Genomic DNA, 57,671 nt, shown 5'->3' with positions numbered 1-57,671 from the left:
GTATGGAATTTCTATCCCGCAAAGGTATTTATGGGCGATACAGGATCACTTTTTCTCGGCGGAATGCTCAGTGCAATAGCATTCGGGATTGACCAGCCGCTTCTGCTTATACCGTTTGGGATCATATATATAGTTGAGACATTGTCCGATATAATTCAGGTGATATCATTCAAATCAACGGGCAAGAGGGTCTTTAAAATGGCCCCTATTCATCATCATTTTGAGATGTCTGGCTGGAGTGAAATGAAGATAGTTGCCGTATTTACAATTGTAACTATCGTATCTTCGGCCGCAGGTGTCACTTGGCTGGCGTTAATACTGAATTAATGCCGGGACTTTAAGCCAAAAACGGCATATAAATTGATTTTCTGATATGCGCCGGAATGTTGGGAGGATTATTAGTGGCGACAGAGAGCAGAATGAGAGGCAGCAGCGTTGTAACCGCTAAAAAAAGGCGACTTATAAAAGGCGGATTTGACCTGCCGTTTTTCGTACTCGTCATGATTATCCTTATGCTCGGCCTTGTAATGATGTTTTCAGCAAGCTATGCTTATGCCTATTACAAAAAGGGGCAGGATAGTTTCTTCTTCATAAGAAAACAGGCGCTGTGGGCTGCAATGGGTTTAGTAATCATGATGGTTATGTCAAGGATTGATTACCATTGGCTGCACAAGTTAGCCTGGCCTGTAATGGGAATAAGCTATATTTTGCTTGCCGCCGTCCTCGTTCTACCCGCGCATAACGATAAAGGCATACATCGCTGGATATACATTGGCTCGCTGAATTTTCAGCCGTCAGAGATAGCGAAGTTCGCAGTCATCTTGTTATTCGCGCACCTTATATCAAAGAATTACAGCAAAATGAAAACGTTTAAATATGGGGTGCTGCCATTTATTTTGATACTCGGCAGCATTGCCGTATTAATGTTGAAAGAGCCGCATGTTTCCGGTACAGTCTTGATACTGCTCATCGGGTTCTCGCTTATGTTTATCGGGGGAACACCCTTCAAATGGTTTACCGGCGGTTTTGGGCTTGCAGGCGCCGCGGTTGCCGGCATCGTTATTTTTACCCATGCAATTGATTATGCTAAGGCAAGGCTAAAGTATTGGCTTGACCCATACAGCGACCCGACAGGCAACGGCTGGCAGACGCTTCAATCGCTTTACGGCATTGGATCCGGAGGACTTATGGGGCTTGGCCTCGGCAATTCAAGGCAAAAGTACCTCTATATATCCGAACCGCAAAACGACTTTGTGTTCGCTATTGTCTGCGAGGAACTTGGATTCATCGGCGCCACAATAGTAATTTTGTTGTTTATTCTCCTTCTTTGGCGCGGTTTTGTGATTGCGATGCGTGCACCGGATAAATTCGGGGCAATGCTTGCAGTGGGCCTTACCATTCAGGTCGGCGTACAAGCGCTTTTAAACATCGCCGTTGTTACGAACACCATACCGAATACAGGAATCAGCCTGCCGTTCTTCAGTTACGGAGGAACATCCCTCGTAATGCTGCTGTTTCAGATGGGAATAATCCTGTCGGTCTCGCGTTTTTCAAGTACAGAACAAACATAAAAAGATTTTTTTCGCTTTCTGTCTGGATACGGATTGGTGATAAAAATAAAATTCGATAAGATTTTGGCTGTAAGTTGAATAAGACAAAGGAAAGATGTTTAAGTTGATTAGAAGGATGTTTCGCTTTGAACATCGTACCTTTTTAAAGCATAGTATGGGATTGCAGGGGTATGAGCAACCCCGAGGCTTGAAAGGGTGCGTAACGATGTCAAGACTTATAGTGAACGGCGGCCGCCCATTGCATGGCGAGCTGCAAATTCAAGGCGCCAAAAATAGTGCATTGCCAATACTCATAGCGACGCTGCTGTGCCAGACTCCGAGCGTTTTACATAACTGTCCGGATTTATCTGATGTTGACGCTTCTTGCAGCATTTTAAAATATTTAGGGTGCAGCGTTAAAAAAAATGGCGAAAACATTGTAGTTAACCCGATTTCTGCCGATAAATATGATATACCGGATGAATTAATGCGCGAAATGAGGTCTTCAATCGTATTTCTGGGTGCGATTTGTGCCAAATTGGGCCGAGCAAGAATTTCGTTCCCCGGAGGATGCGAATTGGGGCCCCGTCCAATTGACTTGCATCTTTCCTCGCTGCGCCAGCTCGGCGTTGTCATTGAAGAGGACCACGGCTGGCTCAACTGCCATACAAACGGACGACTTCGCGGAACTAATATTGTGTTATCATTCCCCAGCGTTGGGGCAACTGAGAACATCATGCTTGCGTCTGTCACCGCAAAGGGGACTACTACTATTGTCAATGCGGCCCGCGAGCCGGAAATCGTCGACCTTGCCAACTTTCTCATAAAATGTGGAGCAAAAATCAAAGGTGCAGGGGAAAGCGTCATCACGATTGAGGGCGTTGATAAGATTTACGGCTGTGAATATACTGTTATACCCGACAGGATTGTTGCGGCCACATATATGGCAGCTGCGGCGATAACAGGCGGGGATTTGACGCTTAAGGGCATTAATGTCGAACACTTAAATCCGGTATTTCCAGCGTTCAGAGAGGCAGGCTGTATAGTAGAGACGTCGGGCAATATGCTGAGAATAAGCAGGATCGGAAAATTGTATCCAGTAAAGAATATCAGGACGATGCCCTATCCAGGCTTTCCGACTGACGCACAGGCACCTGTTATGGCTATGTCTACGCTGGCATGCGGAACAAGTGTATTCATTGAAAACATCTTTGAGAATCGCTATAAGCATACGTCTGAACTCAGGAGGCTCGGTGCCAATATTAAAGTCGAAGGCAAAGTTGCTATTGTCGAAGGCGTCAAAAAGCTTTACGGTGCACCGGTCGAGGCGACTGACCTGCGCGGCGGTGCTGCGCTTGTTGTAGCTGCGCTGGCGGCTGAGGGACAGACAGTGGTAACAGGCCTTAGGCATATTGACAGAGGCTATGCTTCAATTGAACGCGATTTGCAAAGTGTGGGGGCTGATATACACAGAGTCTGATTGCCTGAAAGGAGTAATTATGTTACAGGAGGTTAAGAATGCGGACTGAGCAGAACAAAAGACGGGCAGGCAAAAAGAAAAAAAGAAGGAGAAAACCTTCTAAGTTCGCATATTTTCTATTGCTTCTGGTGGTTTTGTTCGTTGCCCTTGCCGTTTGTTCCGCAATATTTCTGAAAGTGGAGACAGTAAAGATAACAGGTGAATCTCCGTACAGTGCCGATCAGATTAAAAACGTAAGCGGAATTACTAACGAGACAAATCTTTTGAGAATTGACAAGAATAAAGTGAACAAATCCATATGTACTTCGCTGCCTTATATAAAGGATGCAAAAGTAAAGCTCCGGCTGCCGACGACTGTTTTGATTGAGGTTACAAAAGACAAACCTTACTATGCAATCAACTTTAACAAACAATTTGTAATTGCGGATGAAGATTTGAAAGTACTTGAGCTTACAAGTGATAAATCGAAAACTGACAATTTGATATCAATAACCGGTGCGAATATATCTGACGTTCAACCGGGTCAAACAGTAAATTTTATTGACAACAACCAGCTGCAGCTGATAAAAGATCTATCGGCAGCGGTAAAAGAGGCGAAGATAGCAAAAGTAACCGCTTACAATATCGGTACAAGTTACCGGCTTTCTGTAGTTTACGACTCGAGGATTACCATAGTGGTTGGAACTCAGAATGAGGCAGCTCGGAAGCTAAAGGATGCCGCCGTAATTATAAATACTAAAATGCAGCCGACTGATAAGGGAAGTCTTGATGTGTCAGCGCAAAACAAGCGCTATACGTTTAGCCCCAGCTAAGTCTGCGGTGGCAAACTCGAGTATATATATGGTCAAAAAATATTAATTAAATATCAATATATTGAGCGGCACCATAAAAAAAGATAAAATACTTAGTAATAGTGGTGGATTATACTATTATTTCATGATATAATTATTAAAAGCTGCTCTATAACTTTGGGGAGGCAACGATAATGGCTTTTGAACTTGATAAAGATTTTGACAACATCGTTCAAATAAAAGTCGTAGGAGTAGGTGGCGGTGGAAACAACGCTGTCAACAGGATGATTAACTCCAACATAAAAGGTGTCGAGTTTATTGCGATAAATACGGACAAGCAGGCGCTTTCGCTTTCGCAGGCCACACATAAAATTGTGATAGGTGAAAAGCTGACAAAAGGCCAGGGTGCCGGAGCGAACCCTGAAAAGGGACAGCGTGCGGCAGAGGAAAGCAAGGAAGAAATTGCAGACGCGCTCAAGGGTACACATATGGTTTTCATAACCGCCGGAATGGGCGGCGGTACAGGAACAGGCGCGGCCCCGGTAATAGCATCGGTTGCCAAAGAGCTTGGAATACTTACTGTCGGTATTGTCACAAAACCATTCAAGTTTGAGGGTATCCGCCGTATGCAGCAGGCGGAAGCTGGTATCACAGCCCTTAGAGAACATGTTGATTCACTTGTTGTGATTCCAAACGAGCGCTTGAAGCTTGTTTCAGAACAGAGAATTACGCTCGCAAACGCTTTTGAAATAGCAGATGATGTCTTGAGGCAGGGCGTCCAGAGCATTTCAGATCTGATAAAAATGCCCGGTCTTGTAAATCTGGATTTCGCGGATATTACCGCTGTTATGAAGGATGCCGGTTATGCTCATATGGGTGTCGGCCGCGGAACTGGCAAGGATAAGGCTGAGGAAGCTGCCCGTATGGCAATTTCAAGCCCGCTTCTCGAAACATCAATAAAGGGCGCGCGCGGTGTAATTATTAATGTTATGTCTTCACCGGAAATTGGTCTTGATGAAGTCGAACTTGCTGCGTCAATGATAACTGACGAGGCAGACCCGAGTGCAACGATTATCTGGGGTACTACATTCAATGACCAACTCGGTGACGAAATGGTAGTTTCCGTTATCGCTACTGGTTTTGATACAGCTGAACAGCCAGAATCCCCAATTGTAAGAGCATCTTTCCAGCAGGCAAAGTCGGCGAGGGCAGCAGCAGCGGCGGCTGCACAGTCGGTGGACAAGCATACCTCGGCTTCATCTTCCCGCACCACAACGTCGCATTCGTCGACTGATGACGAATATTTCGACATCATGAGCATTTTCAACCGCAGAAAATAATCCATTTTACGATATGTCAAGGTGCAAAAGAATAGGATTTCCACTTAAAGGAAATCCTATTACTGCACCTTTTTTATTGAAATCGTAATCGGCCGCTCAAAGTGGGCGGTGTTAGCGGTAATTGTTTTAGATGAGCGGACAGCTCGGGAGTGGTGAGATGCGAAAGTATATAAAAAGCGTGTTTGCTGTTCTTACTGCGGCAATGATGGTTATTGCAAGCGGATGCAGCGGCCAGAAAACGGTGACAATCGGGATTGATTCCAATGCAAAGCCCTTGAGCTTTCGCGGGGAAGATGGAACGCCAGATGGATTTATAGTTGAGCTTTCCCGTGAGGCAGCAAGGCGCATGGGTGTCAGCGTCAAATTCAAGTATGTTAATATAGATGATAAATCCAAAGCTTTTAACAAGGACAACGTTGATGTGCTTTGGGGCAAAATTGAGGCTACCGATGAGAATAAAAAGAATATGCTTTTGACGAAAAATTATATGTCTGACCGTCAAATTCTGCTTGTCAATGCGGATTCGGTTATTGAAAGCACCTTGGATTTAAAGGACAGGCCGGTCGGCGCGGTAAAAAATTCTGACGCTGAAAAGGCGCTGCTTAATTCGTCTTTGATATCACAGGTAAAGGATTCTAAATGCGAAGAATTCAACGACCCGGTTTCGGCCTTTGCCGCCCTTGACAAATCGCGTATAGATGCGCTTGCGGTCGATCTGTCTTATGCAAGTAACTCCATGTCAGCCCATGCAGAGCAATACAGGATTTTGGATACCATTCTCGCAAACAAGCAATACTCCGTGGCTGTCAGGCGCAATGACGCCTTGCTGAGGGACAAGCTTGAAAAGGCACTCAGTGAGCTCAAGAAAGATGGAACAAGCAGCTCAATCTCCGCAAAATGGTTTGGAAGGGATTTGACCGAATAATTTGAATAAGAGAACTCCGTGAAAACGGGGTTCTTTTTTATATCATTAATATAATTAAACCAATTTAGATATAGTAACAGCAGCCGAATAATGAATTGTAAACTGGAATGCGGGCGAGAAAAACCGCGATAGATTTGAAAAATCGGCGATTAAGGAGCGGGATTAAACGAAAATGCTTGCAATAGACATTAATTGTGCTATAATAATGTGTGCGAATAAGCGGCGTAGTGCTGTTAATTTAATATTCGCAAACTGGGGTGAAAAAACCGTGGGCGACCCGGGTGGTAGTTATTGCAATAATCTATATTGCGAATGGAGCGCGCTGACGGCTGCTTTTTAACATGATTTGAAGCTTACTGGACTGCACGCTCCATTCTATGGGAGTGTGTGTCTTTATGATAGAATATTTCAAAACAGACGGCGATAAACTGTCACGCATTGAGGGGTTAGCGGAAAATTGTTGGGTGAATGTTGTTTCACCGAGCGAGCAGGAGCTTTTCCGCCTTTCAGCCGATACTGGCGTCAGAATTGACTATTTGCGTGCTGCTCTTGACGAGGAAGAGGCTTCGCGAATTGAAACAGGCGAAAACGGCACGATGATGCTTATTGGGGTGCCGTTAGCACAGCAGCGCGATAATATGGTGACGTATACGGTTGTCCCGATGAGTATAATACTTAACGGGCATTACATAATAACCGTATGTATAAAGCCCAATACAATAATATCGGATTTTTCAGAAGGCCTTATCAAAAATGTGCAGACAGCGCAGAGAACCAGATTTGTTCTGCAAATTCTTATGCGCATGGCGGCCCGTTATTTGCAGTACCTTCGTCAGATAAATAAGATTTCGAGTTATATAGAAAACCAGCTTTACGGAACGCCGCGCAGCAAGGAATTGGTGCAGCTTTTTGGGCTTGGCAAATCGCTTGTTTATTTTTCTGCGGCGCTTAAGGCAAACGAAATCACCCTTGAAAAGGTACTTCGCGGAAGGGTGATAAGGCTAACAAACGATGAACATGAATTGCTTGAGGATGTGCTAATTGAGGTAAAACAGGCTGTCGAGATGTCGGGCATCTATTCGCGTATACTGAACGCTACAATTGACGCCTTTTCCACAGTCAGGGCGAATAATCTCAATCATATGCTCAAGCTGCTCATTTCGGTCGTTATTGTAATATCTATTCCGATAATCGTTTTCCTGTTTTACGGTATGAATGTTACAGGGCTGCCGAAAGCCAGCTTTCTTTTCCCGCTTTTGCTGTCTGCGGCAGGTATGATAGTTGCGGGCGCAGTATTGCACCATAAGAAGATGTTTTAAATAACCTGACATATAAAGGGGATGGGTTGCTTTGAAAGAGCGCATTTACCATCTTGGAATCGATGAAAGCTGCGCTGCGAAATATGCAATTTTGCCAGGTGACCCCGGCAGGGTTGAAAAAATCGCGTCTTATCTTGATAATCCGCGCAAGGTTGCGCAAAACCGCGAGTTCACCACCTTTGCCGGCGAGCTGTGCGGCCAAAATGTGCTTGTGACATCTACCGGGATTGGCGGGCCGTCAGCTTCCATAGCGATGGAGGAGCTTGTGGCTCTCGGCACAGATACGTTTATACGTGTCGGCACATGCGGCGGCATGCAGAAAAAGGTCTTGGGCGGCGACCTTATTATTCCGACAGGTGCAATCCGCATGGAAGGCACTTCAAAGGAATATATACCTATTGAATTTCCTGCCGTTCCGTCATTTGATGTCACTTCAGCCCTTGTTTCGGCGGCAAAGCGGCTTAATCTGAGTTTCCACACTGGTGTTGTTCAGAGCAAGGATTCGTTTTACGGCCAGCACGAGCCGTCGAGAATGCCCGTCGGGCCGGAACTGGAATATAAATGGCGCGCATGGATTAAAGCCGGCTGCCTTGCGAGCGAAATGGAGTGTGCGGCATTGTTTACCGTCGCCGCTTGCCTTGGCGTAAGGGCAGGAGCAGTGCTGTCCTGCATTTGGAACCAGGAGCGGGCTGCCGCAGGGCTTGACAATCCAAACGTACTTGACACTTCATCGGCAATAAAGACCGCCGTCGAAGCGATGAAAGCGATTATTAAAGCTGATAATGAAACCGATAATGCAGAATAACATTAAAAAGGCTGTTGCATCAACAGCCTTTTTTAAGTGTTACGCTGTGTCTTAAACTATTGTTGATAATAAATTATAAATTAAAGGACAAGTTTAGACTTGTCCTTTTTACGACTTAATTTGCATATAATTAAGCAATGTATTTTTCCTATATTTCTTAAATTTTTTTCTGGATTAAGATGAACAACTTTGAAAAAATTGACCTGCCAATACTTTCGATAAAAAGACTGGTTTCAACTAAAAATGCGGCGGCTCTTGCTTTATAAACAAAATAAAATCGCCAATAAGCCAAGTTAATCGTCAAATTAGTAATAGCGGCGTTTAATTTGGGGAAACTTTATGATATAATAAACATAAATAACAGTTGATGGGGTAAACAATGTATTCTGATAAAAGAGATAAACACAATGATGATGTCATAGCAGGCAGAAACGCAGTATATGAAGCGCTAAAATCCGGAAGGCCGGTTGACAGCGTTCTTATAGCAAAAGGAAATACCGGAGGGCCAGTTGGAAGGATAGTGTCACTCTGCAGGGAAAAAGGTGTGACTATAAAGGATGTCAGTCCGGCAAAGCTGGACGCTTTGTGTGCGGGCCTTAACCATCAAGGCGTTGCCGCGATTGCCGCAGCGCATGAGTATTCGACGGTCGAAGACATCTTAAAGCGTGCAGAGAAAAAGAAAGAGCCTCCGTTTATTATAATAGCCGATGAGATAAACGACCCGCATAACCTTGGCGCGATAATAAGGACTGCCGAGGCTGCCGGGGCGCACGGCATAATAATACCCAAGAGGGGAGCGGTTGGGCTGACGGCGGCTGTCGGTAAGGCTTCATGCGGCGCGCTTGAATATATGCCGGTTGCCCGCGTGTCCAATCTGGTATCGACGGTTGAAGAACTTAAGAAAATGAACATATGGATATACGGGGCGGAAATGTCAGGACAACCGTATTATCAAACCGATTTTTCAGGGGCATGCGCCCTTGTGATTGGTTCAGAGGGTTTTGGCATTTCAAGGCTTTTACGGGAAAAGTGTGATTTTCTTGTCTCGCTGCCGATGCGCGGCAAAATCGAATCGCTTAATGCATCGGTTGCTGCAGGAATTTTGATGTATGAGATTGTAAGGCGCAGAGAAAGCGCATTAAAGTAATACAATTGGAGCGGATATTATGTATGATGTTCATGACAAATCAGGTGAAACAAACAGCCAGGGCAGAATGCAACAGGCTGTTGAGGAATGGTCAAATTCAGCCCAGAGAGAAAAGGTCTCGAGGCTGTCACAAAAGATAAAGGAAAATACGAATAAAAAAATCAACTCTGAAGATACAAAACCCGCCAGCAGGGAAATTTACAGCTCTTCAGAGCGGGAAAGAATGATGGCTGGGCGTACTTCAAATACGGCAGCCAACGAATTACATAAAGATAATCCCAAAGATGTAAACGCTAAGAAACGTTTCAGCATTGAGCTGAATGAGGAGACGGAAGATGAAGAGATCACGTTTCCCATCAAAAAACAGCAGGACCCAAATATCCAAAGCGATGAATTGGACGAAATTCAAGCCGATCAGGACGATTTTTTGAAGTCGCTAAAGGTGCGTTTCTCTTTTAGCATAGTTCTGACGCTTTTTCTTATAGCTGCAACTGTCTTTGCGGCTTATGCCCCTTCATTTTTTACAATGGACATAGTAGCTTATGGTTACATAATTTTGAATCTTATTCTACTGCTTGCAGTTGGCTTATTAAGTTTTTCCGCTTCGGTTAAAGGAATAGCTTCGCTGTTTACTTTTAAACCTGACGCGGACAGCATTATTTCTTTGTCTTTCTATGCGGCATTGATAGGGAATATCTATTCTCTTTGCGACTTTGTGATGAGTTCCCAGTTGCCTACAGTCGCTTCCGTAAGCGCTGTCTACTCTTCATGCGCCGCGGCAGGAATAAGCTTTAACCTTCTTGCCAAGATATTTTATGTATCCAGGGTGCGTAATAACCTTAAGCTATTGAAAACTATAGATACTGCATATGCTGCTTACCCAGTATCCGACGATGTTGCCGAGAGGGTAATCCCAACCTTTGACGGCACGCCGTCAATTATCAGTCTTGCAAAAACGGATTCACTCACGGATTTTCTTGAAAAATCCTATGAACCGTCTCCTTCTGATATTGCAGCAAAGGCATTTGCTCCAATTTCACTTGCGGTAGCTCTTATAACAACAATTGTATTTGCGCTCACAAAGGACGTTAGCAGTGCAGTGATTGCATTTTGCTCAATCTGCAGCATATCGAGTCCGCTCATGTTTGAATTTGGAGTATCCGTTCCGTTTTATAAGGCATGCAAACGGCTTGCAAAGCACAACTGCCTGCTTACGGGATGCAAGGATGTTGCAACTTTCGGCGGCGCTGACGCGATTGTCGCTGACGGAAGCTTCATTTTCCCGGGCAAAGGCACGAAGATTATTGGTGTTAAGACTTTCCATAAAGAAAAAATAGAAGAAGCTGTGCTTTATGCCACAAGTATTGCTGAGGCCGGAAAAAGCCCTCTTGCAAGTGCGTTTTTGGACATATTCGCTGATGTAGGAATAGGCAGAAAACTGCTGAAAAAGGTTGACAGGATTGTTTTTGAGGACAATAAGGGCTTATATGCGGTAATAGATGACAACGATGTTCTGCTCGGGAACAGGCAGCTTATGCACAAGCACATGGTTGACACGCCTTCGCGCGATTACGAGATGAGATATACAATAAACGGCAGGGATGTGACTTATCTTGCCATTAACGGACAGGTTCGCGCAATCTTTATAGTTATGTATGGCATTGATGATGAAACCGGTTATCAGCTTTGCAAACTTGGCAGCAACGGCGTCCGGGTGCTTATTGAAACGAGCGACCCGAATATTACGCCGGAGCTTTTGGAACAAAAGTGCGGGCTTAATTCCGATGATGTCACTGTACTCGAATCGCGTGAAATGAGGTTGCTTGAGGACAATAGGGTTTATGGCCCAGTTGAAGCCGGCATAGCGGTAAAGGATATGGCGGGTTATTCGGAATCAATTAATGCATGCGTAAAACTCAAGGGTACATTTTGGGCTAATACGCTTCTCCAGATTGCCCTCGCTGTATTGGGAATGTTGTTTGCGGTTATCTTAGAGTATTTTGGAAATACGGTTACAGCAGCTTTCGTGCTCACTTATCAGTTTATATGCGCAGTTCCGGTTTTGCTTATAAGCCTGTTAAGGCGCAGCTGAAGCAAATAAATACACATTAATCCGCAGACAATAAAATATAAGGACTGTTCAAGGGGGGGATGCGAATGGATATGCCGGACATTTCCGAAAGCGCTTTTATTGCTCCGGGCGCTCAGGTTATTGGAAATGTTAAAATTGGCAAAAAAGCAAGCGTATGGCATAATGCCGTAATAAGGGGCGATATGGCTCACATTGAAATCGGGGATGGCTCCAACATCCAGGATAACTGCACACTTCACTGTGATGAAGGGGTCCCTCTTGTTGTGGGCAAAAATGTTACAGTTGGGCACAATGCGGTGCTTCATAGCTGTAATATCGGTGACGGCACGCTTATAGGCATAGGTGCTGTCGTTTTGAGTGGTGCAAAGATTGGAAAAGGCTGCTTGATTGCTGCCGGCAGTGTTGTAACGCCCGGGACCGAAGTGCTTGACGGCAGAATGTATATGGGCGTTCCCGCCAAGTTCAAACGCATTCTCAACAAGGATGAACAGCTCAGACTCATTGCCAACGCTGATGAATACAAAAATTTAGCAGATAAGTATAAAGAATAGATTACGTTTTAAAACACTCCTGTTTTGGTACGGTCCTAAAGGACACCATAACAGGGGTGTTTTATTGATTTATAGGCCTATGACTACTTATTAAATTGCGGCAAAATCCAATATTCTATAGGTTGTAGAAATAGGATAAAAATCTCAAACCAATCTAATATTACAAATAAAAACATAATATGTAACAACAAAAAGTTGGAGAATAAGACCAAATTCGACAAATTTTGCGGTACCTGTGGGTTATAATTATTTGCGACCGAATAATATGTGACAGCGATCAGATTGTTCCGTGTAAATCCAAAATTAAAGACATTGCGAAGGGGATGCTATTTATGATGGCGAGTAGTATTGATTTCCCGTTTGTCAAATGCGTTGATTTGTGCCTGTGCGCTCAAAAAGGTGATTTCGCGAGTCGTGACACTTTTGAGAAGCTGGACACGGTATTTGAAGGTGATGATCGTGACACTATTATTCTTCCTGTGACAGCGTGGCAAGAAAATGTTCTGTCGACTGATATCGTTTATTCTACTGCGCGAACCCCAGGAGACTGGGAAATTGAAAACATGATTGACTACATTCACAAAAAAGGATTTAGGGTTTTGTTCAAACCAATGCTCAAATTAAACGACGGAAAAAGCTGTGAAGAAATCGATTTCTCCGGCAGTGCAGAGTCCGAGGCATTATGGGACAAATGGTTCAAAAACTATGCAAAATTCATTTTTAAAATGGCCGGGCTTGCTCAAAGAACCGGATGCTCGTTCTTCTCAGTTGGCTCAAGGTTTTCTCAGTCTGAAAACCGCGAAAAGCAATGGCGCTGGCTAATTGATTCAGTCAGGAATATCTTTTCAGGCTACATAACATACGAAATTCCCGCTGACAGAGAAGAAAATTTGCCATGGCTGGACGCTTTGGATTTCTTATCGGTGCATATCAATAATACGCCCGCGCAGTTTGAGAGAATAAAGCGGCTGGCTTCAGAATATAACAAGCCGTATGTTCTCTATAATTGAATGAAGAGGTATTTTTTTACATATATTGTATAGCTGCTTAACAGACGATGTTAAGCAGCTTATTTTTATCCATAATATAATTATTTATCTTGAAAGAGGGATGCAGTTTTCCAATGGAATATTTGAGTAAACCATTCAAAAGAGAAAAAACCGTGATAAAATAAAAATGAACAGATGTTCCCTAATGATAATGGACAAGTGAGATAAAAACCTTTTTAATTGGGGGTGCACTGCTATGAGTTATAAAAATTACAGCGTTGCGGTATACTGCCGGGTAGATGACCTTGTAAAAATTGATGATCTGGAGGAGTTTGACAGACAGTTTGACTTCATCTCCCGGAACATCGCGGTGAGCAAAGTCTATCTTGAAACATTTCGCGGCGGACGGATTATTGACAAGGAGAAAATGCTCAGACTCAAGGCTTTCTTCAACGACAAAGGCTTTAAGACATCCGGCGGCATAACCTTGGAAAAGGATAGGGGAGACGTCGGTTTTAACGGCTTCTGTTATACTAAAAAAGAAGACCGCAGGAAGGTAATAGAACTTGTCGAGTTTACCGCCGGCATGTTTGACGAGATCATTTTGGACGATTTTTATTTTACCAACTGCAAGTGTGACGAATGTATAAAGGCAAAGGGCGATATGGGCTGGGCCGAGTACCGCCTCAAAATTAAGCGGGAGTTTTCCAAAGAACTTGTTGCCGCAGCGAAAAAGGTCAACCCCAGTGTTAAATTGATAATTAAATATCCCAACTGGTACGAGCATTACCAAGATTGCGGATATAATCTTGAAGACGAATCGGCCATCTTTGATTCAATCTACACAGGTACTGAAACGCGAAATCCCCAGTATACCCAGCAGCACCTTCCCAAGTACCTCAGTTACTTTATAATGAGGTATCTCGAAAATGTAAAGCCTGGAAAAAACATGGGCGGCTGGTTTGACCCGTATGAATGTACCTATAACCTGACGTCTTACGCTGACCAAACCTATTTGACATTGTTCGGAAAGGCGAGGGAAACGAGCGTATTCTGCCTCGGTTCGCTGCTTGACAGGGACTATTCACTTTGCGTACCATTGCTCGGGAAACTGTACGAGAATATGGATAAGGTCATGGGCAAACTCGGCAATCCTGTCGGTACGGCGTGCTATCTCCCATATCACAGCAAAGGCGAGAACTATCTGCACAACTATATCGGCATGGCGGGCATACCGCTGGAACCGTATCCATACTATCCCAAAGATGCGAAAACCATATTCCTGACAGAGGGAGCGGCGTGTGACAGTAAAATAATAGATAAAATTGAAGAAAGCTTAAAATCAGGCGCCGATGTAATCGTCACATCCGGCTTTTTAGGCAAGATGCAGGACAAAGGCTTTTCGAGCTTTACAAGCGCGTGGCTCACTGACCGCAAGGCCTGCGTAAATAGGTACGCATACTCGCTTAACGGCACAACATTCAGCGGAACTGCCGAAGCAGCTCAAAAGGTTCTGCTGCCGCAGGTCGAATTCTCCACCAACGAGACATGGGAGCTTGCAGGCGCGTTTGGCGAAGAAAACAGCTTCCCGATACTGCTTAAGACAACGGTCAGCCGCGGCAATCTGTATATTCTCACGATCCCTGACGATTTCGGCGAAATTTATCACTACCCGCGGGAAATACTAAAAATGATACGCTCTGTATTCTTGAAAAAATCGCCTGTAATGCTCGACGTAAAAAGCAAAGTAACGCTGTATACATATGATAACGATACGTTTGTATTGCGTTCATTCCTGCCTCATGTTGAGCCTGTGGATTTAATCGTCAAAAAGCCAAATGCAAAACTCTTTGACCTCGAAACTGGCGAGATTAGGGACGGCGTAACAATGAATAGTGAAACCGTTTTCAAACTATCCTTGCCGCCGTCAGTCAATAGATTTCATAAAATTTGATAAAATCAGATAAACCTATTATCGGGTTGAAAAAAGGAACTGCCAAAGTTATTTTAGCAGTTCCTTTTCCTATACCTCATCGCTATCCAAAAGCAGTTTTTTAAACTCATCCACGTCGGACACGGGCTGTTTGCAGGTGCCGCCGCTGCAAAGATAGGCCGCAGCCTTTCCGTTTTCCGATTTATAATCCTTTAAGAAAGGTGCAAGTTCATCCATCTGTTCATATCCCATCCCGCAGACAGCAGTGACGGTAAAGGGTGAGAATGAGGGCAGGCAACTTAGAAGCTCATCCAATCCTTGCCCGTTCACAAAGACTATCTCACGCCCGCGTGCCTTGAAAAACAAGTCAGCGCAGAGCGCTCCGCAGCATGAGGACGGGTATGCGTTTATCTCCTTTGCCATCGCTTCGAGCACTGCCTCGGCCCTGCGTTCGTATTCGGGTTTTGCGCAGATCCTCGAAAGACGCGCAAGGTTAAATGCTGCGACAGAATTGCCGCACGGGATAGCGCCGTCGTGCAGATTCTTTTGGCGGAACGGCATGTCGCTGACGTCTTTCCCAGTCATAAAATATCCGCCGTTTTCATCGTCCCAGAAAAGCCGGTTCATATCGTCAGTGTATTTCAGCGCCAGCGCAAGCCAGCCTGAATAATGCTCGGCTTCGTAAAGCTCGATAAGCCCCCAGATGAAATAGGCGTAATCGTCCGACGTCGCCGGAATATCTGCCGCACCGTCCCTCCAATAGCTCAGAAGCCGGCCGTCTTTTATTAAGTTATTGCAAATAAAAGACGTGCTGCGGCTTGCATAATCCAAATACTTGGACTCTCCCATTATCCTGCCTGCTTCCGCGAGAGCGGCGGACATAAGCCCGTTTATCGACGTCATGATTTTATCGTCGGTGGCGGGCAGAATACGCTGTTGCCTGTAATTGAGCAGCATCTTGTTTGCGTCAACGGCAAACCTTTTGTCATCGTCCGAAAGTGATACGCCGATGAGGTTTGGAATGTTTTTGCCCTCAAAATTTCCTTGCCGTGTTATGTTGTAGAGTCTGCAGTATCTTTCACCGTCTTTATCTCCCAGTACTTTTGAGATTTCCTTCGGGGTAAAAACGTAGTATTTGCCTTCAACACCTTCGCTGTCCGCGTCAATCGCTGTATAAAATCCGCCGTCAGGGTGAAGCATGTCCCTTACACAGAAATCAACGACTTCTCTGACGGTATCAAAGTATTTTTTGTCGATAAGCGCGCCGGCTTCGGAATATGCCATGATGTGGAGCGCATTGTCATACATCATCTTTTCAAAGTGAGGTACAAGCCATTTGTTGTCAGTGGAATAACGGCAGAACCCGCCGCCGACATGGTCAAATATGCCGCCGGCTCTCATTGAATCGAGCGTCTTTTTGACATAATCAAAAGCGTTGCTGTCATCATTTATTAGGCCGTAGCGCAGCAAAAACAGTATATTGTGAAGTGTGGGGAACTTCGGCGCGTGACCAAAACCACCGTATTCCGGATCAAAGCTGCCGGAAAGCTGACCATAGGCGATACTGCTGCAGTTTTCGTTGCGCTTTGATTTTTTCGGCTGACTGCTGATGTGAGCGGCTATGGTTTCAGAATCCTCGAGAATATCTTTTCTTTTCGACTTCCAAATGTCAGATATATATTTTAATATGGTGATAAATCCGGTTCCGTACCGACCATCGTTTTTTGGGAAATAGGTTCCCACCATAAAAGGCTTTTTGTCAGGGGTCAAAAAGCAGGAAAGGGGCCAGCCGCCTGAACCGTTCAGCGCGACACAAGCATCCATATAAAAGTTGTCGATGTCCGGTCTCTCTTCTCGGTCAACCTTTATGCTGACGAAATTGCTGTTGAGTATATCTGCAACTTCTTCGTCCTCAAAGGATTCACGCTCCATGACGTGGCACCAATGACAAGTGCGTCATTAACAGCAATTTAACTATACCCAATAGATAGGAAGACTGGCTTGTCTTCTTTTCGTGCCCGGGAGAAAGCCTCCTCGCCCCACGGATACCAATTGACTGGGTTGAAGGCATGTTGAAGCAGATAGGGTGACTTCTCATGCACTAATCTATTGGGTATTCGCTTTTTCGCTGTCATGGCACCACCTCCTTATTAACTAAAAATATTTTTATAAATAATATATCCAAATCAATTAAATTTAAAAGGGCTATCGCATACTCGGTAGCCCTTTTTTGGGGTAGTTGTTTTTTATGCTGTTTTTTCTATAGCACTGTTCAATTTCGTAATAGTGCCATCCTTGGCACTATAAGTGTCCTCTGTAGTAGTTATTTTAGTATAAACTACCCGGCTTAAATTGGACAGTGCCAACTGCGATGGTTTATTAAGTTCTTTTACAATAAATTTGATTTTTGCCATCGAGTTGCACCTCCAATTTTTGTGTTTTACAACCTATTTATAGCATAACACATATTTTTTTGGAGGTTTCTGCTCCAGAGTATAGATTGGTGAGTAAGAGAACTTTATATTTTTATAAATGTTTAAAAACTTTTTCTACATTTTTATAAAAGATCAAAAAAGTTTTATGTTGTCTTACCCATTTGCAAAAAATCATAAAGTACAAAGGGTTGCATATTGCAACCCCTTATTTTTTGGCTAACTCCTTAAAAGCATCTTTGTTCTGTTTTATAATTGTATTCATTAATTTTTCAATTTTATTCTGCTGTCCTTTTTGTGTTTTTTCTTTTTTATTTTCACTCAAAATTATCTCCCCTCATTTTTCTTTTATAAATAAATATTCCAAAAAGATTTCCTATCAAGAGAGAGAGAACCGTTTCTTAGTATATTAAATCAAATAAAATAGTTTCTAACACTTATAAAATGTTTTATCTATGTTTCTATATCAAAAGCATACAAATTAAATCCGTTTCTGATATTATATTCTTTTTATACTATCTATTTAGAGGAGCGATTCTAAAATCGCATTAGTTTGTAAACCTTTAAAGTCTAACAATAATTTTAAACCTTGGAATTAAAAATTTTTCGCCTAAAAATTTGAATTCTTATATTTGCCATGTAAAATGACCTCCAACTCCCTTGGAAAGGTTTCAGGGAAAGGAGGTGAGTACATGGCATCTGTATCTGTGGATTCGCTTCGCGCATATACTTATGCATATATTGATATAAATTATCTTCTGGAAAATGAATGGAGAAAATGGGTCAATAAAAAAGATGGTACTACTTCATATTTTAAAAAGAACGGACATCTTCTATTTTGGTATTTTCCAAAAGGAATACTTTTAATTAAATTTTCTGTTCCCAAATTTTACTATGGAACAAATGCCAAGCCTTATAACCTTGATAATGCAGATTTAATTATAAAACTAATTGACCACAAAATTAAAATACTCTTTCCAAATACAGATATTTCTTCCTTTCAAAATTGGATATGTACAGAAATTCATCCATTCGTCCACTATTATATGGATAATGAAAAGGATAAAATAACCTATTTAGAGTGTCTTAAAAAAATGCAGTATCTTAGGTTAAAAAAACATATTTTTTCAACAGGCATACAGGCGAGAAACGGAAGTTATGCTTTAAATATCTATTCTAAATTTGATGAAATAAAGTCTAGGGCTATTAGTAAACCGTCTTCCGTGTCAGATGCAGACTTTGCTATGCTAAGTAAAGTGAAGAATGTTTTGCGATTTGAATACCAAGTAAAAAAGGCATATTTAAGGCGCAACTATAAAAATAACAGGACAATAAAAGATGTCTTAACAAAACAGTTTTGCGAAAACTTGCTTTGGGATGCAATTAAAAAGGCTAATCTCAATAATCATTTCCTATATAAAAACGAACTGATACAAAAAATTGAAAATGAGTTTGGAAAAATAAAAGCCAGCAACCTTATAGAATTTGTTAATGACTATAATGAGATGCCTAAAGATTTTATAGATGCGAAATACCCACAAAAAACCCAAAACAATTATATAAGAATATTAAAGGAAAAAACTATTAACCCTGTTTACCTTCCAAATAAAGTTAGCGAAAAAATAGATTTTAGTAATTTTAGCGAACCAGACAAAGTAAATTTTAAATTTCTTCTTATTAAATTGTTAATTATAATTAATTTGATAAAAAAATATCTTATACAGCAAATAAATAATGATGTAAAGTATTTAACAGCATCTTCAGTATTTAGTCCTCCAGCATTCTTTTTTGAAGATGGCGGAGGATAGGGCGTAAGACTTTATATATATATCATACGAAAAATTAATCCCTATTCAACCAATAACCAAAAAATTAAACTCTCCACTTCTATAACCAGTAACCTTTAACACGTGTTAAATCAATTTAATACAAACGATAAAAGGTCATGTGTATTAGCAAATACATATGGCCTATTCGTGCTTGTACTTCTTATACAAGCATGCTGTGTTTTTCTAGTTTTTTCAGCATCATTTTTTGCTGTTGGGTAGTAAACTGAAAATAGCATAAAGTAGAGTTTACAGATTTATGTCCTAGCCAGAATTGAACTTCTTTTATATCAAGGCCAGATTCTGCCAAATGTACTGCAGTAGAGTGCTTCAAACAGTGAAAATGCCACTTGTTTTCATCTTTTATATTCGCCATTTTGCAGTAATGCTTCATTAAATAGTCTAATGTTTTTCTGGATATAGGTTTCTGTTCTTGGCTTTCAAAAAGTATTTTCGATTCTTCTTTTATCCCATATTCTTTTATATACCTATTCAGAACTTGAGCAGTTTTTTTGTCTAGGGCAATTGTAGTATTCCAACTGCCCTTTAAACGCTTACAGTATAATTCTCCTTTGGATTTATTGTAGTATTCTAATTTTAATAGTCCAACCTCTGTCGCACGAAGTCCACATCGATATGCTACTCTAAATATACACAAGTTGCGGAGTGCATGCCTATCACCAGAATTTTTAATTGCGTTAAATAATCTCTTTAACTCATTATGTCCAACCTTAAGTCACTTCACAAGCCTTGGTATTTCTACATTTACAAGAATCATTACTAAAACCAAACAGAATGTTGGACATTACTCAGCAATTTATAAGCAGTATAAGTAGCGACCATTTCCTTTTTAATAGATGCTTCTAAACATAATATAGCGCATAGTGTCCAAGTTGTAAGGTCCTTTTTTACAAATAGTTAAGTTCACAGAGATAAAGAGAAATGATTTTAATTCATTTCTCTTTATCTCTGCTTCTATAACATATAATATTTATAATAATTCTTTTTTCGCATTGAATGCGGTGTTTACATTTTATTTATTGATAGGGTTTTTGCTATTATCTGATGTAATGTTATTTAAATTATAACAGCACATATCATAAATCAAGCAGTTACTGCACATCGGTTTTCTTGACCTGCATACTACTGCAGCGAAATCTAAAAGTCCATAATTATAATCAACATAATTATCCTCTGGAATAAGCATTTGGGCAAACTCCCATACTTTTTTATCTGTATGCGGACGTTTGCTGGAAGATTTAAAGCCAAAAAATCTGTCAAACACTCTAATCACATTTGTGTCTACAATAGCATAAGGCTTATTATAGCCAAAACACAAAATTGCATTGCCTGTATAATTTCCAATGCCTTTAATGGCTAATAATTCTTCCCTTTTGTCTGGAATCATCCCCTCATACATTTCAATAATTTGTCTTGATATACTGATAATCCTATCTGCTCTGTAAAACAACCCTAAGTCTTTAAATAAATCTTTAAGAAATATTATGTCTGCATCAGCAAGTTCCAAAACGGATTTATATTTTTTTACTATAGTATTATAAGGATTTATAACTTTTTCAACGTTTGTCTGCTGTAAGAGTATTTCTGAAACTAAAACCTTATATGCATCAAAGGTATACCTCCAAGGAAATGTTCTGCCATTCTTCGAATACCAATCTAAAATATATTTTTGAAATTTTCCAATTGCTTTGTATTTCATACAAATCTCATCCTAACTACAAAGCAATCGCTGTACTATCTAAACCTTCTGGCTTATGTGCATGTTTGCTTTCACTATCCCATTCTCTCATGATTGAAATCATATTTGACGCAATTCTTTCTACAACTGGTACCGTAACAGAGTTGCCTGCCTGCTTATACAACTGTGCATCACTTACATTTTCGGGAATTTTAAAACTTTCTGGAAAACCCTGAAACAGCAGGCATTCTCTTGGTGTAAGTTTTCTTATTCCATATTTATCCCTAATTAACGGAACATTATGCCCCCCAGTACCCATATTAGCAGTCAGTGTAGGACATACTTTGCTTTTATTTTCTCTTACATATACTCTTCTCAACTGGTATATTGTATCTTCTTTATTCATGCTCTCATTAAGCATATCATAATATTTTAAACTGCGGTCATAGTAGTATTTATCGTCTTGTTTAACTTCTTTATTGACAATATCATCTATAGTCTTTGTAAGCGGAATGGGGTCTGGAAAATAAAATCTATTACATTCTTCTTTATTTATAAACCCGACTATATAGATGCGCTCTCTGTTTTGAGGCACGTTTCCATACTCCATAGAGTTCATAACCTGATACCTTATATGATAGCCTGCTTCTTTTAAAGCATCATATATAATTCTAAATGTTTTCCCGCTGTCATGGGACACAAGATTCTTTACATTCTCTATAAAAAACGCCCTTGGCTTTTTTCCTTCAAGTATGCGCAGTGTTTCAAAAAACAAATGGCCTCTTTCATCTTTAAATCCTTTTTGATATCCTGCAATACTGAATGCCTGACATGGAAAACCTGATGTAAGAATATCGAAATCAGGTATATCCTCTACACTAATATCTCGGATGTCCCCTTCAACAAGATAATCACTTCCAAAATTCTCTCTATATGTAGTACAAGCAAATTTATCAATTTCGTTAGCCCATACAATATCTGCACCTGCTCTTTTAAATCCTAAACAAATTCCACCAATACCTGCAAACATACTTGCTACTTTATAATTTCTTGTCATATAACCACTCCCTGTACTGATAGCCTTTTCTTTTGTATTTAGTATAGCACAACTTTTAAAAAAAGCAGCACGCCGCTGCATATTTTTATAAAAAAGTCCTAGCAGTAGGACTTATTTTAAAAATATTATTATTTATTTTCTTCATAGAAATTATCATACGAACCAATTTCAGTAAAGTTTATTGAATATAAATTCTCATTTTCTTTATATACTACTACAGAATCTAACCCCAGTTCTTCTAGTCTGCTGTATGTAAGAAGTTCTCCTTCTCTTAAATTCATTACAGTTCTCAACAGCCACTTGCCTAGCGCCAAATTTGGATTTGACATTAGGGCTTTTCCCCCATCTTGGCAAACCTTGGCGCTGAGAACCTCACCATTGGGAAGAAGCAAATTAAATGGCTGTTCTCTCGGCGGAAAAAAGTTAGGAAATTTTTTGTGAATCCAAGCAGGTATTGGTATGTATATTTCATTAGGGTCTCTTGGTCTGCCTTTTGCATTCCACTGATTTAAGCCACTTCTTTCTGGTACGTGTCTGCCACCCCTATCAGAAAACAACGGCAGAAAAACATGTTCTTTTTCTTTTATTATTGGAGCAAATCTCAGTTTGCCGGCAGATTCTTTAAAGAGATTTCTTAATACCTCAAAAGGATTCTCAATTATATTTACATCAATATCTAAAAGAACATTTTCAGTAATAAATCTCTTATAAAGAGTGCTTTTTGATAAATTAAAACTGTACTCATTTTTCCCATCTTCAAAAGCAATAATGTTTTTCGTTCCAGCATTTATGTTTTTTATTCCTTTTATATCGATTTCATCCATCGGGCATTCAAAAACTTTAATTTTGCCTTCTTCTCTTACTACACAGTGGTATATCAGTTCATCCAGTCCGTGAATTCTTTTAGTTGCTCTAATTCTTTCATTTCTTAAATTAGATACTATTTGAACTATCTCTTTAGGTGTTTTCCCTCTGAATAAACTGCTGTCTCTATTAAACTCAGCAATCTTTTGAAGTGTTCTGCCATTTCCATTTAAAAAAGTTTTTATTCCTATTCCTATTCTGTCTTTAGAGGCATCTGCCGAGCAGTCGGACCTTGATAAATTTTCCGCTCCGAATGCCAAACAGAAAATATTTTCTACTTCCCTATAACCGAGGTATGGAATTGAACTTTCACTTGAAAGTCTTGACATTGCCCCTACTGCATACAGCATCTCTCTGTACAACTGCTTGTTTTCGCTTTTTTGTAGTTCCAAAAACAATCTAATCACCTCCTTTTCCCTGCATATTTTTGCTTCAATTCTTTAATCAGTTCTCTTTTCTCATCTTTTGAAAGTGAATAATAAATATGTACCATTTCTTTAAATTCTTCTTCTTTTGGGTTATATTGCACATCTGTTAATCCCATTAAATACTCGATAGAAACATGAAAATACTCTGCAATTTTTTTAATTGTATCTATGTCAGGGGTTCTTTTATTAGTTTCATACTGACTCCATGTATTTTCATTTAATGAAAACTCGAGAGCCATATCTTTCTGTTTTAATCCTGCACTTTCTCTTAAATATCTAATTCTATCTCCCAAAAAATCCATAGGTATCTCTCACCTCCTCACAACAATAATGTATCACTTTATAAAACAAAAAGGTCATAACTTCTCACACTGTGAATTCACAATATGAGAAGTTATGACCTGCCTTTAGTTTTGCATGAATAGTATGAGGTCTGAACAAAAAAAGCGCTTCAAGCAGAAGCACTTTTTCTTTGTTATTACTATATTCCCTTTTGCTTTGATAATTTATAATCTTTTCTGATTGAGTAGATTATATAAGCAGTTAACACTGAAAATGGTATAAACCATAATTTTAATACTTCCTGACCTACTGCTGGAACTTGCTTTATAACTGTAAGTAAAATATAAAATACACTATATCCTACAATGATGGGGAATGCATTTGATAAAATAATAGACAAAATAATAGTTTTTTTACTCATCATTTCTTCACCCCTGTAAAACATTTTTATGTTATTAGTATAACGTATATTGTTAGGAAGCGCAGGTCCTTATCATATTGTTTTAAGTAGAAATTAACACTCTATTTTTTGCTTACTCGAGGTGTATATATAGTAAACTTACAAAAAAAGAATAAATGGTTCCGTGAAAACCATTTATCCTTAAAAAAACCATATTTACCAACTACGCTTTTACACTATTATACTTTCTTTAATGATGCTTGTAAATATTTTTATAGTGGATAATGTTTGAATTAAATACAATTATTCTTAATTAACAATCGAATAGCCCCCTTGTGCATCTCTTCTGTATATATTTTTTGATATCTTGTTTATATCCTCATCTTCATCTATTAATTGACGCAGTATATATAAATTAGTATTTAACATATGTTCATCATATGCTGTACAAATAAAACGAGTACATGATGGCATACAAAATAATATATCTGTTCCTATCTTTTTTTTAATTTGTTGTTGTATATTTTCTGTAAGAAATAGAGATGCTCCAAAATCAGAATTAAAGCGTAAAGAATATATATGATGTTTTTCATCAAGCCTACTTAGAATATTTGTTATTTTATTTAAATTTTTCATGCTTTCATTTCTTAATACTTTCAAATCTATGTTTGCATTTTCTAAATCATCAAGTAGAACAAATCTGAAAACCTCTCCCATATCAACCACATAAAATAAAGACAGATTGCAAAATAAATCTTCTTTTATAAAATTATTATTAATGCCTTCTCCGAAGTCTTTTTGCTTTACAAATGGAAAAACATTGCTTAAGTTTAACCTAAACCTGTAAAAATTCAAAATATTCGAAATTATTTTTATGTAGTTTTGCAAATTTTTCTGATATCCTACAAGAAGGTGTTCTTTATATAGTGTTTTTAAAGGCAAAGAAGCATTGGTAAACTCGCTACCAACATATATTCTGTCTTTTTCATCCAGCCTAACTTCTTTAAATTCTCTTTTTAAATCCTGAATCATCCGATTTGCAAACTCTATATATTCCATTATTATCCCTCCTATTTCATTTTATAAGTATAACGTCAATTTTGAAAAAAATCTGGTCCTAAATACAATCAAGGAGTAAAATATAAAATAGATATAGGAAAGGAATGATTTAAATTGAAAGAACGAAATAAGCGGTATATTTATATATTATTACTTTCAAACATTGCTATCGCTAGTTTTCAGGTCATTGTTCTAAATCCAATCATCAAAATTACTCTTGCCACATATACCATGATAACCTTACTAATTGCTATAATTTATATAAAAAGTGCTTAGTGTAATAAGATTCTATAAAAAACTAAAATTACTCATATATCTTGTTAATTTTTTGCTTTAAATTCCTTAACTCTGTTATAGAAAGTATTCTTTTTTAAGCCAGTTAGTTCCATTGCTTTTACAGCAGTAATATCCCCGTTAACCCACCGATTATAAACATCTTCAAAATTATTTGGTATTATTTTGGGACGTCCAAACTTTACACCACGTTTTTTTGCAGATTCTATGCCCATTTTCTGCCTTTCTTTTATGTTTTTCAATTCCTCTTGTGATAACCATGTCAGTATTTGCAAAACAAGATTTGAAATCAATTCACCGATGCCATCAAGTTGGCGGTATTTACGGGTATTAAGGATTGGCATATCAAGAACCATAATATCTATTCCATTATTAATCATCCATTCCCATTCTTTTAAAATTTCCGTTTTATTCCTTCCTAATCTATCGAGGCTTGTCACAACCAGTAAATCTCCCTTTCTAATACTTCTTTTAAGCAAAAGATACTCTGGACGATTAAAATCACGACCGGAGCACTTATCCACAAAAATGTCTCTTTCATTTATTTCAATGCCACATTCTTTAATAGCATCTAATTGCCTTGATAGATTTTGTTCCTTTGTAGATACCCTTATATATGCGTAATTTCTTTGCATTAACTTTATCCTCCTTATGTTTAGAAAAGTATACCTTTTTAAACTTATAAAAACAGCCTTTATTATTGTTGAAAAAAGTCAAAAATCGACTTTCTAAACGTACAAAAATAATGAGATACTTTTTTATACATTTTAGCGCGCTCAAGGGAAAATTGCAGTATCAAATCTAATAAAAAAGCCCTATATGATATAGGGCTCAATTAAAAATTTCCTTCGTTGGAAAGAGGCAATGTATGTAATACCTCTTTCCTCAATCAACCAGGTATGTTTATCTATAGGAGGCAATTATAAAGTACAAAATTATTCATTATATTTTCAAGTATTTCAATATTTTTTGCAGATACATTTACTTTCGTCTGGTTAAAGGAAATAATCAGAACTTCATGTTTCTTGACTATATGTTATACTCAATAATAGTTAGAACTTGTCCGAAGGAGTGAATGTAATGGCAGCAGATTTAAGTAAAGTAAATAAAGTTGCTATATATCTTCGTAAGAGTCGTGGAGATGAAGATGCTGACGTAGTTGCAAAGCATAGAGCAAGACTTATTGAATATGCACAAAAGAACAAATGGAGATATGAAATATACAATGAAAATGTAGTGTCAGGAGAAAGTTTGATTGAAAGGCCTATTATAATGGAATTATTACGAAAAATTGAAAATAAAGAATACGATGCTGTTCTTGTAGTCCATTGGGACAGGCTTTCTAGAGGTGACACAAGTGATTTTGGAATAATAAAAAATGTTTTACAATATTCTGGAACATATTTAGTCACTCCAGATAGAGCCTATGATTTGTCTGATAATGCAGATTTAACACTTCTTGGAATACAATCTGTGATGTCGAACACAGAATTAAACATAATAAAAACAAGACTGTATAACGGTAAGAAAGACGGAGCAAAACAAGGACGTTTAACAAACGGCAATCCTCCTTACCCTTATGAAAAAGTACGTAATATTACACAGGATGAAAAAGGAAGAATTAAAGTAGATTTTACGATTATCGTAAATGAAGAAAAAAATGAAGTGTATCAAAAAATAAAGAAAATGTATTTACAAGGTGTAAACACAGAAAAAATAGCATTTGAATTAAATAGAGAAGGCAAACCATCTCCTAGCGGTAAAATGTGGAGTTCAACGGCTGTTAACAGACTGTTAAAACACGAATTTCATATGGGTAAGGTAATCTATAGAAGAAACGAATGGACAAAAACACCTTTGTCTGGGAAATTAGAAGTAAGAAAAAGGGATAAATCTGAATGGAGCGTTGGCATTGGAAATCATCCGATTCTCAAAACGGAGGAAGAACATCAAAAAATAATGGAAATTATGAATAGGAATCAAAAAATCCCCCGAAAAAGCAGGGCAGGAACTTTCCCAACAAGTGGCTTATTAGTGTGTAAGAAATGCGGTAGAACTATGACTTACTCTATAGGACGTGAAGAGAAAAAAACAGGAAAAATATATCACTACACAAAGTGTTATTATAAATCGGCGTTAGGTGTGAAATGTCCTCAAAAAGGCGTAAAAATGGACGAGAACTTTTACAATGCATTATATAACACAATAATAAATAGTTATGTAGATGCAGAAAGAATAAAAAAGATAGCAGAAAATGAAGAAGAAAAAAAACAAAGAGAAAAACTTATAAATGAGAAAAAGGCTAAACTACAAAAAGAAGAAGATGCTTTAAGAAAAGCAAGAACCCTATTAGAGGAAGGCAACTACGATATAAATGATTTTGCAGATGCAAAGAAAAGAAGAGAACCTAAAATTAAGAAACTTAAACAAGAAATAATAGAATTAGAGAACCAAAATGATTATATTTATTCCGATAAAGAAATAGAAAAATTGGTTGAGGATTTTAAGAAAAACTGGCACAATGCTACTACTCCAACAGAGCAAAATCAATTGCTACGAAGTTTAGTTAAGAAAATTTATTATAATAGAGAAGGCAATACCATAACCTTCGAAATTGAATACTTATAAAAACGGCTAAAATCCTTTAAAATAAGCCGTTTTTAAAGTAGTTAAAAATTGCTGTTAATTACAAACTTGGCACCAATGACAGGTACTGTATCCGATACTAAGGAAAACAGGTTTGTCCTCGGCCTTGGCCTTTTCAAACGCCTCTTCACACCACGGATACCAGTTTACAGGATTGTATTGGTGCTGTAATAAATACGGACTTTTTTCCCTTGATAATCTATTGGGTACTTTCATGTTTGCCATGCAACCACCTCCTTATCTTGTGAAAAACGAATTATATATTTGAAATACGCTATAAATTTTAATTTTGCGTAGTTTCAGTTCATTAAGAAAAAGTAAAGCAGCATAGGCAGAAAACCTAAATGCTGCTTTAACATCATTCGCGGTTTTTGACAATTTCCCTTTCGCGGAAAAGGAATTTTATGCACCAGATTCCTCCGAGACCAATGAGGGTATATATAATTCGGCTCAACGCGGTCATACTGCCCTGGGTAAACCAAGCGACGGGGTTCAGTCCGAAAATTCCGACGACGCCCCAGGCGATCGCGCCGATTACGACAAGAATCAATGCAAATCGGTCCATAGACTTTAACCTCCCGGACATATTTGATTTTGCTTTAATATTGTTTCCATACTTCTATAACATATACAAAAATAAAAATTCGGTTGAAATGGATAATATTTGTAAAGTGAAACATAATAAAAATACCTCCCTGCAGTTAGCAGGAAGGTATCTAATAATTGAAAATATCAAAGTGTTTTTGCAAGATCTTTTAGATAGGCTCTGAAATCATCTCCGATTTCAGGGTGTATTAAAGCAGTCTCGACTGCGGCCTGCATAATGCCGAGTTTGCTGCCCATATCATAGCGTTTGCCAGTGAAATCAACACCGATCATTGTATCTCTGCGGGCAAGTTCTTTCATAGCGTCAGTCAACTGGATTTCACCGCCAGCGCCCGGCTTTGTGTTTTCAAGCAAATCAAAAATTTCTGGCGGCAGCACGCATCTGCCCAAAATGGAGAACAAGGACAGCACCTTATCCGGTGTATCCGGTTTTTCAATCATGTCGGTAACCCGGTATATGTTGTCTTTCAGATTTGTAACGGCAAGAGAAGAGTATTTGTGGATATCTTCTGCTTTTACCTGCTTAATGCCAACAACGCCGAGACCGTATTCGTCATATGCGCGGCAGAGCTGGCCAATCGCAGGGTCTTCGCCGATTATAACGTCGTCGCCGTAGCAAACGGCAATAGGTTCGCCCTCGGCAAACTGCTTTGCGCAGTATATAGCGTGCCCCAGGCCCTTGGTTTCCTTTTGACGCAGATATGTTATATTTGCAAGATTTGCAACATCAATGACATCTTTGAGCATTGCAGTTTTTCCAGACGCTTCAAGACGCTGTTCAAGTTCCGGTGAGCGGTCGAAATGGTCCTCCATGACTGTCTTGCCGCGACTGGTGATAATTAATATATCGGTTATGCCCGCATTAACTATTTCCTCAACGATGTATTGAATAGCCGGCTTGTCCACAATTGGGAGCATTTCTTTTGGAATCGCCTTTGATGCTGGAAGAACTCTTGTTCCAAGCCCAGCTGCGGCGATAACCGCTTTTTTTACCTTCAAAAATAATTCCTCCTAAGAGTTTGGTTATGAATTTACAGCAGTTTTATTTTAGCATCATTGTACACAGTTGTAAACAATTTGTAATTTTAATTTAACGATTAAATTAAATGATGTATTATTATGCTAAGTTGAGAGCAGGCAATTGCTCGGAATCATATATTGGAAAATAATTCTAACCGCTGCAGAACCAACTCAGTAAATATAGACATATGCGGTTGACAATCTGTATGCAAAACTGCTAAAATAAACTAATAGATACTTGAAATCTGCCCACAGGTTATATGCCTGTGATATATTTATAGATCTTGGTCTGAAAAGAGGTTTTGCAATGGTACGGAGCATGACCGGGTATGGGCGTGTCCAACAGACAGTAGATGGCCTCAATATTCTTTTTGAAATCAAGTCTGTCAATCACCGCTATTTTGAATTTAATGCAAGAATCCCCAGAGCTTATGGTTATATAGAGGAGAAACTCAAATCATATCTTCAAAATTACATAACGCGCGGCAAGGTTGATGTTTTTATGACAATCGACGCGGTAGATGGAGGCGAATCCGAGGTTAAGCTTAACTATGGGATTGCCGATAGTTATATCGCGGCGCTAAAAGAACTTCAGAAACGGTATAACCTTTCTGATGATATTTCCGTTTCAACTGTTGCAAGATACAACGATATCTTCACAGTTATAAAAGCTCCAGATGACGAGGAACGCATCTGGAATGCAGTAAAGGTTGTTGTTGACAAAGCGGTTGAAGGGTTTGTCGCGATGCGCACAGCCGAGGGGCAGAGGCTCAAAACCGACATTGTCGCAAGGTCAAAGAAAGTAGCTCAGCTTGTGGACAAGGTTGAGAAGCGCTCGCCTGAAACCGTTGAGGAATACCGCAATAAATTAACAGCCCGCATGCAGGAATTGCTTGCCGACAAAGGTATTGATGAGAACCGCATACTTCTTGAAGCAGCAATCTATGCTGACAAGGTTTCGGTAACAGAAGAAACAGTAAGGCTAAAGAGTCACCTTAAGCAGTTTGAGGATATACTAAACAGTGATGAACCTGTCGGACGCAAGCTCGATTTCCTCATGCAGGAGATGAATAGGGAAGCCAACACAATCGGTTCAAAGGCTTCAGATATCGAGATTGCCAAAATGGTCGTTGACATTAAGGCAGAGCTTGAAAAAATCAGGGAACAGATTCAGAACCTTGAATAATTAATCAAGATAACCGAAGTAAAAAACTTTATTAATGGAGGCTAATATGAAACTTATAAATATAGGTTTTGGCAATATGGTTTCTGCTAACCGGATGGTTGCTATCGTAAGTCCAGAATCGGCGCCGATTAAGCGAATAATCCAAAATGCCAGGGATAAAGCGGTCTTAATTGACGCAACCTACGGCAGGCGCACTCGTGCGGTAATAATTACAGACAGCGATCATGTCATTCTCTCTGCTGTCCAGCCTGAGACTGTTGCGAATAGGCTTGCTGACCGCGATGTGAGTGACGACGAAGCGGAAATTGAAGAGGATGAATAAAATTTGGAACAAGCGTTTTTCAAAGATGAAAAATCACATAAAGGACTATTAATTGTAATATCAGGCCCTTCAGGTTCAGGCAAGGGAACAGTATTGTCCCGAGTCTTTGAACGCCGTACAGGGCTGTTCTATTCGGTTTCAGCGACCACAAGGGCGCCGAGGCCGGGCGAGATTAACGGTCAGCACTATTATTTTCTGACGCGCGAGGAATTTGAGGAAAAAATAAAAGCCGGAGGAATGCTTGAATACGCGCAGTACTGCGGGAATTATTACGGAACTCCCCGCCGCGCTGTTGAGGAGAAGCGTGCCGGCGGGCTTGACGTGGTACTTGAAATCGAGGTTCAGGGCGCTGCGCTTGTGAAAAAGGCATGCCCGGACTGCGTCACAATCTTTATCGCGCCGCCGTCTAAAGAAGAACTTGAAAGGCGGCTTCGCGGCCGCGGGACCGAGGACGATGAGGTCATTAAAAAGCGGCTTGAAACTGCAGTTAGCGAAATAGAACATGCCTTTGATTATGACTACATAGTGGTTAATGATGAAGTCGAGAAAGCAGCAGAAAAGATCGACAGCATTATAACCGCTGAAAAATGCAGGTCATCAAAATATAAAGGCCTTTGATGTGAATTTGTCTTAGTAAAGGTTTGGATATAATCTTAACAATTTTGCTGACTAAGAGTGAGGGGATTTATTATGCAGAAGCTTTCTGTTGAGGATATTGTTAAGAACAATGAGAATTGCTATTCATTTGTAGTAGCAATCGCAAAACGTGCCCGTCAGATTTCTGAAAAGGCAAACGATGAAGGTATTATACTCGATGAAAAGCCGGTTCAGACCGCAGTAAAGGAATTCGTCGAGGGAAAATTCAGAATAAAAACCGAGAAAAACAATGAGAATGAACCAAAAGCAGAATCCGATACGCAGTAAATGCTCTTATTCTCAACCGGAGGTAGTCAATGCCGTCATTTAAGATTGCCGAGGTAGCGGTTGAAGGAACGGCGTATCATTTTGACAAGCCATACTGCTATATGGTTCCCGACGACATGAAAAACGAAATAAAACCGGGCGCAAGGGTGGTAGTGCCTTTTGGGGCGGGCAACAAACGGCGCCGGGGAATAGTTTTAGCCGTAGAGAATAGTGATGACATGTCCTGTAAGCCGCTGCTAACTCTTGTTGATAAACAACCGCTGATTTCAGAAGAAATGCTCGCACTGGCAGCGTGGCTTAAAGGTCGTACTTTCTGTACACTTTATGAGGCTCTCAGGCTTATGCTGCCTGCGGGCCTTAATTTGCATATAACAAAAACCTATAAGCTTGACCACAAGCCTTCCGAGGCTGAGTTTTTAATGCTTTCGCCAGATGAGCAGTGTATGCTGCGGTATGTGAGCCGGGCGCGGGGCCCAGTTGACCGCGAAAGCCTCGCAAAGGCGGCGGGACTGGACGCTACAACGCCGCTTCCGGATCTGCTTGTCCAGCGCGGGCTGCTTGTCTGCGAGGACAGCGTGTTTGATCATTCGCCGGAAGCCTCGGCACGCATGGTGCGGCTGGCGATTACGCAGGAAGAGGCCGAGGAACTGCTTGAATCACAGGGTGAGATAACAAAAAAGCAGAAAAGCGCCCTTAAAACAGTGCTTGACGCCGGTGCGGCAACGGTAAAAGAGGTAATGTACTTCTCCGGTGTCTCGCAGTCAGTTATAACGGCGCTTGTCAAAAAGGGCATTTTTGAGCAGTTTGAAAAACGGGTATACCGTGACCCATACAAAGGTATCGCAAAAACCAAATCCGAACCCGAAACGCTTTCAGAGGAGCAGCAAAACGCCTATAACGCGCTTGTTTCAAGATATAGAAGCGGCAAGGCCTGTGCCTCACTGCTGTTTGGCGTGACAGGCAGCGGGAAAACGCAGGTTTTTATGCGGCTTATTGACGATGTAAGGGCCGACAACAGGACGGTAATAGTGCTTGTGCCGGAAATTTCACTGACCCCCCAGACGGTGGCAAGGTTCTACGCGCGTTTTGGAAAGGATGTTGCGGTACTGCACAGCGGCCTTTCCCTCGGCGAGCGTTTAGATGAGTGGCAGCGGATTAAAGACGGCGGCGCGGGCATTGTGGTCGGCACGCGTTCAGCGATTTTCGCGCCCCTTAAAAACTTGGGCCTTATCATCATCGACGAAGAACAGGAATATACATATAAATCCGAGTCCTCGCCGCGCTATCACGCCAGGGATGTCGCCCGTTTCAGGTGTGCTTATTCAAATGCCATGCTGCTGCTTGCCTCTGCGACCCCGTCCATTGAGACCTTCTATGCGGCCCAAACCGGAAGATATGAGCTAACAAGGCTCGATAAAAGGTACGGGAACGCTAAGCTTCCGGACGTAATCATGGTCGATATGAAAAATGAAATAGCCACAGGGAACAATAGTACGATAAGCCGCCGGTTAGCGCAGGAAATTGAAAAAAACCTTGAAAACGGAGAGCAATCTATTCTGCTTATCAACAGAAGAGGATATAATACTTTTGTAAGCTGCGCTGCCTGCGGTCATGTACTGACTTGTCCCAATTGCAGTATCGCATTGACCTACCATGCGGCGAACCACCGCTTGATGTGCCATTACTGCGGCTATAGCATCGAAGCCCGCACAAAATGTCCGGAATGTTCCGGCAGCTTTTTAAAGTATTCAGGCACCGGAACGCAGAAGGCGGAACAGGCGATTGAGGAGCTTTTCCCGACGGCGAGGGTCCTGCGTATGGATACCGACACGGCCTCGGGAAGATATTCCCACGAAAGAATGCTTGAACAATTTGGAAAAGATAAGTATGATATATTGATAGGGACTCAGATGGTGGCAAAGGGACTGGATTTTCCGAATGTAACGCTCGTTGGGGTGCTTTCAGCGGACCAGTCGCTGTATTTGAACGATTTCAGGGCTGCCGAGCGCACTTTCTCACTGCTGACACAGGTTATCGGCAGGGCGGGCAGAAGGGCGAGCCCGGGGCGGGCGGTAATACAGACGCAGACTCCGGAAAATGAAGTCCTGCGCCTTGCCGCAAAACAGGACTACGAGGCTTTTTATAAATCAGAAACGGCCTTTCGCCGCGAGCTTTTGTATCCGCCGTTCTGTGACATATGTGAATTCGGGTTTACCGGCATATCGGAAACTGCAGTTAAGAACGCGGCGCACGATTTCTTTATGAGACTTAAAGATGCTATTGAGTCAAATAAGAATATACCAATCAGAATAATGGAGCCATCACCGGCCGAGATTGCAAGGATAGCAGGAAGATATCGTTACCGTATTATTGCAAAATGCCGTAACGACAAACACTTCCGTGCTCTTGTAGCGTCGGTTTTGGAAAACTGCGGCAAAAGCCCGTTATATCGAAAGGTTTCCGTATTCGCTGATATGAATCCGCTTGATATGTTATAAATAGTATTATAATCAGATTAAATAATTCGGGAGGGCACACAAATGGCCATAAGAAATGTAGTAAAACTCGGCGATGATATTCTCCGTAAAAAGAGCAAGCCGGTTACTGAATTTAATGAGAAACTTAATCAGCTTCTTGATGATATGAAAGAAACACTCAAAAGCCAGGATGGTGTAGGGCTTGCCGCTCCGCAGGTCGGCGTGCTGAAAAGAGCCATCGTGGTATCTGACGAGGGCAACATGATAGAGCTTATAAATCCTGTAGTCGTCAAGGCGAGCGGCGTTCAGGAAAATGTCGAGGGCTGCCTTTCGATACCCGGCAAATATGGTATCACAAAGCGCCCGCGCAAGGTAACGGTAAAGGCCCAAGACAGAAACGGCAACGAAATAATGGTCACTGGAACGGACCTGCTTGCCCGCTGTCTCTGCCATGAAATAGACCATCTAAACGGTATTTTGTTTATTGATAACGTAATCCGTATGCTTGAACCTGAAGAATTACAGCCGAAGAATAAGAATAAGAAGTAAATCTTGCATATTGCAAATAAGCAAATCAACGGAGGATTTTATGCGCATAATATTTATGGGAACACCAGAATTTGCGGTAGCATCTCTTGACCGTATTGTCAAGGACGGGCACGAGGTTGCCGCGGTTTTTACACAGCCAGACAGGCCAAAGGGGCGCGGCTATCATCTAACCCCGCCGCCCGTCAAGGTAATGGCTCAAAATTATGGAATTCCTGTATATCAACCTACTACCTTAAAAGATGAAGAAACTATACAGATAATAAAAGATATAAACCCGGATTGTATTGTCGTTGTGGCGTACGGTCGCATTTTGCCGGAGAGCGTTTTGAATATCCCGAGGCTCGGCTGCATCAATGTTCACGCTTCCCTTTTGCCAAAACTGCGCGGTGCCGCGCCTATCCAGTGGTCAATCATAAACGGTGAAACAGAAACAGGCATAACTACAATGTTTATGGCAAAAGGGCTTGATACGGGCGATATGATTTTGAAGGCAAAATGTGATATCGGCCCTGACGAAACCTTTGGCGAACTTCATGACAAGCTCATGGTAATGGGCGCTGAGACGCTTTCGAAAACGCTTACATTATTGGAGCAGGGAAAAGCGCCGCGGGAAAAGCAGGACGATTCCCTTGCGACTTACGCGCCGATGATTGATAAAAACAGTACCCTTATCGACTGGAATAAAAGCGCACAGGAGATTCATAACCTTGTGCGGGGGCTGAACCCGTCGCCGTCAGCTTATACGCTGTTTAACGGCTTAAAGTTTAAGATTATTTCTTCAAAACTGCATAATACGGAAAGCGATAAAACGCCGGGTTCTGTTGTTTCTGTAAGCGAAGAGGGCTTTGTCATCGCCTGCGGCGACGGCAAAACTTTGCTTGTAAAAGAGGTACAAGCCCAGGGAGGAAAGAAGATGACGGCCGCCGCCTATGCAAACGGACATGGCGTAAACGATACGACAATTTTCGGGCAATAACTTCATACTTTTCAAACTGATATCAGTCCAGAATTAACGCTTATCTCGTTGGTTCTCATAAATATGATGATTTATGAGGGGAATAAATATGCATTTGTTCTTATACGGATATTTTACGCCATATTTTTTCTATGACCGCTACTATATCATATATGTGCTTCCGGCATTGATATTGGCGCTGATAGCGCAATTTAATGTCACATCGACATTCAGCCGCTACAGCAGAATTCCGAATTCAAGAAGGATGTCGGGTGCGGAAGCTGCAAGAAGGATTCTTGACCAAAACGGGCTTTATAATGTGCGTGTCGAACGAATATCGGGCAACCTAAGCGACCATTATGACCCAAAGGATCAGGTAGTGCGTTTATCTGAAGGGGTATACGATGGATATTCTATTGCGGCTTTGGGCGTTGCGGCGCATGAGACAGGACATGCCATACAGCACAGCACAAATTATTCGCCGCTTGTAATCAGAAACGCGATTATACCCATAACCCAATTTGGCTCGTCCACGTCCATTTGGCTGCTGATTATCGGCTTTATATTTAACTGGAGGCCGCTGGTTATGGCGGGCATAATCCTGTTCTCGCTCGCCGTAGTGTTTCAGTTGATAACACTGCCCGTCGAGTTTAATGCAAGCTCAAGGGCTTTGAAAATCCTCGGCGACACCGGCATGCTTTACGGCCAGGAGCTTGCAGGCGCCCGGCGAGTGCTCACTGCTGCCGCACTGACGTATGTGGCAGCGACTGTTGTTGCCTTTGCCCAGCTGCTGCGGCTGCTTGCCATATTCGGCAATACGCGGGATGACTGACTGCGTGAAATTGCAGGGCTAGGAATATTTGCGAATTGTATATAAATATATTAGAATGTGAGATGTGATTTAATGCCGTCACCGCGAAAAACGGCGCTTGATATTCTGCTTAAAATTGAAAAGGACAAAAGTTACTCAAATCTGCTTGTTGACTCATATCTTTCAGGCGGCTCGCTGCAGGGCAGGGACGCCGCTTTTATGACCACATTGGTCTACGGCGTCCTTGAAAATATGATTTGCCTTGATTATTTTATTTCGCATTTCAGCGCCAGAAGCGCCGCAAAGTTAGACCCTAAAGTGAGGAACATCTTGCGCCTCGGCGCCTATCAGATTATATTTCTTGATCACGTTCCGAACCATGCGGCAGTCAGCGAATCGGTTGAACTGGCGAAAAAATGCGGGGTTTCCCGGGCGTCGGGTTTTATTAACGCAGTACTTAGAAAAATTTCACAGCAGTCCGATTTGCCGTATCCTGACAAGCAGCGCGATTTAAAACGCTATCTGCATGTCCGTTATTCATGCCCAAATTGGCTTTTGAACAAGTGGATAAAGGAATACGGCATTGATAATACCGTAGGATTCCTCGAAGGGTTTGAAAAAAGGCCGGCTGCTGTGTTGCGGGTTAATACGCTTAAAATTTCATCAGAAGAATTGATTGAGCGACTGTCCGAAGAAGGGATAAATGCCAAGAAAGTGCCCTTCCCTGACCATGCCCTTGAAGTGGACAGACTTCCGGATTTGAGAAACAGCAAAGCCTTTAATGAGGGGCTTTTTATAGTACAGAATACAGCCTCTCAGGTGTGCTGTTATGCCTGCGGGGCGAAGCCGGGGGACACGGTTATTGATATGTGCGCAGCTCCCGGCGGAAAGAGCTTTACCCTCGCCTTTAATATGCAAAACAAGGGCAGGATACTGTCCCTTGAGCTTTATGAAAACCGCTTGAAATTGATTAACGACGGCGCGCGCCGCCTTTCTGTTGATATAATAGAAACGATGCAGAACGACGCCTCAAAGCGCAATGAGGCCTTAGGCAAAGCTGATATTGTCTTGTGTGACGTCCCCTGCTCCGGGCTCGGGGTTATCGGACGCAAGCCTGAAATCAGATATAAAGATCCTGCCGAATTTGACGGATTGCCAGATTTGCAGTATGCTATACTAAGTGAGGGCGCGGAGCATGTTAAAGACGGCGGGACACTTGTATATTCTACATGTACGCTGAGCCGCGCTGAAAATGATGAAGTGGCCGAGCGTTTTCTTGAAAACCATAGGGAGTTTTCGGCCGCTTTGCCGCGTGTTGTCGTTGATTTTGCGGGGAAAGGCGCGTCGGGAAGCGCTTATGCCACGTTAATGCCAAACGTCACCGGCACAGACGGATTTTTCATTTCAGTTTTTAAGAAGACTAAATAAATCATGAAAAACAGGTCAAAAATCGATTGTAGTAAGACATATAGATACAAGAAAGCGAAAGGCACGGTAATTTAATGGGAGATAAAACGGATATAAAATCTTTAACGCCGAAACAGCTTGAAGAGTTCTTTGTTGGTATGGGTGAGCCTGCCTTTCGGGCACGTCAGGTTTTTTCGTGGTTGCACAAAGGTGTATGCAGCTTTGATGATATGACCAATCTCCCGATTGGATTAAGGGAGAAGCTGAAAAATAATTGTGAAATAATTTGCCCTATTATTAAGAAAAAGCTTGTATCCGAAGTAGATGATACGTTAAAATATCTCTATGGATTTAGTGATGGGGAAAATGTTGAGAGTGTTTTGATGAGCTACCATCACGGCAATACGATATGTATTTCAACCCAAGCGGGCTGCCGCATGAATTGTGCTTTCTGCGCCTCATCGTTAAAGGGGCTTTCGAGGAATCTAACCCCGTCAGAAATGCTTTCACAGGTGCTGACTGCACAGATTGACTCAGGCAGACGGATTTCGAATGTTGTCCTGATGGGTATTGGCGAACCGCTTGACAACTATGACAATGTGCTGACTTTTCTCAAGATACTTTCAGCCCCGGGCGGCATTAATATAGGCCAGCGTCACATATCGCTTTCAACTTGCGGCGTTGTCGACAGAATCTATGACCTTATGGAAGAAAAGCTGCAGTTGACCCTTTCAGTTTCGCTTCACGCGCCGAATGATGAAATCCGGTCGCGCATAATGCCGATCAATAAAAAGTGGAAAGTCGACGAATTGCTCAAAGCGTGCAGGGATTACACTGCTGCTACTAAGCGCAGAATTTCGTTTGAATACGCTCTTATCGCCGGTGTAAACGACACTCCTGAATGCGCCCGCCAGTTGAGCGCTAAACTTCGCGGAATGTTGTGTCATGTCAACCTCATCCCAGCAAACGAGGTGAAGGAACGCGGAGTAAAAAGGAGCAGCAGCGCTGTGGTAAAGCGCTTTTATGATATATTATCTGGATGCGGTATAACTGTAACCATACGCCGCACATTAGGCTCTGACATAAATGCGTCCTGTGGACAGCTCAGGTTTCAGCATGGTACAGAGCAGGGAGGAAACTGAAAATGATTTTTTCGGGTAGAACAGACAAGGGAAAGGTGCGAAAAACGAATCAGGATGATTTTGCTGCCGATACATTGTCAGGCGGCTCGGTTTTCGCTGTTGTCTGTGACGGAATGGGCGGTGCGAACGGCGGCAATGTCGCGAGTTCCACAGCAGTTGACATTATATCTGAAAGTTTGAAAAGCGGGTATAATGCCAACCTTGATGAAAACGGCATAAAAGTACTTATTTTGGATTCCATAAAGAAGGCCAATGACGCTGTCTATGAAAAGTCCCGCAGCGACCCTGCGCTTTTCGGGATGGGGACGACAATAGTAACGGTGATTGCCGCAAATGATAAGGCCTATATAGCTCACGCTGGTGACAGCAGGGCATATCTCATAGATGATGACATAAAGAAGCTTACGCGCGACCATTCGATAGTTCAGGAAATGGTGGAGAACGGCAAAATTACGCAGGAAGAAGCCCTTGTCCATCCCCAGAAGAATATAATAACGCGTGCCCTGGGTGTTGAAGAGAGCCTCGAAATTGACTATTCAGTACACGAGTTTAAGAAAGGCAGCACAATACTGATTTGCACAGACGGACTTACAAATCTTGTTTCAGATGAGGATATAAAAGAAACGGTAAAACGGGAAGAACCCGAAGATTGTATAGATAAACTCGTCAACATGGCTAACTCCAACGGAGGAAGCGACAATATTACAGTTGTGGTAATCCGCAATGTGTAAACCGGGAGTGAAATCGATGGATAATTTTACAGGTAAGAAGTTAGATGGACGATATGAAATTCAGGAAATAATCGGCGTTGGCGGAATGGCAGTTGTTTATAAGGCTTATGACAGCATTGATGACAGAATTGTAGCAATCAAGGTATTAAAGGAAGAATATCTGCAAAACGACGAGTTCCGCCGCAGATTCAAGAACGAGTCAAAGGCAATAGCAGTGCTGTCACACCCGAACATTGTGAAGGTTTATGATGTCAGCTTTGGGGACAGGATTCAGTACATCGTCATGGAGTATATCGACGGTATAACGCTCAAAGAGTACATTGAGCAGCAGAAGGTGCTGACATGGAAAGAGGCTGTGCACTTTACCGTTCAGATACTTCGGGCGCTTGCGCATGCACATGAGCGCGGGATTGTCCACCGTGATATAAAACCGCAGAATATAATGATGCTCGAAGACGGCACGATAAAAGTCACCGACTTTGGCATAGCACGTTTTGCCCAGTCCGAGACAAAGACGATGACGGACAAGGCGATAGGTTCTGTGCACTATATAAGCCCCGAGCAGGCGCGGGGCAGTGTAACCGACGCGAAAGCGGATATATATTCCGTCGGCGTAATGCTTTATGAAATGCTGACAGGCAGACTGCCGTTCGAAGCGGACAGTGCGGTTTCGGTTGCCATTATGCAGATGCAGCAGGAGCCAAAGCCTCCACGCCTAATCAACCCGGAAATTCCGGAGGGGCTCGAGGAGATAACACTCCACGCTATGCAAAAGGACCCGGATCAGCGTTACCGTTCTGCTGCCGAAATGCTGGAGGATATTGAGCGTTTCAAAAGGAATCCGGATATCCGTTTCCAATATAAATATTTCATTGATGAAAGCCCGACAAAATATGTAGACGCCATTAGCGAAATTCGAAGCGGCAGATCCGACTTATATGAAAGGAATTATGAAAGAGGAAAAGGCGCTAAAAAAGGCAAGAAAAAGCCGAATACATTGCCAATTCTCGCTGGAATCACAGCGGCACTGGTAATTGTAGTTGTCGGTGTAACTATTGCCGCAATGGCAATCAGGGGCTTCTTTGGTGGCGGCTCATTGGTAGTTGTCCCGAATCTTGTCGGGCAGAATTATGATGAGGTAAAGCTGAGCACTAAATACAGCGATTTTGAAATAGTGCAGAAGAATACTGAGTATAGCGAGGCGCCTGCTGGCCAGATTATAAAGCAAGATCCGGAAGCAGGTACCAAGGTGAAAAAACATTCAACAATCAATGTAACTGTCAGCAAAGGCCCTCAGGGTATCACTGTTCCTGATGTTACCGGTAAGGACAAAAATCTCGCAAAATCGACGCTTGAAAGTGAAGGCTTTACTAATGTTATTGAATCTTCAGAGTACAGCGAAGATGTTCCAAAGGGCCAGGTAATAAGGACTGACCCCGAGGCAGGCCAAACTGCGTCCAAGGATGACCCGATAGTCATTTATGTCAGCATGGGCCCGGAAACTAAAATGTCCATTGTCCCGCCTGTTGTTGGAATGACAAGAGACCAGGCAATAAGGGCGATTCAAGATGCAGGGCTTACGGCTGATTTCCAGGGTGAGGAACCCAGTGACTCTGTACCGGTTGGCAAGGTAACGCGGCAGGAGCCGGGCGCTAACTCACAGGTTCAGTCAAAGAGCAGTGTTAAGTTCTGGATTAGCAAGGGCAAAGAGACAAAGACAACAACCGTTCCAAGGTTAAGAGGAATGACTTTAAAAGAAGCTATTCAAGAATTAGCTAATTATAAGCTTAGACTGGGCAATATATACGGTGTAAACGATCAAAATGGTATTGTTACTGATCAGTCAGTGGATCCTTATAAAACGGTTGATCAAGGGACTGCTATAGACTTAACAGTTGTTCAATCTGATGGAGGTCCTGACGGCAGTAGTAAACCATGATTGAGGGTATTATTGTTAAAGCAAACAGCGGATTTTATTATGTGAAATGTGACAGCGGCGTTATCGAATGTAGAGCAAGAGGCATTTTCCGCAAGCAGAAGATAACGCCGCTTGTCGGTGACAGGGTGCGTATTTCACAGACCGGCGACAGCGGCACGGTTGAGGAGATATTGCCGCGCAAAAACAGCATGATACGTCCGCCTGTTGCCAACATAGATATATTGTTTATCATCGTCTCCACTGCCGAACCAGAGCCCAATATGCTGGTGATAGACAAGATGATTGCCGCCGCAGAGCAAAAGGGAATAGAGCCCGCGGTAATCGTTACAAAAAACGATTTGAAAGACGGCTCGGATATCGTCGCAACCTACAACAAGGCGGGCATAAAAAGCTTCTTTGCGTCGGGTATTACGGGCGAGGGCATTGAGGAATTAAAGTCGCTGATTTGCGGGCATATCGGTGCCTTTACGGGCAATTCCGGTGTCGGCAAATCGACCCTTCTAAACCGGATTGACCCGTCGCTTTCTCTGAGCACTGGGGAAATAAGCAAAAAACTTGGCCGCGGCCGCCATACGACACGCCTTGTCGAGCTATTTGAAACCTGCGGAGGGTATATAGCCGACACACCGGGCTTTTCCTCCCTTGATACATTTAAATTTGAGCCGATACTTAAAGAAGACCTGCAGTACGTTTTCAGGGAATTTGAGCCTTATATCAATAAATGCCGCTTTACTGGCTGCTCCCACACAAAAGAAACCGGCTGTGCTGTGCTTGAGGCGCTGAAAAACGGTGAGATTGCGCCCTCGCGGCATAAAAGTTACTGTGAGATGTATGAGGAGGCCAAAAATATAAAGGCATGGCAGCTCAAAAAATGAGGCGCTGCGTCATTGTTACTGCAGGGCCTATGGGTGACTATGATAAGCTTAAAAATAAGATAGAACCGGACGACTATATTATCTGTGCGGACGGGGGCATCGACCACCTGAAAGGTCTTGGCTTGAAGCCTGACTTAATTATCGGCGACCTTGATTCTGCGCAAAATCTGCCGGACGGAATAGAGGTAAAAAGGTTTAAGTCGGAGAAAGACGAGACGGATACAATGCTCGCCGTCATGCACGCCCTTGACAGAGGTTTTAAGGAAATTGTGTTGCTCGGGGGCTTGAAAGGGCGGCTCGACCATACCTTTGCGAACCTCTCTTGCCTTCAATATATCCATCGGCGCGGCGCGCGGGGCTGCTTTCTCGACTCGGACAATGAGGCATATTTTGTCGAAAACGGAAGCATAAAATTCAATCCGCGCAAAGGGTACTATATATCGGTTTTTCCGTTTGGCGGCGACGCTGCCGGCGTCACTGAGAAAGGTTTCAAATACAGCCTTGACAATGCGGTCATGACCACCGATCTCCCGATTGGTGTTAGCAATGAGTTTTTGGACGGCACCGGTGAGATTTCTGTAAAATCCGGCGCGCTGCTTATTATCCTTTCAAAAAAATGAAATTTGTCCTGTAAGGTTTAAGGCATTACAGGACATTTTTTATACAAAAAATGCTGCCCACTTAGGGAGTATACTTCTGCACACGGCTTATATTTAAGCAATGCAAAAAACGGTCGCTGCTGATAACATTCAACGTTAATGATTGCATGTTTGAGATGATGTTTTGCTAAAAAATATTATGAATTTGCGTAAAAACAAGCAAAATAACTGTCAAAAACGAAAAAGTTGCATATGCTGAAAAGTGAGTGACCAATACTTAATCTTCCATTGAGACATAATGTCTCTGTGAAAATGATAATTTGGAGGCGTTGCTATGAGTGATTATAAAGGGCTGATGATAGGCGAAAAAGCACCGCATTTCCAGGCTGATTCTACATACGGACAAATAAATTTTCCCGAGGACTATAAAGGCAAATGGGTAGTATTTTTCAGTTACCCGGGCGATTTAGCGCAGGTTGCTGCAAAGACTAACCGCTGATGTGATAATCGGCTTTTATAATAGTGGTATAATATTTATAATTCAATGGAAAAGAGGATAAATATGAACTATATCCGTATAGGAAACACAGATATCAAGGCATCGGAAATTGCACTCGGCTGCATGAGGCTTAAAGGTATGTCTGAAAACGATGTAGAAAGGCTGATAAGAACAGCGGTTGAAGAAGGCATAAACTTCTTTGACCATGCCGATATTTACGGCGGCGGGGAGTGTGAAAGGATTTTCGCGAAGGCTATCGGCAAGAACCCGGGGCTGCGTGAAAAGATTATAATTCAGACAAAGTGCGGAATCTGCGACGGCTATTACGATTTTTCAAAAGAACATATCTTAAAATCGGTGGACGAAAGCCTGAAGCGCCTTAATACCGATTATATTGATTTTCTGCTGCTTCACAGGCCTGATACACTGATGGAGCCGGAAGAAGTCGCTGAGGCGTTTGATATTTTGTTAAGCTCCGGCAAAGTCAGAAACTTCGGCGTCAGCAATCAAAATCCCATGCAGATTGAACTTTTGAGCAGATATCTCAATCAGAGGATTTTGGTTAACCAGCTTCAGCTAAGCCTTATGCACACAGGAATGATTGATTCGGGGCTTAATGTAAATATGAAGATTGACCAGTCAGTTGACAGGGACGGCGGAATTCTGGAGTATTGCAGGCTAAAGAATATAACGATACAGGCGTGGTCGCCGTTCCAATACGGCTTCTTTAAATGCGTTTTCCTCGGAAATGAAAACTTCCCGGAACTTAACAAGAAAATTGATGAAATAGCGGAAAAGTACGGCGTCAAGCCAGAGGCTGTCGCCGTCGCATGGATACTTCGTCACCCTGCGAAAATCCAGACAATAGTTGGGACAACCAATGTATCCCGCCTCAAAGATATCTGCAAAGCCTCCACCTTTAAACTCACAAGACAGGAATGGTATGAACTTTACACAGCGGCGGGGAATAAACTGCCTTAAACTAAACCCGCCATTCGATTTGGATATCCCCGCTGCGGCTTATTGTAATCTGCTTTATCAAGCTTCTTGCTGCAAGCCTCCGGTCTTCGACGGAGGCTTTTGAAAATATCTGCGGGATATTGTAAGCTTTGCCCGAGGTCTCGCCGCTTTTTGCTCTTTTTTCGCTTTTTTGGATACGCTGTATTTCAGCTTCTATCCGGCGGCATTTTGCGTCGAGCTCAAGAATATAATCGTTTATATGCCGGTCGACCACGTTGTTCTCACCGAGTTTTCCTATGAGGTTTCGTACGCTGTCTTTGCAGGAAAAATACTCGGCTTTCAGTTTTGAAATGCGTGTGTTTTCGGCCGGCTGGGCTATTTCTATACTGTTATTGTTTTTAAAAAGTTCTTTTGCATGGATTAACAGAAATGTCTCGATTCGTGGCTCAATAACGTTCTTATTTATCCACAAATCATTTGAGCATTTACCTGCCCCCATGGTCAGCCGCGTGCGGCAATAGTAATATGCGTATTCACCGCTTTTCTTTTTTGTGCATTTAAGTCCGATACTGCGCCCGCAGCATGAGCATTTCATAAGCCCCGCGAGAAATGCCCGTGCTGAGGGCTTTGCTTTTGCCGGCGATACGCCGGCCCGGTCGATTTTGCGCTGAACCTCAATCCATTGTTTCGCGGGGATAATCGGCTTGTGCCGCCCGACGGTGATGAGTTGATTTTTTAGTGTTTCACTCTTCTTCCCGCCGCTGCTCTTGAAATAGCAGCACATCCCATTTTTTCCGTCAAATCTTTCGGGGCTGCATAAGATTTCATAGCCTTTTGCTTTCAGATAATCGTAAAGTTCCGGTGAACTGCTGCAATAAGTGATATTGCGAAGTATGCGGAGTACCGCGTTCGGCGTATATAATTTATTCTTGGAGGTTCTAATCCCTTCCTCATTGAGCCTTTTGGCTATGCTGTGAGTATTTAATCCGGACTGATAGAGCGTGAAAATCTTTTTGACTATCTGCGCGCAGCTTCCGTCGATTTCAAGTACAGACGCCCTGTGCCCCTCAATCTCGATTTGTTTGGGGATATACCCTAAGGGAGCGCTGCCGCCCATGAACAGCCCCTTTGAAGCCCGAAACCGGTAGTTGTCCGTAACCCTTTGTGTAATTGTTTCCCGCTCAAGCTGGGCGAAGACCATGACAATATAAATCATGGCGCGGCCCACCGGGGAAGAAGTGTCAAATTGCTCGGTACAGCTTATATACTGAACGCCGTATTTTTCAAATAGCTGCAGAAGTGAGGCAAAATCGGCGATTGAGCGTGAGATACGGTCAAGCTTGTACGATATTAGCGCCTTTATTTTGCCGCTGCGGATATCATTGAGCAGCTTCTTGAAATTGGGGCGGTCGATATTTTTTCCGGAAAACCCAGTATCGCTGTAGACGATATAATCCCAGCCGTTTAATTCACAGACTTTTTTGCACCGTTCAATTTGCGCCTCAATTGAGACGCTGTCAGGCTTTTCGATTGATTGGCGGGCATAAATCGCGGCGGTCATAAAACCCTCCTCAGCTATTTTCCTTTGCCCAGTTGAGTATGATTTCGCAGGCGTTATTGAAATCCAGCTTTTTTTCTTTTTCGGTGTTTATGACTAATGAAGCAAAAGCGCAGAGTGCGTCGTGCGTCAACCTGTTTTTTTCCTCTTGGCTCATGGACTCAGGCCATTTTTCCGTGAAATTAAGGCGGGTTTCGTCTAATTGCATATCGCTCACCTTTAAATATATATGTGCCTCTGTTTGTCTGACATGTAAGGGCTGTAATATAAAAAAGCCTCGGTTATCATCCGATAACCGAGGCGAAAATTCGTTATAATATTCTATTCATCAGTGTTACATTCTAAATCATCAGCATTGTGCAAAAGTTCGGGCTTTGTATATATTCCATATGTTCCGGCAAGCGCAATAATAAGAATTGTGAAACTGCTTGTCTGCACTCCTATGAACGGAATATCGTCGATGCCGTGAACAAACGCAGCGGAAAGAGCCGCAATAACCAATGCGCAGGTTTTGTTGTATTTCAGATTTTTAATCAAATCGCGCATTATGAGGAAGATAAAAATAGCCACAATAATAAAGCCGACGATACCGAAATTAACAAGCACGTCCAAAATAAAGTCATGTGCATGCGCGTTATGTGCCCTGCCGGTACTTAAGGTGTAATAAGCAAACATTCCATGGCCAAAGATTGGGTTTTCCTTAACGTAACCCCAAGCCGTTTTCCAGATGAGAACCCGAAGAGATTTGTCGTTACTTAATGACTGTAATCTTGGGAAAAGAACCTCAGGGAAAAGTAAAGCCAAAGCACTCAGGAAGCCAAAAGCAATAGCAGCGAAAATCAGATGGCGGTATTTTTTAAGACAGATAATCAGCACAACTATACCGGCCGCTGTAGCAAGCCAAGCTGACCTACAGCCCGACATCCACATGCCCAGGGCATTTGCCGCTGCCGCAATGAAGAATATCGGCTTTGGTCCCCAGCAGTAGAAGGCATAGATAATCAGCACAAGCATAAGTTCGCAAAGATAACCGTAAAAGTTAGCGTTGAGGAACAGAGAAACTGAGCGGAAATTAGGGTTTGGATATTTTTGTACTGCCGCCGCGATTGCCGCAATTATGCTGCTGATGATTGCAGTATAGATGATAAAGTCTCGGATTTGCTCTGTCATCATAAACTTCTCGTAAATACTGAATATGTACAGCATAAAAAACATAATGAGTATCATCAATCCGAGATAATTTTTATAGTAGAATCCCACAGCCAGCCCGGGAACCAATAATATCGTCGGCAAGATTGCGTATGGCGCTGATAATATCCTTTTTAATGAATATTTGCGGATAGCATAAATAAATGCTAAAAACTGTACCACAACGCAAAGATAGGAGGCAAAGAAAACGGAAAGCGTGCAGGCTATAAGCACTAATCCATCTCTGCCAATTTCACGGTAAATCTTTTTTAAATGAGCAATCAAAATTTGGCCCCCTAAAAATACTCAACACGATAATTATAGCAAAAAAGCATATTTGTAGCAATCATTGTAGAAGAACGCGGGCGTTTATTGACGTAAACTGCTCGTAATAATATAATTATAGTACATTAAAATACAGGAGGAAACTGTGTTAAAAAAATTTTTGTCAATAAGTCTCTTGACGGTATTTTTGATTACAATGGCAGCTGGCTGTAAAAAACCAGAGAAAGTCCAGCAAAAGAAGCAGGAACAGCCAGTGCTTACTATTGCATATGACAACAGCAAATACGGCGACGCTTGGATTAAAGCTATTTCGGACGCATACAGCAAAGAGAATAAAATAAAAGTAAAGCTCGTTGCTGATTCAAAACTGAACCAGAAAGCAGGGGCATTGCTTAAAACAGGCAAGAATGTCCCCGACATAATGTTCCTTTCGTTCACAAATTGGCAGGACTGGGCGTCAAAGGGTTACCTTTATGATTTGTCCGGGCTTTATGGCGCAAAGATAGGTTACAATGAGACACTCAAGCAAAAAATCAAAGCTGATTACTTAAATTTTTGCAGTTATAACGGGAAATATTATATCATTCCATGGGACGACGGGGTAACGGGTTTTATTTATAATAAAACGATGTTTAGGGAGAATAATTGGAGTATCCCGAAAACCATGGAGGATTTTTATGTCCTTCTCGGTCAAATTAAAGCCAAGGGCATTATACCGATTGCCTGGAGCGGCAGTGAAATCAGCGACTGGAATTACGCCATCAGGACGTGGTGGGCGCAATGCGAGGGCCATGACGGCATGGTTAGTTACCTTGCTTTGTCCTCTCCGGAGGCTTATAAGCAGCAGGGTAGGATAACCGCGTTAGAAAATTTCAGGGATATCGCATGCGATATCACGAACAATATTCCCGATGTGCTGAATATTGACGCCAACAAAGCCGAAAAACAGTTCTTCTCGTCAAAGGCAGCTATGCTGCTCGGTGGCTCGTGGATAGAAACAAAGGCGGCAGGCAATATCCCCAACGGATTTGAATTAGGAATAATGCAGTTCCCGGCTGTAGCTAACGCGAAAGAACCGGAAATCAATGTATCGGATGCGGGCGGTTTCGCGGTAATACCATCAAAAGCTACCCATAAAGACGCCGCAAAAGAGTTTTTGCGTTATTCATCAACCGACAGCATGCTAAAACTGTATTCACAAATTACGTCTTCACCCAGACCGTTTAATTATGAGATGTCAGTCTATGACGGCCTGAGCGATTTCGGTCAGGATGTCTTTAATATCTGGAAGAAGAACAATAATCTATATATGCTCTCAAAGAATCCTCTGTATTACGGCAAGTTCGGCGATTGGCCTACTGTTGCCTCGCCGCTTTTGCAGATTTATTCCGGACAAATATCGCCCCAAAAAGTAGTTGATGATAATTATGAATACGTCAAAACGAACTGGAACAGCAATTAGCGTAATTGTGGAATCAAGCGGAAATACGCGTTTTAATTAATAATCTAAAGTTATAAAATAAAGCATAAAAATGAAGCCGTTCTCAAGATGAAGGACGGCTTCATTTCATTTTAGTATGTTATTTTGTACCGAAAAGCCTGTCTCCGGCATCCCCAAGGCCGGGGAGAATGTATCCGTTATCGTTGAGGCGCTCATCTTTTGCAGCGCAGTAAATTTGGACGTCAGGATGTGCTTCTGTCAGTGCCTTTAAGCCTTCAGGAGCGGCAATGATACACATAAACTTAATGTTTTTGACGCCTTTGGATTTAATAAGATTTATAGCTTCGACAGCGGACCCGCCGGTGGCCAGCATTGGGTCAAGAACGATTACTTCACGCTCTTCAATATCGCCCGGAAGCTTGCAGTAATAATCAACAGGTTTCAGGCTTTGCGGGTCGCGGTAGAGGCCGATGTGACCTACTTTAGCTGCTGGTACGAGCCTTAAGACACCGTCAACCATGCCTATACCTGCGCGTAAAATCGGAACGAAAGCGAGTTTCTTTCCGGAGATAACTTGAGTTTTCGCAACTCCGACAGGAGTTTCAATTTCTACCTCCTGAAGAGGCAAATCGCGTGTCGCTTCATAGCACATCAGCATTGCGATTTCGCCGACCATTTCACGGAATTCCTTTGATCCCGTGTTTTTGTCACGTATAAGTGACAATTTGTGTTTAATAAGAGGATGATCCATAATAAATACTGTTTCCGGCATATTAATCAATTCCCATATAATAAGATTTGCAGACGGTTTTGAGTGTGTCTGCTTAGTTCACTTGTTTGCATACCACAAACATTGAGATGTCCGCGGTACGCTGCTGTGTCGGGCAGAGAGATACTCTCTTATCCCTGTTTAGCCGCGGCGATGCGGCGTAACTGAAAGTATGTTCCCCTGAATCGGAATCGCGTCATTGACCTCGTAATTCAAGGTCAGCATATTGCGACATAAGGGCGCACCCAGTTTACAGCAAGATTTTTGATACTGTAAATAATGGATTTGGTAAATACTGCCTTGTTTTTATGCAGCGAATACGTTTGTGGAACATTGCTTTGTCGTTAGGCTTTTACAGTTTTTATCCCAAAGTGGTGTTATATTGATTGTTATTTGGATTCAAGGGAAGCAATTTTTGAGATTCTGCGCACATGCTTTTCTTCGTTGCTGAATGGAGTGTTGATGAAAACATCGACAAGCTCACAGGCGAGGCCGGCGCCTACAACCCTGCCGCCCAAGCAGAGTATGTTCGCATCGTTGTGGGCGCGGGTATACTTCGCGCTGAAATAATCTGAGCAGCATGCAGCGCGTATACCTTTTATTTTATTGGCGGCTATGGACATTCCGATGCCAGTGCCGCAGCAAAGTATACCCAATTTACATTCACCGCTCAAAACGGCTTCACAGGTTTTTGAGGCATAATCTGGATAGTCACAGGAGTTTTCGTCATAAGTGCCATAGTCTTTGTATTCGATATGTTTCTCGTCGAGATATTTTTTGATTTCTTGTTTTAGCTGAAAACCAGCGTGATCGCTGCCGAGAGCTATCATTAAATAAGACCTCCAAGAAGAAATAGATTTAAGAAGTATTATAGAATGGGAAGCTAAACGTCAAAACCTTTGCGCCGTTTAAGCTCACGTTCCGCCTGAGGGAGCCTTAAATAGAACGGAATCAGTTCTTCAGCGCTTATAGTTTTACCGGCATTATAGAGCTTGGCTCCAACAGCCGCTACGCTTGAAGCATGCGCGAACCTGAGATTAAAGGGTGCGATTTCAGCATTAGTTCTTCCATTTAAATTATTATAGCATATTTTTGCGCCGTCTCCAACAAGTATCAGCCTTTTTCCGGACAAAACAATATCCGAAATTTCTTTTTCGAGCTCTGTAAAAGCGATTGCGCGGTCCGGAGTCAGCCTGTTCAGTTTGTCTCCGACATTTTCAAAAATTGCGTTGTAGAATTGATTGCGTCTTGCGTCCATAACGGAGCATATAACGGCGTTAGTGCCGATAAGATTTGTAGCCAGCGCCTCAAGCGAGGAAACGGAGGCGCAGGGGATATTGAATGGCAAAGCCAACCCTTTTGCCGCGGCAACCCCAATTCTTACACCGGTAAACGAGCCGGGGCCGGCAGACACTGCAATAAGCCCAATATCTTTAATTTCAACCCCGCAGCTCTTTAAAAGGCTTACCGCCATGGGCATTATGGTTTGGCTGTGAGTCTGCTTTATATTAACATAATATTCGCCGCAGAGGAATCCGTCTTCACAAAGCGCAACCGACGCGGCTGCCGCCGTTGTGTCCACCGCGAGTATTTTCATTGCTAAACAGTCCCCATATAATAAGATTTGCAGACGATTTTGAGCGCGTCTGCATATGTTCACTTGTCCGTTTTATCGCAGGATAATGCCGCTAAAAATTTTGAGCAGCAGTGATAGCTCTCTTCCCAGCAAAAGCCGCGCGAAGCTGCTTATATAGTCTGTGCACTCAAATATTATTAATTTGCAGAAAAAAAGCTGCCGTTTCAGCAGTTAGTGTTTATTCATTTTCAGTTGTTATTGTGATAACGCGCGTATTGTCGTCGTTTCCCTGCGCGTCCCTGGTTATTTCAATATAAATAGTGTTGTCCGGCAAAGCTTCCTCTATATTTTCGCTCCATTCAATAGCGCAAATGCCTCCGGATTCGAGATAGTCATAAAATCCGGTAGATTCGAGGTCATCCCACGATGTTATACGGTACATATCAAAATGATAGAGTGGAATTTTGCCGCGGTATTCGTGGACAATAGCAAATGTTGGGCTGGAAACAGGATCTGTGATGCCAAGGCCGCGGGCAATGCCCCTGATAAAGGCGGTTTTGCCCATGCCGAGCCCCCCGAAGAAAGCAATCACATCATTGGGTTTAAGGGACTTGGCGAATTCCTGCCCTGCCTTTTCGGTTTCTTCCACACTGTGCGTAATTATCCGCTGCAAAACTCCGCCTCCTTTGTATATGTAATCAAGTTTATTATAGGTTAGAAAAGCCCAGAAATTACACCGTTCTCATCGATATCAATGTTTTCAGCCGCAGGCTTTTTCGGCAGCCCCGGCATGGTCATAATATCTCCGGTATAAACTACAGCAAAACCGGCACCAGCCGAAAGGCTGACATCACGGACGGTAAGCCTGAAACCGGTCGGCCTGCCCAGCAGCTTTGGATTATCCGAAAGCGAGTACTGTGTTTTTGCAATGCAGACAGGGAGTTTACCTCCGCCCAGCGCCTCAATTTCAGCGATTGACTTTTTGGCCTTATCTGAATAATCGACACCGTCAGCGCCGTAGATTTCCTTTGCAATGACATCCACTTTTTCTTTAATAGAAAGGTCAAGAGGGTATAATGGCTTGAAATCAGATGGCTTTTCTGCTGCTTCAAGAACCTTTTGTGCCAATTCAAGTCCGCCTTCCGAGCCTTTTGCAAAAACCTCGGAAACGGCAAATTCGGCCTTTTCTTCTGAGCAGATTCGCTTGACCGTATCAATTTCGCGCTGCGTATCCGAGCCAAACCGGTTAATTGCAACGACTACCGGAAGCCCATATTTGCGCATGTTCGCTATATGTGCGCGGAGATTTGCACTGCCTTTTTCAAGGGCAGCTATATTTTCTTCGGAGAGATTTTCTTTTGAAACGCCTCCGTTATATTTCAGCGCGCGTATAGTTGCGACAATAACGACGGCAGATGGCTTAAGCCCTGCTACGCGGCATTTTATATCAAAGAACTTTTCGGCGCCGAGGTCGGAACCGAAACCTGCCTCCGTAACACAGTAGTCGCCCAATTTTAATGAAAGCTTGGTCGCCCTGATACTGTTGCAGCCGTGGGCTATATTGGCAAACGGGCCTCCATGCATAAGGGCCGGAGTGCCTTCAAGCGTCTGGACGAGGTTTGGGTTGATAGCGTCTTTTAAAAGCACTGCCATGGCGCCGTCGGCCTTGAGGTCGCGGCAATATACTGGACTTCCGTCGTAACGGTAGGCGATTAGCATGCTGCCAAGGCGCTTTTTCAAATCCTTAATATCAGAGGCAAGGCAGAGGATAGCCATAACCTCGCTTGCCACCGTAATATTAAAACCGTCTTCTCTGGGGAACCCGTTAACCTTTCCGCCGAGGCCGACGACAATGTTTCTCAGCGCTCTGTCGTTCATATCCATAGCACGTTTTACGAGCACTCTTCTTGGATCTATCCCGAGGGCGTTGCCCTGATGGATATGGTTATCGATCATAGCACATAAAAGGTTGTTCGCGGCAGTCAGGGCGTGCATATCGCCGGTAAAATGCAAATTTATATCTTCCATCGGCATTACCTGCGCATACCCGCCGCCGGCCGCTCCGCCTTTAATGCCGAAAACAGGGCCGAGTGACGGCTCACGCAGGGCAATTACAACATTCTTGCCCAACTTTTTAAGAGCGTCGCCGAGCCCGATTGTAGTGGTAGTTTTACCTTCGCCCGCGGGGGTCGGATTAACGGCAGTGACAAGGATCAGCTTTCCTGACGGCTTGTCCGCAAGCCTGTCGAATAGGGATTGGGAAAGCTTGGCCTTATATTTGCCGTAGTATTCAATTTCATCTTCGGTAATACCGAGCGCAAACGCTATTTCCTTGATAGGTTTAATTTTTGCCGCATGGGCGATTTCAATGTCGCTTAACAAAAAAATACCTCCAAAGAAGTCATATAAAGCAGGGTCAACCGATTAAAATCCGACTATGTTTTGCACAAAAACGCTAATAAAAATCCAAACATGTTTATTATACTCATAATTACCTGCCGCGTCAAAAGGTTTTTAGGCTCTTACAGCTTGAAATAAAATCCCCATCATAATATAATGGTTATACGAGTGATTTGCCGCAGGTATTGTTTTGTTTTATCAGCTGTTTTGACAAGGACAGCCGCTATTTTAATTTTGCGGCTTAGATTCGATTGCTTATGCGAATAATTTATGACGGTAATTGACTTAAGGCAGCTGTGCCTAAAAGTTAACGGAGGATTATTATTTAATGAATAAAGTTTTTGGTGCGATCGCGAGATATTTCAAGCAGACCGACCGTACACTTTTCTTATTTTCTATTGTCGCGGCCCTTTATGGCCTTGTGCTTGTCTACAGCGCGACGCTTTATTATAATAAAGGAGGTTTGCTGAACCGCACGACGATAGTACAGGTAGTCGCAATCATAATTGGATTAGCACTGATGATAGTTATCTCAAAGATTGACTATCACACGCTGGGCAATTATTGGAAAATTATTGCCGTGTTGAGTATACTTTTACTTCTGTATACGTTTTTCCGCGGTAAGGGGCGAGCCGGATCGGAAGACAGGTCGTGGATCAATGTCTTTGGAATTACCATTCAGCCTGCTGAAATCGTAAAAGTCCTTTTTATTTTAACATTTTCAAAGCATTATGATTTGGTAAAAGATGATATAGCCTCACCTAAGAATGTTTTGCTGCTTGGAATTCATGCAGCAGTGCCAATCGTTCTAATACTTTTGACAAAAGACATGGGAATGATGCTTGTCTATGTATGCATCTTTCTATTCATGATTTTTTCTACTCCAATTAAATTGCGTTATTTTGCAGGCGGTGCTATTGCGCTGCTTATAGCCACCCCGTTTATATGGAATAAGGTTTTTGGAAATACCCAGAGGAATAGAATACTTGCGCTGTTCGACCCAACAAATCCCAAATATGCAAAACAGATATTCCAGCAGAATCAAGGCATTTCAGCACTTGCCTCCGGGGAAATCTGGGGGTATGGCTTATTCAAAGGCCCCAAAACCCAATCCCTGTATTCTTCCACACTTCCAGAAAGACAAAACGATATGATTTTTACTGTTGCGGGAGAGGAACTTGGATTTATAGGTTGCGTTGCTATTATTTTAGTGCTGTCGATAATACTTATCAGGATTATAGTAGACGCCGCGTTATCCAAGGATGAAATGGGCACTATGATTTGTGTTGGCGCATTTGCAGCGTTTGCAATTCAGATAATGATTAATATAGGAATGTGCCTGCGCGTACTTCCTGTTGTTGGACTTGCATTGCCGTTTTTCAGCTCAGGCGGTACAACAACAGTTTCATCGTTTATGACGGTAGGCATTGTATTGTCTGTTTTCATTCATCGTAAGAACTTGCTTTTCGCCGATTCAAACGATGAATAGCAATAAAAATATGGTTACAGGGAGAAAAAGTAATGGATCATCAATTTGTACTCATTCTCGATTTTGGTGGGCAATATAATCAGCTAATCGCTCGCAGAGTCCGCGAATGTGGAGTCTACTGTGAAGTTCACCCATATGATACGCCCATGGAAAAAATAAAGAAAATGAACCCGGTAGGGATTATATTTACCGGAGGGCCAAACAGCGTTTATGACGAGGGCTCGCCGGCTTGCTCAGAAGAGATATTCAAACTCGGCGTTCCGATACTCGGTATCTGCTATGGCAATCAGCTTATGGCGAAGATGCTGGGCGGTAATGTAGTTGCCGCGGAAAAGCGCGAGTATGGGCGTACTGAAACGGAATTTGACAATTCTTGCGTGCTGTTCGAGGGCCTTGACAAAGTTTCAATCACATGGATGAGCCATTCCGATTATATTAAAGATTTGCCGGAAGGCTTTACAGTGTCAGCGTGGTCAAAAGGTTGCCCGGTTGCTGCAATTCAGAATCCGGATAAAAAGTTTTACGGCGTTCAGTTTCACCCCGAAGTTAATCACACACAAAACGGCAAAAAGATGCTGCATAACTTTTTATATAAAGTTTGCGGCTGCACCGGTGACTGGTCGATGGGCAACTATGCTAAGACGACCATTGAAGACCTCAGAAAGCGTATCGGCAATGGGAAGGTATTGCTTGCTCTCTCCGGCGGCGTTGATTCATCAGTTACGGCGGCACTGCTTTCAAAGGCAGTAGGCAAAAACCTCACCTGTATCTTTGTCGACCACGGCCTTATGCGCAAAAACGAAGGCGATGAAATAGAAGCGGTATTCGGAAACCGCGGCATTAATTTTATAAGGGTAAATGCGGAAAAGCGCTTCCTCGATAAGTTAAGCGGCGTAACGGAGCCGGAGCGTAAACGCAAAATCATCGGCGAAGAGTTTATCAGGGTCTTTGAGGAAGAGGCTTCAAAAATCGGCGAAGTCGATTTCCTTGCACAAGGAACTATTTATCCTGATGTCATTGAATCAGGAACAGGCAAGGCGGCTGTAATAAAAAGCCACCACAATGTCGGGGGACTGCCGGACAATGTCCGCTTTAAAGAGATAATCGAACCGTTAAGGCTTTTGTTTAAGGATGAGGTCCGCGCGCTTGGAACAGAGCTGGGGCTGCCCGATAATCTTGTATGGCGTCAGCCTTTCCCGGGACCCGGCCTTGCAATCCGCATAATAGGCGATGTTACCAAGGAAAAACTTGAAATTCTGCGTGATGCGGACGCTATCTTCAGAGAAGAGATTGCAAATGCTGGCTTGATGCGCGACATTAATCAGTATTTCGCGGTTCTCACCGATATGCGTTCGGTCGGCGTTATGGGTGACGGCAGAACCTACGATTATACATTGGCGCTTCGCGGCGTTGTGACTACAGACTTTATGACGGCTGACTGGGCGAGAATTCCATATGATTTGCTCGCAAAAGTTTCAGATAGGATTGTCAACGAGGTCCGCCACATCAACCGCGTCGTCTACGACATAACCTCCAAGCCCCCGGCAACAATTGAGTGGGAATAATGCTAATATAGCATAAACACAGGTTTGTGGTACTTGTAAAAATTACACCTCATTTTGGTGGCTTTGATGTTTGAGTATGAAATAGCAACTTCATAGCCCATCAAAATGGGGTGTTTTTTTGCCTTAAAGCAAGAATAAAAAACAGATTTTATTAAAAAATCCTGCCATATTATTTTCAAATCCTATATTTGAAGTGATATATCCTCTTTTCATTCCAAATTTAATACATAGCAAAAAGTTGTGGATATAAGTATTAACCATTACTGTCCTACTCTGTTCTCTTCCAATATATGCAATCTATAATTATGAACATTGGTTTCAGCCAAAAAGTAATAAGGGAAATTGTAGTTTAATATGAAAAATTGTAGGTTTGTCAAAGATATGTTACACCGAGGGACAAAAAATCATGCAGTACCTTTTTAGGTGACTGCCATTTAAGCGGACGCATAGGAAAAGCATTATATTTACGGTTATGAACAGCCAGTTGAG

54 protein-coding genes and 2 pseudogenes (1 of these 56 running past the window's edge) are annotated in these 57,671 nt (G+C 42.2%); 34 read left to right on the top strand and 22 right to left on the bottom strand.

The annotated features are described in order from the left end of the window. From mraY to V6C21_RS07045, 13 genes are all read left to right on the top strand, one after another. On the top strand, window positions 1–327 hold the final stretch of the coding sequence (mraY, locus tag V6C21_RS07105; RefSeq protein WP_034837058.1) for a phospho-N-acetylmuramoyl-pentapeptide-transferase. It extends 681 nt beyond the left edge of the window; the window shows 327 of its 1,008 coding nt (coding positions 682–1,008); its start codon lies beyond the left edge, outside the window; the stop codon is at window positions 325–327. A 74-nt stretch (window positions 328–401) separates the two neighbouring features. Further along, a complete protein-coding gene (gene ftsW / locus V6C21_RS07100; RefSeq protein ID WP_479268677.1) occupies window positions 402–1,571 on the top strand; it encodes a putative lipid II flippase FtsW in 1,170 nt (389 codons plus the stop codon). 205 nt (window positions 1,572–1,776) lie between these two features. Further along, window positions 1,777–3,030, top strand: a complete 1,254-nt coding sequence (gene murA, locus V6C21_RS07095) for a UDP-N-acetylglucosamine 1-carboxyvinyltransferase (protein WP_034837060.1) — start codon at window positions 1,777–1,779, stop codon at window positions 3,028–3,030. A gap of 38 nt (window positions 3,031–3,068) precedes the next feature. Then, window positions 3,069–3,842 (top strand): cell division protein FtsQ/DivIB, encoded by a 774-nt coding sequence (locus V6C21_RS07090; protein ID WP_045085594.1) that lies wholly within the window; start codon window positions 3,069–3,071, stop codon window positions 3,840–3,842. Between the two features lie 173 nt (window positions 3,843–4,015). Then, entirely contained in the window at window positions 4,016–5,161 is a 1,146-nt protein-coding gene (gene ftsZ / locus V6C21_RS07085) for a cell division protein FtsZ (RefSeq protein WP_034837066.1), read from the top strand. A 157-nt stretch (window positions 5,162–5,318) separates the two neighbouring features. Further along, a complete protein-coding gene (locus V6C21_RS07080) occupies window positions 5,319–6,086 on the top strand; it encodes a transporter substrate-binding domain-containing protein (RefSeq protein WP_045085592.1) in 768 nt (255 codons plus the stop codon). 395 nt (window positions 6,087–6,481) lie between these two features. Continuing rightward, window positions 6,482–7,405 carry a magnesium transporter CorA family protein gene (locus V6C21_RS07075; protein ID WP_479268676.1) on the top strand — a complete coding sequence of 308 codons (924 nt, stop codon included), beginning with the start codon at window positions 6,482–6,484 and terminating at the stop codon, window positions 7,403–7,405. Window positions 7,406–7,436: 31 nt separating this feature from the next. Continuing rightward, window positions 7,437–8,210, top strand: coding sequence for a uridine phosphorylase (gene udp, locus V6C21_RS07070; protein ID WP_034837073.1), 774 nt, complete (start codon window positions 7,437–7,439; stop codon window positions 8,208–8,210). Window positions 8,211–8,589: 379 nt separating this feature from the next. Next, the gene (rlmB, locus tag V6C21_RS07065; protein WP_045085591.1) at window positions 8,590–9,357 is read left to right on the top strand and encodes a 23S rRNA (guanosine(2251)-2'-O)-methyltransferase RlmB; all 768 of its coding nucleotides are present in this window, start codon (window positions 8,590–8,592) and stop codon (window positions 9,355–9,357) included. Window positions 9,358–9,376: 19 nt separating this feature from the next. Next, window positions 9,377–11,449, top strand: coding sequence for a hypothetical protein (locus V6C21_RS07060; RefSeq protein WP_479268675.1), 2,073 nt, complete (start codon window positions 9,377–9,379; stop codon window positions 11,447–11,449). A gap of 65 nt (window positions 11,450–11,514) precedes the next feature. After that, complete coding sequence (locus tag V6C21_RS07055) at window positions 11,515–12,000, top strand: gamma carbonic anhydrase family protein (RefSeq protein WP_479268674.1); 486 nt, start codon at window positions 11,515–11,517, stop codon at window positions 11,998–12,000. A gap of 332 nt (window positions 12,001–12,332) precedes the next feature. Further along, window positions 12,333–13,010, top strand: a complete 678-nt coding sequence (locus tag V6C21_RS07050; protein WP_479268673.1) for a glycoside hydrolase family 113 — start codon at window positions 12,333–12,335, stop codon at window positions 13,008–13,010. 235 nt (window positions 13,011–13,245) lie between these two features. Beyond that, window positions 13,246–14,943, top strand: a complete 1,698-nt coding sequence (locus V6C21_RS07045; RefSeq protein ID WP_479268672.1) for a hypothetical protein — start codon at window positions 13,246–13,248, stop codon at window positions 14,941–14,943. Window positions 14,944–15,012: 69 nt separating this feature from the next. On the opposite strand, the gene V6C21_RS07040 is transcribed toward V6C21_RS07045, so the two are convergent. The 3 genes from V6C21_RS07040 to V6C21_RS07030 form a co-directional block, all read right to left on the bottom strand. Continuing rightward, entirely contained in the window at window positions 15,013–16,854 is a 1,842-nt protein-coding gene (locus tag V6C21_RS07040; RefSeq protein ID WP_479268671.1) for a thioredoxin domain-containing protein, read from the bottom strand. A gap of 38 nt (window positions 16,855–16,892) precedes the next feature. Next, the gene (locus V6C21_RS07035) at window positions 16,893–17,057 is read right to left on the bottom strand and encodes a DUF255 domain-containing protein (RefSeq protein WP_479268670.1); all 165 of its coding nucleotides are present in this window, start codon (window positions 17,055–17,057) and stop codon (window positions 16,893–16,895) included. Window positions 17,058–17,168: 111 nt separating this feature from the next. Further along, window positions 17,169–17,336 carry a hypothetical protein gene (locus tag V6C21_RS07030; protein ID WP_479268669.1) on the bottom strand — a complete coding sequence of 56 codons (168 nt, stop codon included), beginning with the start codon at window positions 17,334–17,336 and terminating at the stop codon, window positions 17,169–17,171. A gap of 710 nt (window positions 17,337–18,046) precedes the next feature. Here V6C21_RS07030 and V6C21_RS07025 point away from each other — a divergent pair. Beyond that, window positions 18,047–19,162, top strand: coding sequence for a hypothetical protein (locus tag V6C21_RS07025; protein ID WP_479268668.1), 1,116 nt, complete (start codon window positions 18,047–18,049; stop codon window positions 19,160–19,162). Window positions 19,163–19,343: 181 nt separating this feature from the next. Here the strand turns inward: V6C21_RS07025 and V6C21_RS07020 are convergent. The 8 genes and pseudogenes from V6C21_RS07020 to V6C21_RS06985 form a co-directional block, all read right to left on the bottom strand. Further along, window positions 19,344–19,898 (bottom strand): annotated as a pseudogene (locus tag V6C21_RS07020) (tyrosine-type recombinase/integrase); the annotation flags it as partial. Window positions 19,899–20,213: 315 nt separating this feature from the next. After that, entirely contained in the window at window positions 20,214–20,900 is a 687-nt protein-coding gene (locus V6C21_RS07015) for an A/G-specific adenine glycosylase (RefSeq protein WP_479268667.1), read from the bottom strand. 16 nt (window positions 20,901–20,916) lie between these two features. After that, window positions 20,917–21,936: a DNA cytosine methyltransferase gene (locus V6C21_RS07010; RefSeq protein WP_479268666.1), complete on the bottom strand. Its 1,020-nt coding sequence runs from the start codon at window positions 21,934–21,936 to the stop codon at window positions 20,917–20,919. A gap of 128 nt (window positions 21,937–22,064) precedes the next feature. Beyond that, window positions 22,065–23,198: a restriction endonuclease PLD domain-containing protein gene (locus tag V6C21_RS07005; protein WP_034843219.1), complete on the bottom strand. Its 1,134-nt coding sequence runs from the start codon at window positions 23,196–23,198 to the stop codon at window positions 22,065–22,067. Between the two features lie 5 nt (window positions 23,199–23,203). Beyond that, window positions 23,204–23,530 (bottom strand): helix-turn-helix domain-containing protein, encoded by a 327-nt coding sequence (locus V6C21_RS07000; protein ID WP_034843222.1) that lies wholly within the window; start codon window positions 23,528–23,530, stop codon window positions 23,204–23,206. Window positions 23,531–23,709: 179 nt separating this feature from the next. Continuing rightward, complete coding sequence (locus V6C21_RS06995; RefSeq protein WP_034843225.1) at window positions 23,710–23,934, bottom strand: hypothetical protein; 225 nt, start codon at window positions 23,932–23,934, stop codon at window positions 23,710–23,712. Window positions 23,935–24,219: 285 nt separating this feature from the next. Further along, window positions 24,220–24,969, bottom strand: coding sequence for a DUF1444 family protein (locus V6C21_RS06990; RefSeq protein ID WP_479268665.1), 750 nt, complete (start codon window positions 24,967–24,969; stop codon window positions 24,220–24,222). 320 nt (window positions 24,970–25,289) lie between these two features. Then, complete coding sequence (locus V6C21_RS06985) at window positions 25,290–25,898, bottom strand: recombinase family protein (RefSeq protein WP_479268664.1); 609 nt, start codon at window positions 25,896–25,898, stop codon at window positions 25,290–25,292. A gap of 445 nt (window positions 25,899–26,343) precedes the next feature. On the opposite strand from V6C21_RS06985, the gene V6C21_RS06980 reads away from it, so the two are divergent. Next, on the top strand, window positions 26,344–27,891 hold the full coding sequence (locus V6C21_RS06980; protein ID WP_479268663.1) for a recombinase family protein: 1,548 nt from the start codon (window positions 26,344–26,346) through the stop codon (window positions 27,889–27,891). 63 nt (window positions 27,892–27,954) lie between these two features. Here the strand turns inward: V6C21_RS06980 and V6C21_RS06975 are convergent. From V6C21_RS06975 to V6C21_RS06965, 3 genes and pseudogenes are all read right to left on the bottom strand, one after another. Further along, window positions 27,955–28,134 (bottom strand): annotated as a pseudogene (locus V6C21_RS06975) (DUF255 domain-containing protein); the annotation flags it as partial. 133 nt (window positions 28,135–28,267) lie between these two features. Beyond that, window positions 28,268–28,474, bottom strand: a complete 207-nt coding sequence (locus V6C21_RS06970; protein WP_034837093.1) for a DUF378 domain-containing protein — start codon at window positions 28,472–28,474, stop codon at window positions 28,268–28,270. 167 nt (window positions 28,475–28,641) lie between these two features. Then, entirely contained in the window at window positions 28,642–29,514 is an 873-nt protein-coding gene (locus V6C21_RS06965) for a UTP--glucose-1-phosphate uridylyltransferase (protein WP_479268662.1), read from the bottom strand. A gap of 328 nt (window positions 29,515–29,842) precedes the next feature. Between V6C21_RS06965 and V6C21_RS06960 the strand changes: the two genes are divergently transcribed. The 16 genes from V6C21_RS06960 (at window position 29,843) to V6C21_RS06885 (ending at window position 44,932) form a co-directional block, all read left to right on the top strand. Continuing rightward, window positions 29,843–30,721, top strand: a complete 879-nt coding sequence (locus tag V6C21_RS06960) for a YicC/YloC family endoribonuclease (RefSeq protein ID WP_034837098.1) — start codon at window positions 29,843–29,845, stop codon at window positions 30,719–30,721. 46 nt (window positions 30,722–30,767) lie between these two features. Continuing rightward, complete coding sequence (remA, locus tag V6C21_RS06955; protein WP_034837101.1) at window positions 30,768–31,043, top strand: extracellular matrix/biofilm regulator RemA; 276 nt, start codon at window positions 30,768–30,770, stop codon at window positions 31,041–31,043. A gap of 3 nt (window positions 31,044–31,046) precedes the next feature. After that, window positions 31,047–31,661, top strand: a complete 615-nt coding sequence (gene gmk / locus V6C21_RS06950) for a guanylate kinase (protein ID WP_045085585.1) — start codon at window positions 31,047–31,049, stop codon at window positions 31,659–31,661. Between the two features lie 72 nt (window positions 31,662–31,733). Next, a complete protein-coding gene (rpoZ, locus tag V6C21_RS06945; protein WP_034837104.1) occupies window positions 31,734–31,967 on the top strand; it encodes a DNA-directed RNA polymerase subunit omega in 234 nt (77 codons plus the stop codon). A 29-nt stretch (window positions 31,968–31,996) separates the two neighbouring features. Next, window positions 31,997–34,465, top strand: a complete 2,469-nt coding sequence (gene priA / locus V6C21_RS06940; RefSeq protein WP_479268661.1) for a primosomal protein N' — start codon at window positions 31,997–31,999, stop codon at window positions 34,463–34,465. A 42-nt stretch (window positions 34,466–34,507) separates the two neighbouring features. Next, entirely contained in the window at window positions 34,508–34,993 is a 486-nt protein-coding gene (def, locus tag V6C21_RS06935; protein WP_034837109.1) for a peptide deformylase, read from the top strand. Between the two features lie 40 nt (window positions 34,994–35,033). Then, window positions 35,034–35,969 carry a methionyl-tRNA formyltransferase gene (fmt, locus tag V6C21_RS06930; RefSeq protein ID WP_034837111.1) on the top strand — a complete coding sequence of 312 codons (936 nt, stop codon included), beginning with the start codon at window positions 35,034–35,036 and terminating at the stop codon, window positions 35,967–35,969. 88 nt (window positions 35,970–36,057) lie between these two features. Further along, complete coding sequence (locus tag V6C21_RS06925; RefSeq protein WP_045085583.1) at window positions 36,058–36,780, top strand: zinc metallopeptidase; 723 nt, start codon at window positions 36,058–36,060, stop codon at window positions 36,778–36,780. Between the two features lie 72 nt (window positions 36,781–36,852). Continuing rightward, window positions 36,853–38,187: a 16S rRNA (cytosine(967)-C(5))-methyltransferase RsmB gene (gene rsmB / locus V6C21_RS06920; protein ID WP_479268660.1), complete on the top strand. Its 1,335-nt coding sequence runs from the start codon at window positions 36,853–36,855 to the stop codon at window positions 38,185–38,187. A 92-nt stretch (window positions 38,188–38,279) separates the two neighbouring features. After that, a complete protein-coding gene (rlmN, locus tag V6C21_RS06915) occupies window positions 38,280–39,308 on the top strand; it encodes a dual-specificity RNA methyltransferase RlmN (protein WP_479268708.1) in 1,029 nt (342 codons plus the stop codon). A gap of 2 nt (window positions 39,309–39,310) precedes the next feature. Further along, entirely contained in the window at window positions 39,311–40,039 is a 729-nt protein-coding gene (locus tag V6C21_RS06910) for a Stp1/IreP family PP2C-type Ser/Thr phosphatase (RefSeq protein ID WP_034837120.1), read from the top strand. Window positions 40,040–40,055: 16 nt separating this feature from the next. Further along, a complete protein-coding gene (pknB, locus tag V6C21_RS06905) occupies window positions 40,056–41,978 on the top strand; it encodes a Stk1 family PASTA domain-containing Ser/Thr kinase (RefSeq protein ID WP_479268659.1) in 1,923 nt (640 codons plus the stop codon). Continuing rightward, entirely contained in the window at window positions 41,975–42,853 is an 879-nt protein-coding gene (gene rsgA, locus V6C21_RS06900) for a ribosome small subunit-dependent GTPase A (RefSeq protein ID WP_479268658.1), read from the top strand. The genes pknB and rsgA overlap by 4 nt, the downstream gene beginning before the upstream one ends. Beyond that, complete coding sequence (locus tag V6C21_RS06895) at window positions 42,850–43,473, top strand: thiamine diphosphokinase (RefSeq protein WP_479268657.1); 624 nt, start codon at window positions 42,850–42,852, stop codon at window positions 43,471–43,473. Before rsgA ends, V6C21_RS06895 begins: the two co-directional genes overlap by 4 nt. A gap of 313 nt (window positions 43,474–43,786) precedes the next feature. Further along, window positions 43,787–43,951 carry a redoxin domain-containing protein gene (locus tag V6C21_RS06890; RefSeq protein WP_084228764.1) on the top strand — a complete coding sequence of 55 codons (165 nt, stop codon included), beginning with the start codon at window positions 43,787–43,789 and terminating at the stop codon, window positions 43,949–43,951. A 63-nt stretch (window positions 43,952–44,014) separates the two neighbouring features. After that, entirely contained in the window at window positions 44,015–44,932 is a 918-nt protein-coding gene (locus V6C21_RS06885; protein ID WP_479268707.1) for an aldo/keto reductase, read from the top strand. Between the two features lies 1 nt (window position 44,933). On the opposite strand, the gene V6C21_RS06880 is transcribed toward V6C21_RS06885, so the two are convergent. The 3 genes from V6C21_RS06880 to V6C21_RS06870 all read right to left on the bottom strand — a co-directional run bounded on the left by V6C21_RS06880 (window position 44,934) and on the right by V6C21_RS06870 (window position 47,942). After that, on the bottom strand, window positions 44,934–46,472 hold the full coding sequence (locus V6C21_RS06880; protein WP_479268656.1) for a recombinase family protein: 1,539 nt from the start codon (window positions 46,470–46,472) through the stop codon (window positions 44,934–44,936). A 10-nt stretch (window positions 46,473–46,482) separates the two neighbouring features. Then, window positions 46,483–46,677 carry a hypothetical protein gene (locus V6C21_RS06875; protein WP_045085580.1) on the bottom strand — a complete coding sequence of 65 codons (195 nt, stop codon included), beginning with the start codon at window positions 46,675–46,677 and terminating at the stop codon, window positions 46,483–46,485. 113 nt (window positions 46,678–46,790) lie between these two features. Further along, the gene (locus tag V6C21_RS06870) at window positions 46,791–47,942 is read right to left on the bottom strand and encodes an O-antigen ligase family protein (RefSeq protein ID WP_479268655.1); all 1,152 of its coding nucleotides are present in this window, start codon (window positions 47,940–47,942) and stop codon (window positions 46,791–46,793) included. Window positions 47,943–48,087: 145 nt separating this feature from the next. Between V6C21_RS06870 and V6C21_RS06865 the strand changes: the two genes are divergently transcribed. Beyond that, window positions 48,088–49,404 carry an ABC transporter substrate-binding protein gene (locus V6C21_RS06865; protein ID WP_479268654.1) on the top strand — a complete coding sequence of 439 codons (1,317 nt, stop codon included), beginning with the start codon at window positions 48,088–48,090 and terminating at the stop codon, window positions 49,402–49,404. Between the two features lie 118 nt (window positions 49,405–49,522). Here V6C21_RS06865 and upp read toward each other — a convergent pair whose 3' ends face one another. The 5 genes from upp to V6C21_RS06840 all read right to left on the bottom strand — a co-directional run bounded on the left by upp (window position 49,523) and on the right by V6C21_RS06840 (window position 54,110). Continuing rightward, a complete protein-coding gene (gene upp / locus V6C21_RS06860; protein ID WP_034837137.1) occupies window positions 49,523–50,155 on the bottom strand; it encodes a uracil phosphoribosyltransferase in 633 nt (210 codons plus the stop codon). A gap of 386 nt (window positions 50,156–50,541) precedes the next feature. After that, window positions 50,542–50,982 carry a ribose 5-phosphate isomerase B gene (rpiB, locus tag V6C21_RS06855; protein ID WP_034837139.1) on the bottom strand — a complete coding sequence of 147 codons (441 nt, stop codon included), beginning with the start codon at window positions 50,980–50,982 and terminating at the stop codon, window positions 50,542–50,544. Window positions 50,983–51,035: 53 nt separating this feature from the next. Next, the gene (tsaB, locus tag V6C21_RS06850) at window positions 51,036–51,749 is read right to left on the bottom strand and encodes a tRNA (adenosine(37)-N6)-threonylcarbamoyltransferase complex dimerization subunit type 1 TsaB (protein ID WP_034837142.1); all 714 of its coding nucleotides are present in this window, start codon (window positions 51,747–51,749) and stop codon (window positions 51,036–51,038) included. A 217-nt stretch (window positions 51,750–51,966) separates the two neighbouring features. Further along, window positions 51,967–52,401, bottom strand: a complete 435-nt coding sequence (gene tsaE / locus V6C21_RS06845; protein WP_034837144.1) for a tRNA (adenosine(37)-N6)-threonylcarbamoyltransferase complex ATPase subunit type 1 TsaE — start codon at window positions 52,399–52,401, stop codon at window positions 51,967–51,969. A gap of 41 nt (window positions 52,402–52,442) precedes the next feature. Next, window positions 52,443–54,110, bottom strand: a complete 1,668-nt coding sequence (locus V6C21_RS06840) for a formate--tetrahydrofolate ligase (RefSeq protein ID WP_479268653.1) — start codon at window positions 54,108–54,110, stop codon at window positions 52,443–52,445. 346 nt (window positions 54,111–54,456) lie between these two features. On the opposite strand from V6C21_RS06840, the gene V6C21_RS06835 reads away from it, so the two are divergent. Together V6C21_RS06835 and guaA are read left to right on the top strand one after the other, a co-directional pair. Next, a complete protein-coding gene (locus V6C21_RS06835) occupies window positions 54,457–55,617 on the top strand; it encodes an FtsW/RodA/SpoVE family cell cycle protein (RefSeq protein WP_479268652.1) in 1,161 nt (386 codons plus the stop codon). A 32-nt stretch (window positions 55,618–55,649) separates the two neighbouring features. Then, window positions 55,650–57,182: a glutamine-hydrolyzing GMP synthase gene (gene guaA, locus V6C21_RS06830; protein ID WP_045085575.1), complete on the top strand. Its 1,533-nt coding sequence runs from the start codon at window positions 55,650–55,652 to the stop codon at window positions 57,180–57,182. The last annotated feature ends 489 nt before the right edge of the window (window positions 57,183–57,671 follow it).

Source organism: [Clostridium] cellulosi (genome assembly GCF_036762875.1).
Classification (GTDB): domain Bacteria; phylum Bacillota; class Clostridia; order Oscillospirales; family Ethanoligenentaceae; genus Ruminiclostridium_D; species Ruminiclostridium_D cellulosi.
Note: the sequence above shows the minus strand (reverse complement) of the source record. Positions and strands in the feature narration are given on the sequence as shown.

Bases quoted from the DNA above. Each gene is read 5' to 3' on its own strand.
- murA (WP_034837060.1), top strand. From the start codon at position 1,777: ATGTCAAGACTTATAGTGAACGGCGGCCGCCCATTGCATGGCGAGCTG.
- V6C21_RS07090 (WP_045085594.1), top strand. From the start codon at position 3,069: ATGCGGACTGAGCAGAACAAAAGACGGGCAGGCAAAAAGAAAAAAAGA.
- ftsZ (WP_034837066.1), top strand. From the start codon at position 4,016: ATGGCTTTTGAACTTGATAAAGATTTTGACAACATCGTTCAAATAAAA.
- V6C21_RS07080 (WP_045085592.1), top strand. From the start codon at position 5,319: ATGCGAAAGTATATAAAAAGCGTGTTTGCTGTTCTTACTGCGGCAATG.
- V6C21_RS07075 (WP_479268676.1), top strand. From the start codon at position 6,482: ATGATAGAATATTTCAAAACAGACGGCGATAAACTGTCACGCATTGAG.
- rlmB (WP_045085591.1), top strand. From the start codon at position 8,590: ATGTATTCTGATAAAAGAGATAAACACAATGATGATGTCATAGCAGGC.
- V6C21_RS07060 (WP_479268675.1), top strand. From the start codon at position 9,377: ATGTATGATGTTCATGACAAATCAGGTGAAACAAACAGCCAGGGCAGA.
- V6C21_RS07055 (WP_479268674.1), top strand. From the start codon at position 11,515: ATGGATATGCCGGACATTTCCGAAAGCGCTTTTATTGCTCCGGGCGCT.
- V6C21_RS07050 (WP_479268673.1), top strand. From the start codon at position 12,333: ATGATGGCGAGTAGTATTGATTTCCCGTTTGTCAAATGCGTTGATTTG.
- V6C21_RS07045 (WP_479268672.1), top strand. From the start codon at position 13,246: ATGAGTTATAAAAATTACAGCGTTGCGGTATACTGCCGGGTAGATGAC.
- V6C21_RS07040 (WP_479268671.1), bottom strand. From the start codon at position 16,854: ATGGAGCGTGAATCCTTTGAGGACGAAGAAGTTGCAGATATACTCAAC.
- V6C21_RS07035 (WP_479268670.1), bottom strand. From the start codon at position 17,057: ATGACAGCGAAAAAGCGAATACCCAATAGATTAGTGCATGAGAAGTCA.
- V6C21_RS07030 (WP_479268669.1), bottom strand. From the start codon at position 17,336: ATGGCAAAAATCAAATTTATTGTAAAAGAACTTAATAAACCATCGCAG.
- V6C21_RS07025 (WP_479268668.1), top strand. From the start codon at position 18,047: ATGGCATCTGTATCTGTGGATTCGCTTCGCGCATATACTTATGCATAT.
- V6C21_RS07015 (WP_479268667.1), bottom strand. From the start codon at position 20,900: ATGAAATACAAAGCAATTGGAAAATTTCAAAAATATATTTTAGATTGG.
- V6C21_RS07010 (WP_479268666.1), bottom strand. From the start codon at position 21,936: ATGACAAGAAATTATAAAGTAGCAAGTATGTTTGCAGGTATTGGTGGA.
- V6C21_RS07000 (WP_034843222.1), bottom strand. From the start codon at position 23,530: ATGGATTTTTTGGGAGATAGAATTAGATATTTAAGAGAAAGTGCAGGA.
- V6C21_RS06995 (WP_034843225.1), bottom strand. From the start codon at position 23,934: ATGATGAGTAAAAAAACTATTATTTTGTCTATTATTTTATCAAATGCA.
- V6C21_RS06990 (WP_479268665.1), bottom strand. From the start codon at position 24,969: ATGGAATATATAGAGTTTGCAAATCGGATGATTCAGGATTTAAAAAGA.
- V6C21_RS06985 (WP_479268664.1), bottom strand. From the start codon at position 25,898: ATGCAAAGAAATTACGCATATATAAGGGTATCTACAAAGGAACAAAAT.
- V6C21_RS06980 (WP_479268663.1), top strand. From the start codon at position 26,344: ATGGCAGCAGATTTAAGTAAAGTAAATAAAGTTGCTATATATCTTCGT.
- V6C21_RS06970 (WP_034837093.1), bottom strand. From the start codon at position 28,474: ATGGACCGATTTGCATTGATTCTTGTCGTAATCGGCGCGATCGCCTGG.
- V6C21_RS06960 (WP_034837098.1), top strand. From the start codon at position 29,843: ATGGTACGGAGCATGACCGGGTATGGGCGTGTCCAACAGACAGTAGAT.
- remA (WP_034837101.1), top strand. From the start codon at position 30,768: ATGAAACTTATAAATATAGGTTTTGGCAATATGGTTTCTGCTAACCGG.
- rpoZ (WP_034837104.1), top strand. From the start codon at position 31,734: ATGCAGAAGCTTTCTGTTGAGGATATTGTTAAGAACAATGAGAATTGC.
- priA (WP_479268661.1), top strand. From the start codon at position 31,997: ATGCCGTCATTTAAGATTGCCGAGGTAGCGGTTGAAGGAACGGCGTAT.
- def (WP_034837109.1), top strand. From the start codon at position 34,508: ATGGCCATAAGAAATGTAGTAAAACTCGGCGATGATATTCTCCGTAAA.
- fmt (WP_034837111.1), top strand. From the start codon at position 35,034: ATGCGCATAATATTTATGGGAACACCAGAATTTGCGGTAGCATCTCTT.
- V6C21_RS06925 (WP_045085583.1), top strand. From the start codon at position 36,058: ATGCATTTGTTCTTATACGGATATTTTACGCCATATTTTTTCTATGAC.
- rsmB (WP_479268660.1), top strand. From the start codon at position 36,853: ATGCCGTCACCGCGAAAAACGGCGCTTGATATTCTGCTTAAAATTGAA.
- V6C21_RS06910 (WP_034837120.1), top strand. From the start codon at position 39,311: ATGATTTTTTCGGGTAGAACAGACAAGGGAAAGGTGCGAAAAACGAAT.
- pknB (WP_479268659.1), top strand. From the start codon at position 40,056: ATGGATAATTTTACAGGTAAGAAGTTAGATGGACGATATGAAATTCAG.
- rsgA (WP_479268658.1), top strand. From the start codon at position 41,975: ATGATTGAGGGTATTATTGTTAAAGCAAACAGCGGATTTTATTATGTG.
- V6C21_RS06895 (WP_479268657.1), top strand. From the start codon at position 42,850: ATGAGGCGCTGCGTCATTGTTACTGCAGGGCCTATGGGTGACTATGAT.
- V6C21_RS06890 (WP_084228764.1), top strand. From the start codon at position 43,787: ATGAGTGATTATAAAGGGCTGATGATAGGCGAAAAAGCACCGCATTTC.
- V6C21_RS06885 (WP_479268707.1), top strand. From the start codon at position 44,015: ATGAACTATATCCGTATAGGAAACACAGATATCAAGGCATCGGAAATT.
- V6C21_RS06880 (WP_479268656.1), bottom strand. From the start codon at position 46,472: ATGACCGCCGCGATTTATGCCCGCCAATCAATCGAAAAGCCTGACAGC.
- V6C21_RS06875 (WP_045085580.1), bottom strand. From the start codon at position 46,677: ATGCAATTAGACGAAACCCGCCTTAATTTCACGGAAAAATGGCCTGAG.
- upp (WP_034837137.1), bottom strand. From the start codon at position 50,155: ATGCCGGAAACAGTATTTATTATGGATCATCCTCTTATTAAACACAAA.
- rpiB (WP_034837139.1), bottom strand. From the start codon at position 50,982: ATGATAGCTCTCGGCAGCGATCACGCTGGTTTTCAGCTAAAACAAGAA.
- tsaB (WP_034837142.1), bottom strand. From the start codon at position 51,749: ATGAAAATACTCGCGGTGGACACAACGGCGGCAGCCGCGTCGGTTGCG.
- V6C21_RS06835 (WP_479268652.1), top strand. From the start codon at position 54,457: ATGAATAAAGTTTTTGGTGCGATCGCGAGATATTTCAAGCAGACCGAC.
- guaA (WP_045085575.1), top strand. From the start codon at position 55,650: ATGGATCATCAATTTGTACTCATTCTCGATTTTGGTGGGCAATATAAT.